The organism is Luteimonas soli, assembly GCF_042648865.1.
In the GTDB taxonomy this organism is placed as follows: domain Bacteria; phylum Pseudomonadota; class Gammaproteobacteria; order Xanthomonadales; family Xanthomonadaceae; genus Luteimonas; species Luteimonas soli.
Genome location: NZ_JBHRYA010000009.1, coordinates 167,310 through 221,600, shown reverse-complemented (window position 1 = coordinate 221,600; position 54,291 = coordinate 167,310). Strand labels below are relative to the sequence as shown.

Annotated in this window: 53 protein-coding genes, 9 tRNA genes and 1 other RNA gene (2 of these 63 running past the window's edge); 26 read left to right on the top strand and 37 right to left on the bottom strand. The window is 69.2% G+C overall.

Translation table 11 applies throughout. The features are described from left to right. The 10 genes from tmk to ACFONC_RS13810 all read right to left on the bottom strand — a co-directional run. On the bottom strand, positions 1 to 585 hold the 5' portion of the coding sequence (gene tmk, locus ACFONC_RS13855; protein WP_386745009.1) for a dTMP kinase. It extends 72 nt beyond the left edge of the window; 585 of the gene's 657 nt are visible here — the first part of the coding sequence; the start codon lies at positions 583 to 585; its stop codon lies off the left edge, out of view. Next, entirely contained in the window at positions 582 to 1,637 is a 1,056-nt protein-coding gene (gene mltG / locus ACFONC_RS13850) for an endolytic transglycosylase MltG (protein WP_386745007.1), read from the bottom strand. The genes tmk and mltG overlap by 4 nt, the downstream gene beginning before the upstream one ends. A gap of 126 nt (positions 1,638 to 1,763) precedes the next feature. Further along, positions 1,764 to 3,113 carry an aminodeoxychorismate synthase component I gene (locus ACFONC_RS13845; protein ID WP_386745005.1) on the bottom strand — a complete coding sequence of 450 codons (1,350 nt, stop codon included), beginning with the start codon at positions 3,111 to 3,113 and terminating at the stop codon, positions 1,764 to 1,766. 364 nt (positions 3,114 to 3,477) lie between these two features. Further along, a complete protein-coding gene (gene fabF / locus ACFONC_RS13840; protein ID WP_386745003.1) occupies positions 3,478 to 4,713 on the bottom strand; it encodes a beta-ketoacyl-ACP synthase II in 1,236 nt (411 codons plus the stop codon). A 174-nt stretch (positions 4,714 to 4,887) separates the two neighbouring features. Then, positions 4,888 to 5,127: an acyl carrier protein gene (gene acpP / locus ACFONC_RS13835; RefSeq protein WP_027081355.1), complete on the bottom strand. Its 240-nt coding sequence runs from the start codon at positions 5,125 to 5,127 to the stop codon at positions 4,888 to 4,890. Positions 5,128 to 5,306: 179 nt separating this feature from the next. Continuing rightward, positions 5,307 to 6,050 (bottom strand): 3-oxoacyl-ACP reductase FabG, encoded by a 744-nt coding sequence (gene fabG / locus ACFONC_RS13830; protein ID WP_386745002.1) that lies wholly within the window; start codon positions 6,048 to 6,050, stop codon positions 5,307 to 5,309. Positions 6,051 to 6,111: 61 nt separating this feature from the next. Next, positions 6,112 to 7,059: an ACP S-malonyltransferase gene (fabD, locus tag ACFONC_RS13825; RefSeq protein ID WP_386745000.1), complete on the bottom strand. Its 948-nt coding sequence runs from the start codon at positions 7,057 to 7,059 to the stop codon at positions 6,112 to 6,114. 199 nt (positions 7,060 to 7,258) lie between these two features. Further along, the gene (locus ACFONC_RS13820; protein WP_386744998.1) at positions 7,259 to 8,254 is read right to left on the bottom strand and encodes a beta-ketoacyl-ACP synthase III; all 996 of its coding nucleotides are present in this window, start codon (positions 8,252 to 8,254) and stop codon (positions 7,259 to 7,261) included. A gap of 122 nt (positions 8,255 to 8,376) precedes the next feature. After that, positions 8,377 to 8,571: a 50S ribosomal protein L32 gene (gene rpmF, locus ACFONC_RS13815; RefSeq protein WP_386744996.1), complete on the bottom strand. Its 195-nt coding sequence runs from the start codon at positions 8,569 to 8,571 to the stop codon at positions 8,377 to 8,379. Positions 8,572 to 8,666: 95 nt separating this feature from the next. Continuing rightward, positions 8,667 to 9,185 (bottom strand): YceD family protein, encoded by a 519-nt coding sequence (locus ACFONC_RS13810; protein ID WP_386744994.1) that lies wholly within the window; start codon positions 9,183 to 9,185, stop codon positions 8,667 to 8,669. A 138-nt stretch (positions 9,186 to 9,323) separates the two neighbouring features. Here ACFONC_RS13810 and ACFONC_RS13805 point away from each other — a divergent pair, with 138 nt between their 5' ends. Beyond that, positions 9,324 to 9,686: a hypothetical protein gene (locus ACFONC_RS13805; RefSeq protein ID WP_386744993.1), complete on the top strand. Its 363-nt coding sequence runs from the start codon at positions 9,324 to 9,326 to the stop codon at positions 9,684 to 9,686. Next, a complete protein-coding gene (locus tag ACFONC_RS13800) occupies positions 9,686 to 10,258 on the top strand; it encodes a Maf family protein (RefSeq protein ID WP_386744991.1) in 573 nt (190 codons plus the stop codon). The genes ACFONC_RS13805 and ACFONC_RS13800 overlap by 1 nt, the downstream gene beginning before the upstream one ends. Positions 10,259 to 10,725: 467 nt before the next feature. Here the strand turns inward: ACFONC_RS13800 and ACFONC_RS13795 are convergent, their stop codons facing one another. After that, entirely contained in the window at positions 10,726 to 12,558 is a 1,833-nt protein-coding gene (locus tag ACFONC_RS13795) for an ArnT family glycosyltransferase (protein WP_386745171.1), read from the bottom strand. Positions 12,559 to 12,607: 49 nt separating this feature from the next. Between ACFONC_RS13795 and ACFONC_RS13790 the strand changes: the two genes are divergently transcribed. Genes ACFONC_RS13790 through ACFONC_RS13775 form a run of 4 tightly spaced genes read left to right on the top strand, consistent with a single transcriptional unit; the run spans position 12,608 to position 17,070 of the window. Next, positions 12,608 to 13,561 (top strand): AAA family ATPase, encoded by a 954-nt coding sequence (locus ACFONC_RS13790; protein WP_386744989.1) that lies wholly within the window; start codon positions 12,608 to 12,610, stop codon positions 13,559 to 13,561. 24 nt (positions 13,562 to 13,585) lie between these two features. Next, positions 13,586 to 14,566, top strand: coding sequence for a DUF58 domain-containing protein (locus ACFONC_RS13785; RefSeq protein ID WP_386745170.1), 981 nt, complete (start codon positions 13,586 to 13,588; stop codon positions 14,564 to 14,566). Next, positions 14,550 to 16,544: a transglutaminase TgpA family protein gene (locus tag ACFONC_RS13780; RefSeq protein WP_386744988.1), complete on the top strand. Its 1,995-nt coding sequence runs from the start codon at positions 14,550 to 14,552 to the stop codon at positions 16,542 to 16,544. Before ACFONC_RS13785 ends, ACFONC_RS13780 begins: the two co-directional genes overlap by 17 nt. 37 nt (positions 16,545 to 16,581) lie before the next feature. Next, positions 16,582 to 17,070: a Slp family lipoprotein gene (locus ACFONC_RS13775; protein WP_386744986.1), complete on the top strand. Its 489-nt coding sequence runs from the start codon at positions 16,582 to 16,584 to the stop codon at positions 17,068 to 17,070. Positions 17,071 to 17,281: 211 nt separating this feature from the next. Here ACFONC_RS13775 and ACFONC_RS13770 read toward each other — a convergent pair whose 3' ends face one another. The 5 genes from ACFONC_RS13770 to dnaX form a co-directional block, all read right to left on the bottom strand. After that, positions 17,282 to 17,629: a histidine triad nucleotide-binding protein gene (locus ACFONC_RS13770; RefSeq protein WP_386744985.1), complete on the bottom strand. Its 348-nt coding sequence runs from the start codon at positions 17,627 to 17,629 to the stop codon at positions 17,282 to 17,284. A gap of 74 nt (positions 17,630 to 17,703) precedes the next feature. Then, positions 17,704 to 18,300, bottom strand: a complete 597-nt coding sequence (recR, locus tag ACFONC_RS13765; protein WP_386744983.1) for a recombination mediator RecR — start codon at positions 18,298 to 18,300, stop codon at positions 17,704 to 17,706. Between the two features lie 48 nt (positions 18,301 to 18,348). After that, positions 18,349 to 18,627, bottom strand: coding sequence for a hypothetical protein (locus ACFONC_RS13760; protein WP_386744981.1), 279 nt, complete (start codon positions 18,625 to 18,627; stop codon positions 18,349 to 18,351). Between the two features lie 85 nt (positions 18,628 to 18,712). Then, positions 18,713 to 19,033 carry a YbaB/EbfC family nucleoid-associated protein gene (locus ACFONC_RS13755; protein ID WP_386744980.1) on the bottom strand — a complete coding sequence of 107 codons (321 nt, stop codon included), beginning with the start codon at positions 19,031 to 19,033 and terminating at the stop codon, positions 18,713 to 18,715. Between the two features lie 10 nt (positions 19,034 to 19,043). After that, on the bottom strand, positions 19,044 to 20,780 hold the full coding sequence (dnaX, locus tag ACFONC_RS13750; protein WP_386744978.1) for a DNA polymerase III subunit gamma/tau: 1,737 nt from the start codon (positions 20,778 to 20,780) through the stop codon (positions 19,044 to 19,046). Between the two features lie 162 nt (positions 20,781 to 20,942). Here dnaX and ACFONC_RS13745 point away from each other — a divergent pair. Together ACFONC_RS13745 and ffs are read left to right on the top strand one after the other, a co-directional pair. After that, a tRNA-Ser gene (locus tag ACFONC_RS13745) sits at positions 20,943 to 21,035 on the top strand. 243 nt (positions 21,036 to 21,278) lie between these two features. Continuing rightward, positions 21,279 to 21,375: signal recognition particle sRNA small type (ffs, locus tag ACFONC_RS13740), an RNA gene on the top strand. 31 nt (positions 21,376 to 21,406) lie between these two features. Here the strand turns inward: ffs and ACFONC_RS13735 are convergent. The 6 genes from ACFONC_RS13735 to ACFONC_RS13710 all read right to left on the bottom strand — a co-directional run bounded on the left by ACFONC_RS13735 (position 21,407) and on the right by ACFONC_RS13710 (position 25,265). Then, complete coding sequence (locus tag ACFONC_RS13735; protein WP_386744976.1) at positions 21,407 to 21,823, bottom strand: molybdenum cofactor biosynthesis protein MoaE; 417 nt, start codon at positions 21,821 to 21,823, stop codon at positions 21,407 to 21,409. Positions 21,824 to 21,834: 11 nt separating this feature from the next. Then, complete coding sequence (locus tag ACFONC_RS13730; protein ID WP_386745169.1) at positions 21,835 to 22,080, bottom strand: MoaD/ThiS family protein; 246 nt, start codon at positions 22,078 to 22,080, stop codon at positions 21,835 to 21,837. Beyond that, a complete protein-coding gene (moaC, locus tag ACFONC_RS13725; protein ID WP_386744975.1) occupies positions 22,077 to 22,571 on the bottom strand; it encodes a cyclic pyranopterin monophosphate synthase MoaC in 495 nt (164 codons plus the stop codon). The genes ACFONC_RS13730 and moaC overlap by 4 nt, the downstream gene beginning before the upstream one ends. Before the next feature lie 129 nt (positions 22,572 to 22,700). Further along, entirely contained in the window at positions 22,701 to 23,723 is a 1,023-nt protein-coding gene (gene moaA, locus ACFONC_RS13720; RefSeq protein ID WP_386744973.1) for a GTP 3',8-cyclase MoaA, read from the bottom strand. After that, on the bottom strand, positions 23,720 to 24,478 hold the full coding sequence (locus tag ACFONC_RS13715; protein WP_386744971.1) for an MBL fold metallo-hydrolase: 759 nt from the start codon (positions 24,476 to 24,478) through the stop codon (positions 23,720 to 23,722). Before ACFONC_RS13715 ends, moaA begins: the two co-directional genes overlap by 4 nt. 28 nt (positions 24,479 to 24,506) lie before the next feature. After that, positions 24,507 to 25,265 (bottom strand): 3-deoxy-D-manno-octulosonic acid kinase, encoded by a 759-nt coding sequence (locus ACFONC_RS13710; RefSeq protein ID WP_386744969.1) that lies wholly within the window; start codon positions 25,263 to 25,265, stop codon positions 24,507 to 24,509. 74 nt (positions 25,266 to 25,339) lie between these two features. On the opposite strand from ACFONC_RS13710, the gene ACFONC_RS13705 reads away from it, so the two are divergent. Further along, entirely contained in the window at positions 25,340 to 26,362 is a 1,023-nt protein-coding gene (locus ACFONC_RS13705) for a glycosyltransferase family 9 protein (RefSeq protein WP_386745167.1), read from the top strand. A 593-nt stretch (positions 26,363 to 26,955) separates the two neighbouring features. Next, positions 26,956 to 27,306 (top strand): hypothetical protein, encoded by a 351-nt coding sequence (locus tag ACFONC_RS13700; protein ID WP_386744967.1) that lies wholly within the window; start codon positions 26,956 to 26,958, stop codon positions 27,304 to 27,306. Between the two features lie 18 nt (positions 27,307 to 27,324). Here ACFONC_RS13700 and ACFONC_RS13695 read toward each other — a convergent pair whose 3' ends face one another. Beyond that, a complete protein-coding gene (locus ACFONC_RS13695) occupies positions 27,325 to 27,732 on the bottom strand; it encodes a DUF6165 family protein (RefSeq protein WP_386744965.1) in 408 nt (135 codons plus the stop codon). Between the two features lie 113 nt (positions 27,733 to 27,845). Here ACFONC_RS13695 and ACFONC_RS13690 point away from each other — a divergent pair. Continuing rightward, positions 27,846 to 27,936 (top strand) — tRNA-Ser (locus tag ACFONC_RS13690). Between the two features lie 325 nt (positions 27,937 to 28,261). Next, the gene (locus tag ACFONC_RS13685) at positions 28,262 to 28,966 is read left to right on the top strand and encodes a PP2C family protein-serine/threonine phosphatase (protein WP_386744963.1); all 705 of its coding nucleotides are present in this window, start codon (positions 28,262 to 28,264) and stop codon (positions 28,964 to 28,966) included. 155 nt (positions 28,967 to 29,121) lie between these two features. Here the strand turns inward: ACFONC_RS13685 and dnaQ are convergent, their stop codons facing one another. Genes dnaQ through ACFONC_RS13670 form a run of 3 tightly spaced genes read right to left on the bottom strand, consistent with a single transcriptional unit; the run spans position 29,122 to position 30,959 of the window. After that, positions 29,122 to 29,820 (bottom strand): DNA polymerase III subunit epsilon, encoded by a 699-nt coding sequence (dnaQ, locus tag ACFONC_RS13680; protein WP_386744961.1) that lies wholly within the window; start codon positions 29,818 to 29,820, stop codon positions 29,122 to 29,124. Positions 29,821 to 29,853: 33 nt separating this feature from the next. Then, positions 29,854 to 30,309 (bottom strand): ribonuclease HI, encoded by a 456-nt coding sequence (gene rnhA, locus ACFONC_RS13675; protein ID WP_386744959.1) that lies wholly within the window; start codon positions 30,307 to 30,309, stop codon positions 29,854 to 29,856. Beyond that, positions 30,306 to 30,959 carry a methyltransferase domain-containing protein gene (locus tag ACFONC_RS13670; protein ID WP_386744957.1) on the bottom strand — a complete coding sequence of 218 codons (654 nt, stop codon included), beginning with the start codon at positions 30,957 to 30,959 and terminating at the stop codon, positions 30,306 to 30,308. Before ACFONC_RS13670 ends, rnhA begins: the two co-directional genes overlap by 4 nt. Before the next feature lie 35 nt (positions 30,960 to 30,994). Between ACFONC_RS13670 and gloB the strand changes: the two genes are divergently transcribed. The 3 genes from gloB to ACFONC_RS13655 are packed head-to-tail and all read left to right on the top strand — an operon-like array spanning position 30,995 to position 33,843. Then, on the top strand, positions 30,995 to 31,759 hold the full coding sequence (gene gloB, locus ACFONC_RS13665; RefSeq protein ID WP_386744955.1) for a hydroxyacylglutathione hydrolase: 765 nt from the start codon (positions 30,995 to 30,997) through the stop codon (positions 31,757 to 31,759). After that, entirely contained in the window at positions 31,756 to 33,027 is a 1,272-nt protein-coding gene (locus tag ACFONC_RS13660; protein ID WP_386744954.1) for a lytic transglycosylase domain-containing protein, read from the top strand. The genes gloB and ACFONC_RS13660 overlap by 4 nt, the downstream gene beginning before the upstream one ends. A gap of 27 nt (positions 33,028 to 33,054) precedes the next feature. Further along, on the top strand, positions 33,055 to 33,843 hold the full coding sequence (locus tag ACFONC_RS13655; RefSeq protein ID WP_386744953.1) for an enoyl-ACP reductase FabI: 789 nt from the start codon (positions 33,055 to 33,057) through the stop codon (positions 33,841 to 33,843). A gap of 210 nt (positions 33,844 to 34,053) precedes the next feature. Here the strand turns inward: ACFONC_RS13655 and ACFONC_RS13650 are convergent, their stop codons facing one another. The 8 genes from ACFONC_RS13650 to tig all read right to left on the bottom strand — a co-directional run bounded on the left by ACFONC_RS13650 (position 34,054) and on the right by tig (position 43,208). Continuing rightward, on the bottom strand, positions 34,054 to 36,033 hold the full coding sequence (locus tag ACFONC_RS13650) for a SurA N-terminal domain-containing protein (RefSeq protein WP_386744951.1): 1,980 nt from the start codon (positions 36,031 to 36,033) through the stop codon (positions 34,054 to 34,056). Positions 36,034 to 36,452: 419 nt separating this feature from the next. Further along, positions 36,453 to 36,529 (bottom strand) — tRNA-Asp (locus tag ACFONC_RS13645). A 30-nt stretch (positions 36,530 to 36,559) separates the two neighbouring features. Next, positions 36,560 to 36,634: transfer RNA gene (locus tag ACFONC_RS13640), tRNA-Val, on the bottom strand. A 44-nt stretch (positions 36,635 to 36,678) separates the two neighbouring features. Further along, positions 36,679 to 36,951 (bottom strand): HU family DNA-binding protein, encoded by a 273-nt coding sequence (locus ACFONC_RS13635; protein WP_386744949.1) that lies wholly within the window; start codon positions 36,949 to 36,951, stop codon positions 36,679 to 36,681. Positions 36,952 to 37,169: 218 nt separating this feature from the next. Next, positions 37,170 to 39,635: an endopeptidase La gene (gene lon / locus ACFONC_RS13630; protein ID WP_386744947.1), complete on the bottom strand. Its 2,466-nt coding sequence runs from the start codon at positions 39,633 to 39,635 to the stop codon at positions 37,170 to 37,172. 170 nt (positions 39,636 to 39,805) lie between these two features. Beyond that, positions 39,806 to 41,095, bottom strand: coding sequence for an ATP-dependent Clp protease ATP-binding subunit ClpX (clpX, locus tag ACFONC_RS13625; protein ID WP_386744946.1), 1,290 nt, complete (start codon positions 41,093 to 41,095; stop codon positions 39,806 to 39,808). 101 nt (positions 41,096 to 41,196) lie between these two features. Then, complete coding sequence (gene clpP, locus ACFONC_RS13620; RefSeq protein ID WP_386744945.1) at positions 41,197 to 41,823, bottom strand: ATP-dependent Clp endopeptidase proteolytic subunit ClpP; 627 nt, start codon at positions 41,821 to 41,823, stop codon at positions 41,197 to 41,199. Positions 41,824 to 41,891: 68 nt separating this feature from the next. Continuing rightward, complete coding sequence (gene tig, locus ACFONC_RS13615; RefSeq protein ID WP_386744944.1) at positions 41,892 to 43,208, bottom strand: trigger factor; 1,317 nt, start codon at positions 43,206 to 43,208, stop codon at positions 41,892 to 41,894. Between the two features lie 247 nt (positions 43,209 to 43,455). Here tig and ACFONC_RS13610 point away from each other — a divergent pair. The 6 genes from ACFONC_RS13610 to ACFONC_RS13585 all read left to right on the top strand — a co-directional run bounded on the left by ACFONC_RS13610 (position 43,456) and on the right by ACFONC_RS13585 (position 45,039). Continuing rightward, positions 43,456 to 43,532: transfer RNA gene (locus tag ACFONC_RS13610), tRNA-Pro, on the top strand. Between the two features lie 40 nt (positions 43,533 to 43,572). Further along, positions 43,573 to 43,649, top strand: a tRNA-Arg gene (locus ACFONC_RS13605). Positions 43,650 to 43,756: 107 nt separating this feature from the next. Continuing rightward, positions 43,757 to 43,833, top strand: a tRNA-His gene (locus tag ACFONC_RS13600). A 114-nt stretch (positions 43,834 to 43,947) separates the two neighbouring features. After that, positions 43,948 to 44,023, top strand: a tRNA-Lys gene (locus tag ACFONC_RS13595). A gap of 59 nt (positions 44,024 to 44,082) precedes the next feature. Next, positions 44,083 to 44,167, top strand: a tRNA-Leu gene (locus ACFONC_RS13590). A gap of 116 nt (positions 44,168 to 44,283) precedes the next feature. Next, a complete protein-coding gene (locus ACFONC_RS13585) occupies positions 44,284 to 45,039 on the top strand; it encodes a Bax inhibitor-1/YccA family protein (RefSeq protein ID WP_386744943.1) in 756 nt (251 codons plus the stop codon). A 169-nt stretch (positions 45,040 to 45,208) separates the two neighbouring features. Here the strand turns inward: ACFONC_RS13585 and ACFONC_RS13580 are convergent, their stop codons facing one another. The 3 genes from ACFONC_RS13580 to grxC all read right to left on the bottom strand — a co-directional run bounded on the left by ACFONC_RS13580 (position 45,209) and on the right by grxC (position 48,081). Further along, positions 45,209 to 46,537 (bottom strand): Na+/H+ antiporter NhaC family protein, encoded by a 1,329-nt coding sequence (locus ACFONC_RS13580; RefSeq protein ID WP_386744942.1) that lies wholly within the window; start codon positions 46,535 to 46,537, stop codon positions 45,209 to 45,211. 139 nt (positions 46,538 to 46,676) lie between these two features. After that, positions 46,677 to 47,690, bottom strand: a complete 1,014-nt coding sequence (locus ACFONC_RS13575; RefSeq protein WP_386744940.1) for an isocitrate dehydrogenase — start codon at positions 47,688 to 47,690, stop codon at positions 46,677 to 46,679. A 112-nt stretch (positions 47,691 to 47,802) separates the two neighbouring features. Then, positions 47,803 to 48,081, bottom strand: coding sequence for a glutaredoxin 3 (gene grxC, locus ACFONC_RS13570; RefSeq protein WP_386744939.1), 279 nt, complete (start codon positions 48,079 to 48,081; stop codon positions 47,803 to 47,805). Between the two features lie 216 nt (positions 48,082 to 48,297). Between grxC and ACFONC_RS13565 the strand changes: the two genes are divergently transcribed. The 5 genes from ACFONC_RS13565 to ppx form a co-directional block, all read left to right on the top strand. Beyond that, complete coding sequence (locus tag ACFONC_RS13565; protein WP_386744937.1) at positions 48,298 to 49,875, top strand: M48 family metalloprotease; 1,578 nt, start codon at positions 48,298 to 48,300, stop codon at positions 49,873 to 49,875. A gap of 78 nt (positions 49,876 to 49,953) precedes the next feature. Beyond that, entirely contained in the window at positions 49,954 to 50,643 is a 690-nt protein-coding gene (gene phoB / locus ACFONC_RS13560; protein ID WP_386744935.1) for a phosphate regulon transcriptional regulator PhoB, read from the top strand. A gap of 189 nt (positions 50,644 to 50,832) precedes the next feature. After that, positions 50,833 to 52,170, top strand: a complete 1,338-nt coding sequence (gene phoR / locus ACFONC_RS13555) for a phosphate regulon sensor histidine kinase PhoR (RefSeq protein WP_386745166.1) — start codon at positions 50,833 to 50,835, stop codon at positions 52,168 to 52,170. Beyond that, positions 52,167 to 54,263 carry a polyphosphate kinase 1 gene (gene ppk1, locus ACFONC_RS13550; protein ID WP_386744933.1) on the top strand — a complete coding sequence of 699 codons (2,097 nt, stop codon included), beginning with the start codon at positions 52,167 to 52,169 and terminating at the stop codon, positions 54,261 to 54,263. The genes phoR and ppk1 overlap by 4 nt, the downstream gene beginning before the upstream one ends. After that, positions 54,260 to 54,291, top strand: partial view of an exopolyphosphatase gene (ppx, locus tag ACFONC_RS13545; protein WP_386744931.1) — the start only. 1,507 nt of this gene lie beyond the right edge of the window; only the first 32 of its 1,539 coding nucleotides appear in the window; the start codon lies at positions 54,260 to 54,262; the stop codon falls past the right edge of the window. The genes ppk1 and ppx overlap by 4 nt, the downstream gene beginning before the upstream one ends.

Here is a 54,291-nt window from a genome sequence, read left to right as displayed (position 1 = left end):
GTCGATCACCCGGAAGCGCCGCGGCTCGGCGGCGGCGCGCGCGCGATAGGCAGCGCGCACGCGTTCGAAGAATTCGTCGCGCTCGCGCTCGATCCGGTCCGGGCCGTTCGCCCCGGCTGCCAGGTCGCGGCCGCGGGTGCGCTCGCGGCCGCGCGCGACGTCCACGTCCAGCAGCAGGGTCAGGCCGGGCTGCAGGCCGACCACGCGGCGTTCGAGTTCAGCGATGAAACCGGCGTCCAGCCCGCGCCCGCCGCCCTGGTAGGCGTAGCTCGAATCGGTGAAGCGGTCGCTGATCACCCAGGCGCCGCGTTCGAGCGCCGGCAGGATCGTCTCGCGCACGTGCTGGGCGCGCGCAGCGAACATCAGCAGCAGCTCGGTCTCGGCCGCCGGCGGTTCGTGCGAAGGGTCCAGCAGCAGGCCGCGGATCATCTCCGCCAGCGGCGTGCCGCCAGGCTCACGGGTGTTGACGACTTCCGCGCCCGCCTCCTGCAGCGCCACGCGCAGCGCGTGCAGCACCGTGGTCTTGCCGGCGCCCTCGCCGCCCTCGAGCGAGACGAAGCGCGGATGGGATTGCAGCGCCGTCATTTCGGTCCGTGCTGCGCGCGGTAGCGGCGGATGTACTCGCGCACCGCCGCCTGGTGCTCGGAAAGCGTCTTCGAGAATACATGCTTGCCGCTGCCGTCGCCGATCGCCACGAAGAACAGCGCGTCGCCGTCGGCCGGATGCGTGACCGCCTGCAGCGCATGCGCGCCGACCATCGCGATCGGCGTCGGCGGCAGGCCGTCGCGGGTGTAGGTGTTGTACGGCGTGTCGGTGAGCAGGTCGGTCTTGCGCAGGTTGCCCGCGTACGCGCTGCCCATGCCGTAGATCACCGTGGGGTCGGTCTGCAGGCGCATGCCCATTTCGAGCCGGCGCAGGAACACGCCGGCGATCTGCGGCCGTTCGTCGGCGATGCCGGTTTCCTTCTCGACGATCGACGCGAGCACCAGCGCCTCGTCCTTCGACGCCAGCGGCAGGTCCGCATCGCGCGACTGCCACGCCGCGTCGAGCGCATTTTCGAGGGCGGCGTGCGCGCGCCCGAGCAGGTCGAGGTCGCTGTCGCCGCGGGTGTAGGCGTAGGTCTCCGGCAGGAAGCGCCCCTCCGGGTGCTGGCCGGGGTGCCCCAGCGCCTTCATCAGCGCGGCATCGTCGAGTTCGGCGGTTTCCTGCCGAAGCGGCTTGGCCGTCGCCAGCGCGGCGCGCAGCTGGCGCACGTTCCAGCCTTCGACGATGGTGAACCGGTACGACAGCACCTTGCCGTCGCGCATGCGCACCAGCAGGTCGCGCGGCGTGGTGCCGGGATCGAGCGGATATTCGCCGACCTGGATCCTGCCGGCGGCCTTGAGCTGGCGCGCCAGCAGCTGCCATTCGAGATCGTGCCCTTCGCGCACGCCGTCCTCGCGCAGGCGCTGCAGCACGCGGGCGAACGAATCGCCGCGTTCGACCACGATCGTGTCGCCCGCCTCCAGCCCGGCAATGGGCGTGTCGACGAAGCCAGTGTAGCGGTCGTAAGCCCAGTAGGCGAACGCGCCGGCCAGCAGCGCGGTCAGCACGAAGAAGGCGCGCAGGCCGTGCCTGCGCTTGCCGGGTGCGCTCATGGCGCCGGGCCCGTGGTGGTGGTGATCAGGTGCATGCGGGTCAGGATACCGTCACCGGTGGCTTCGTAGGAGCGCACCTGGGCGCGATGGCTTTCCCGGTAACGCCTGTCGCGCCCAGGTGCGCTCCTACAGGCCCAGCGCCCCGAGCATCCCGCGCGCCTTGGCGCGGGTTTCGTCCAGTTCACGTTCCGGCTCGGAGTCGGCGACGATGCCTGCGCCGGTGCGGAAGCGCAGCTGCGCACCCTCGACCTCCGCGCTGCGGATCAGGATGTTCAGGTCGAGGTCGCCGTCGCGGTTCAGCCAGCCCATCGCACCGGTGTAGGCGCCGCGGCCGACGCCTTCCAGTTCGGCGATGACCTGCATGCAGCGCACCTTGGGGCAGCCGGTGATGGTGCCGCCGGGAAACACCGCGCGGATCAGGCCGCCGGGCGTGGCGTCGGCGCGCAGCCGGCCGCGCACGTTGCTGACGATATGGTGCACGTGGGCGTAGCTCTCCACGGCCATCAGCTCGTCGACCTCGACGCTGCCGGCCACGCACACGCGGCCCAGGTCGTTGCGCTCCAGGTCGACCAGCATCACGTGCTCGGCACGCTCCTTGGGGTTGCCGACCAGTTCGCGGATGCGGGCGCCGTCGTCGTCGCCGTCGAAACGCGGGCGCGTGCCGGCGATGGGCCGCGTTTCCACCACGTCGCCGCGCACCGAGACCAGGCGCTCGGGCGACGCGCTGACCACCGCCCAGCCGTCGCCGGCGAACAGGCCCGAGAACGGCGCGGGGTTGGCTTCGCGCAGGCGCAGGTGCAGGCGCGCCGGATCGAGCGAAGCGTCGAAACCGGCGCGCCAGCCGCGCGACAGGTTGGCCTGGAACACGTCGCCGGCGGCGAGGTAGTCGAGGATGCGGGAAACGCCGTCCGTGAACGTTGTCGGGGCATCCTCGATGGATTCGCGCGGCGGCTGCCATGCCGGTAGCGCGGGCAGCGCGCGCGAGGCGGCGATGTCGCCGACAATGCGATCGAGCATCGCACCGCTGTCCTCCTCCGCCACCAGCACGCACTCGCCGGTGGCGTGGTCGCGCAGCACCGCGGCCGGGCAGCGCAGCGCCAGCGCGACGGGCAATGCACCCGGCGCGGCGGGCAGCGTCAGCACCGGTTCGACCTGCGCGGCCAGCTCGTAGGCGAGGAACAGCGCCCAGCCACCGCGGAACGGCCAGCGCGGCTCCTCGCGCGGCAGGCGCAGGCCGCGCCATTGCGCGTCGAGTGCGGACAGGAAATCGCCCTCGAACTCCGCGCCGGCGGCATCGCGCACGACGCCATCGGCGTACAGGGCCAGCGATTCGCCATTAGCGGCGAGCAGCATGTCCCAGCGTCCCTGCGCGGTGCCGTGGGCGGCCGACTCGAGCAGCAGCGGGTAGCGTGCCGGCGACTGCCGGTGCAGGGCCAGCAGGTCGGTGTCCGGGGCCAGAGTACGGGTGACGAGCATCAGCGGAAGCTTGGCTTGCGGACGCGTCCGGCGGAATCAGGGAGTCGCGCGGCGCTTTGGATCATCATCCCCGCGCAGGCGGGGATCCAGTGGTTTCGACCAAGCGCGCCATGGCACGTTGCCTGTGGACATCGGCGGCACGGGTCAACGTCCATGGATCCCCGCCTACGCGGGGATGACGGCTGAAAAGTCGCGGCGATGACCACTGAACGATCGCGGCGATGACGGCTGGTCATAAGGGTGGCGGCGGAAAGATCGCGGCGATGGCAGCCGAAAGCCTGCCGGCATGGCGTGCCACCGCCTTGCGTCCGACGGCGCTGGAGCCTCCATCCAGACGGAAGCCTCGTGTCCGCGGCCGTCCGCGTCAGACCCGCCGGAACACCAGCGAACCGTTGGTCCCACCGAAGCCGAACGAGTTCGACATCGCCACGTCCACCTGTTTCTCGCGCGCGGTGTGCGGCACGTAGTCCAGGTCGCAGCCTTCGGACGGGTTGTCGAGGTTGATCGTCGGCGGGATCACGCCGGTGTGCAGCGCCATCGCCGAGAACACCGCCTCCACGCCGCCGGCCGCGCCAAGCAGGTGGCCGGTCATCGACTTGGTCGAGCTGACCATCGTCTTGTAGGCGTGGTCGCCGAGCACGCTCTTGATGCCCATGGTCTCGGCGAGGTCGCCGGCCGGGGTCGAGGTGCCGTGGGCGTTGATGTAGCCGATCTCCGAAGGATCGATGCCGGCGTCGCTGATCGCCTTGCGCATGCAGCGCGCGCCGCCCTCGCCGTTCTCGCTGGGCGCGGTCATGTGGAACGCATCGCCGCTCATGCCGAAGCCGGCAAGCTCGGCGTAGATGCGCGCGCCGCGCGCCTTCGCGCGTTCGTATTCCTCGATCACCAGGATGCCGGCGCCATCGCCCATGACGAAGCCGTCGCGACCTTCGTCCCACGGCCGCGAAGCGCGCTCCGGATCATCGTTGCGGGTCGACAGCGCCTTCATCGCGCAGAAGCCGCCGACCGAGGTCGGGGTAGTCGCGTACTCGGCGCCGCCGGCGATCATCGCATCGGCCTCGCCGTACTGGATCATGCGCATCGCCAGGCCGATGTTGTGCGTCGCCGTGGTGCAGGCGGTGACCGCGGCGATGTTCGGGCCCTTGGCGCCGGTCATGATCGAGACCTGGCCGGCGATCATGTTGATGATCGTGCTGGGCACATAGAACGGCGACACCTTGCGCGGGCCACCCTCGTTGTACTTGATCGTGGTCTCCTCGATGCCCTTCAGGCCGCCGATGCCGGCGCCGATCGCCACGCCGATGTTTTCCGGGTCGGCGGCGATGTCGAGGCCGGCGTCCTGGATCGCCATCATCGAGGCGGCCACGCCGTAGTGCACGAAGGGATCCATCTTCTTGACGTCCTTCGGCGCGATCCACTGCGTGGGGTCGAAGCCCTTCACCTCGCCCGAGATGCGCGTGGCGAATGCCGATGCGTCGAAATGCGTGATCGGGCCGATCCCGGAGCGGCCGTTGACGATGCCGTCCCAACTCGCCGCCAGGCCGTTGCCGACCGGCGACAGGATGCCGAGACCCGTGATGACGACGCGACGCTTGGACATTGCGGACTCCGTTGCGGATTCGATTGCGATGCGCGGGCCGCGTCGCGGCGGATGCGCGCCAGAAACGCCCGAGGCCGCGATCGCGGCCCCGGCTTGCACGATACGGCGGCAGGAAGCGAGTGCCCCATGCCGCCGTTCGGGCCCGGCGCAGGCGCCGGGGATGTCCGAGGGACGTCAGGCCTTGACGTGGGCCTTGATGTAGTCGATCGCCTGCTGCACCGAAGTGATCTTCTCGGCTTCCTCGTCGGGGATCTCGCACTCGAATTCTTCTTCGAGCGCCATCACCAGTTCGACGGTGTCGAGCGAGTCGGCACCGAGGTCGTCGACGAAGGAAGCGCTGTTGCTGACCTCTTCTTCCTTGACGCCCAGTTGTTCGACGACGATTTTCTTGACGCGTTCTTCGATGCTGCTCATTGGCTGTTGGCTCCGGTGGAGGCTGTTACAAAGGATAGTGTAAGGGAAAGCCGGGTCATGGACACTGCCCGCGCAGCCCCTTTTCGTTCAAGGGCTTGCGCCCGGTTCTTGCGGGAACTCTTGCTGGAATTCTTGCTGGAATCCCGTCGGGAAGCCGGCCTTGCGACCGGCCGCGGCCGTCACGGCATGTACATCCCGCCGTTGACATGCAGGGTTTCGCCGGTGATGTACGACGCCGCCGGGCCGGCGAGGAAGGCTACTGCCTGCGCGATGTCCGACGGCTCGCCGAGGCGGCCGAGCGCGATCTGCTGCACGAGGGCGTCTTTCGACGCTTCCGGCAGGTCGCGGGTCATGTCGGTGGCGATGAAGCCTGGCGCGACCACGTTGACGGTGACCCTGCGCGAACCGATTTCCTTCGCCAGCGACTTGCTGAAGGCGATGATGCCGGCCTTGGCCGCTGCGTAGTTGGCCTGGCCGGCGTTGCCGGTGACGCCGATCACCGATGCGATGTTGACGATGCGGCCGCGGCGCGCCTTCATCATGCCGCGCATCACCGCCTTGCAGCTGCGGTAGACGCTGGTGAGGTTGGTGTCGAGGATCGCCTGCCAGTCCTCGTCCTTCATCCGCATCAGCAGGTTGTCACGGGTGATGCCGGCGTTGTTGACGAGGATCGAGATCGCGCCGATCTCCTTGCCGACGGCATCGACCAGCGCCTCGATCGCGCCGGATTCGTTGACGTCGAGCTTGCGTCCGTGGCCGCCGGACGCGGCAAGGCGCTCGCCGATCGCGTTCGCGCCCGCGTCACTGGTCGCGGTGCCGATGACGGTCGCGCCCTGCGCGGCGAGTTCGTCGGCGATGGCCGCGCCGATACCGCGGCTGGCGCCGGTGACGAGCGCGATTTCGCCCTGCAATGTCTTGGTCATTCTGATCTTCCCGGAAGCGATGGTTGTCGGTCCGTGCCCGGACCGCGGCGGCGGCGGCGGCTCAGCCGTCCTTCCACTCCGCCAGCGCGGCGTCGAATTCACCCGGCGTGCCGAGCGCGCGTGCGTCGAGCGACTTGTCGATGCGGCGCGCCAGCCCAGTGAGCACCTTGCCCGGGCCGCATTCGCCCAGGCGCGTGATGCCCGCCGACGCCAGCGCCTGGACGACGCCCGTCCACTGCACCGGCAGGTAAAGCTGCCGCACCAGCGCATCGCGGATCGACTGCAGCCCGTCGTGCACCTCGGCATCGACGTTCTGCACCACCGGCAATTCCGGCTCGCGCCAGGACAGGCCATTCATGGTCTCGCCCAGGCGATTGGCGGCTTCGCGCATCAGCGGCGTATGCGAGGGCACGCTGACGGCCAGTTTCACCGTCTTGCGCACGCCCTTCTCCGCCAGCAGCGCAAGCGCGCGGTCGACCGCGGCCGCGTGGCCGCCGATGACCACCTGGCCGGGCGAGTTGAAATTGGCGGGCACCACCACTTCGTCGCCGGATGCCTCGGCGCAGGTGCTGCGCACGAGGTCGTCGTCGGCGCCGATCACGGCGGCCATCGCACCGGTGCCCGCGGGCGCGGCGTCCTGCATCAGCTGGCCGCGGATGCGTACCAGGTGCGCCGCGTCGCGCAGCGTGATTGCGCCGGCGGCGACAAGCGCGGTGTATTCACCGAGGCTGTGACCGGCGAGCGTGGCCGGCATCGCGCCGCCCTGCTGCCGCCACGCGCGCCACACGGCAACGCCGGCGGCCAGCAGCGCCGGCTGCGTGTATTCGGTGCGGTTGAGCTGTTCCTCTGGGCCGCCCTGCGACAGCGCCCACAGGTCGACGCCTGCGCCGTCGGAGGCCTCGGCGAAGGTTTCGCGCACCAGCGGATGCAGTTCCGAAAGTTCGGCCAGCATCGCCAGCGACTGCGAGCCCTGCCCGGGAAACACGAATGCAAGCGTGGAAGCGGTCACGCACGAGCCCTGCGAAAAAACGAGCCGCGATGATACGGGCGAACCGGCGCCGATGTCTGTACCCGGGCGTATTGACGAGGAGCCGGGATTCGGGATTCGGGATTGGGAAAAGCAACAGGGCCGCGATCGCTCGCGGCCCTGATCATGCCGGAAACCCGCTTTTGCGAATCCCCAACCCCGAATCCCGAATCCCGGCCCCTCAGTACCGCAGCAGCGCCGAGCCCCAGGTGAAGCCGCCACCGAAGGCCTCGAGCAACAGCAACTGGCCACGCTCGACCTTCCCCGAGCGGATCGCCTCGTCCAGCGCCAGCGGCACCGAGCCCGACGACGTGTTGCCATGCTTGTCGACGGTGACGATGACGCGCTCCATCGGCATGTCCAGGCGCCTGGCCGTGGCTTCGATGATGCGCAGGTTGGCCTGGTGCGGGATGAGCCAGTCGAGGTCGTGGCGGTCCAGGCTGTTGGCTTCCAGCGTCTCGTCGACGATCGCGTCGAGCGCCTTGACCGCATATTTGAAGACTTCGCTGCCGGCCATGCGGATGCGCACGCCTGCGTTCTTCTCGTTTTCCTTGAAACCGGTCGAAACGCCGACCGGGTTCCACAGCAGTTCCTTCTTGCCGCCGTCGGCGTGCAGGTGGGTGCTGAGGATGCCGGTTTCGGTGTCGGCCTTGAGCACCACCGCACCGGCGCCGTCGCCGAACAACACGCAGGTGGTGCGCTCGCTCCAGTCGACCATGCGGGTGAGCGTTTCCGCACCGACCACCAGCACCGTCTTCGCGCTGCCGGTGCGGATGAACTTGTCGGCCACCGACAGCGCATACACGAAACCCGAGCACGCGGCGTTGACGTCGAACGCCGGGCAGCCGTTGGCACCGAGCCGGTGCTGCAGCAGGCAGGCGGTGGACGGGAAGACGATGTCCGGCGTGGTCGTGCCGAGCACGATCAGGTCGATCTCGGAAGCCTCGACGCCGGCCGCCTCCATCGCACGCACGGCGGCGTGGTAGGCGAGGTCGCCGGTGGTTTCGCCCTCTGCCGCGACGTGGCGCTGGCGGATGCCGGTGCGCGAGGTGATCCACTCGTCGCTGGTGTCGACGATCTTCGCCAGGTCGTCGTTGGTGAGCACCTTTTCCGGCAGGTAGCTGCCGGTGCCGGCAATCCGCGAATAAATGCGCTGGTTCGAGGCTTGCTCGCTCATTTCGGTGCTGCCCTCACTGGACCCTGCCGGCACGCGCCGGACGAACAGCACGCCGGGACCGGTACGGGGCGATGCTGCAAAGCTCGACCGCGCCCCGCCGCTGTCGGCGGGGCGGGCGAGGATCAGTCTTCCTCGACGACCTGCGCCTTCGGCACGATCACCTGCTTGCCGCGGTAATAGCCGTCGGCGGTGACGTGGTGGCGCAGGTGGGTCTCGCCCGAGGTCGGGTCGGTGGACAGCTGCTTGGCGGTCAGCGAGTCGTGGGCACGACGCTGGCCACGGCGGGAGGGGGAAACGCGGGACTTCTGCACAGCCATGGGATTGCTCCAGAACGGATTTGTTGCTCGGGCCGGGCAGCGCGTGCCGCCTGGCGGGTGGAAGGATGTTGCGGATACTTCTGTTTCGGTTGCCGCTAGTGTTTTTTCAGGCCCTTCAATGCCGCGAAGGGGTTGGCACGCATTTCTTCGTCCGCCTGCACCGGCCAGTCGCGCTCGACCGCTTCGGAGCCCGGCTTCACCGGCACCACCGGAATGGCCAGGATCAGCTCGTCCTCGACCAGCTCCGCCGGCCGCAGCATCCCGTCGGCGGGAAGCTGCAGCGCCTCGTAGCCCTCCGGCAGCGCGGCCTCCTCGACCTCGTCGTCGCCACCGGCGGCGATCAGGCCCAGCCGCTGCACGATCCCCACCGGGAACTCGAAACGCTGCAGCGTACGCTGGCATTGCAGCGGCAGCGCGGCATCGATCCGCAGTTCCACGTAAGGTACCTGCAGCGAGTCGCGATCGAACTGGAGCGCGAACGCCACTTCGCCCTCGGCGTCGACCAATGCGTCGCGCAGGCGCGGCATCGACGACAACGGCAGGCGCCCCGTGAAACCGCGCCGGGCCGCGACCATGCGCCAAGCGTCCAGGATCTCGGGTACATCTGTGGACATAAGCCGGGGAATGTTAAGGATCGCGCCCCCTGGTGTCAAACGGCCGCATCGGCTCCAAGTCCCCGCGCAGGCAGGGAATTTGCCCGCCGCGACCACCCCGGGGCAGACTGAGGCCTCGCCCGCCGGACTCCCGCCTTCTTGACTCCGATCCTCGTGCTGCTGGCCGCCGTCGTCGCGGCCCTCGTCCTGGTCCTGCTACTGCGCCGCCGCCGGGGTGGCGAACGCCAGCGCGCGCTCACCCAGCTGCTCGACGCCGCCGACGGCCTGGAGGCACGCCTGCGCGACGCCCGGGCCGAAATCGAGGCCATCGCAGGCAGCAGCGACAACCCCGTGCGCGAGGCCATGCAGGAGATGCTGCGCCAGCGCCTGTGGCTGCAGCAGCACGGCGACGATGCGTCGCTGGAGCAGCTGCGCTCGGTCCGCGATTCGATCGAGGACGCCCGCCGGCGCATCGACCAGCAGCTGGTCGAGGTCGAACGGGCCCGCGCTCCGCAGCCCTGATGCGCCTGGTCCTGGCCTCGACCTCGGCCTACCGCCGCGAACTGCTCGCGCGCCTGCTCCTGCCCTTCGACGTGCAGCGCCCGGAAGTGGACGAAACCCCGCACGCCGGCGAAACCCCTGCAGCGCTGGTCGCCCGCCTGGCGCTGGCCAAGGCCATGGCCGTGGCCGAACGGCAGCCGGACGCCTGGGTGATTGGCTCCGACCAGGCCGCCGAACTCGACGGCGCCCCGTTGGGCAAGCCCGGCGGGCGCGAGCGCGCCATCGCCCAGCTGGCGTCGATGTCCGGCCGCGCGGTCGCCTTCCGCACGGCGGTCGCGGTCGTGGGGCCGGAGGGACGGCGGTTCACCGCGCTGGACACGACCACGGTGCGCTTCAGGACGCTGGCGGGTGACGAGATCGCCCGCTACGTCGATGCCGAGCAGCCGTTCGACTGCGCCGGCAGCTTCAAGGCCGAAGGCCTCGGCATCGCGCTGTTCGAGGCGATCGAGTCGCAAGACCCGACCGCCCTGATCGGCCTGCCCCTGATCGCCACGGCCGGCCTGCTGCGCGAGGCGGGTTTCGCGCTGCCGTAGGGCGAACCGACGGACTGGACAGGCCAGGCCAATGCCCATGCCCGGGGTCGGGTTCGTTCTGCAGGAGCGGCGGAAGCCGCGAGCTCTTTGATGAACCCGATCTCGCGCAAAAGGCTCGCGGCTTCCGCCGCTCCTACAGGGGTTGTGGGAGTGGAGGCTTTGGCTGTTGCCTTTGACCTTGGACTCCGGGGCCCCTCCGAAGCGGCGGAGGCGGCGGGCAAAACCCGAAGGGCGCCGCACAGGGATGTGCGGCGTTTTTCGCAGGGGCAGGATGCCCCTTCGAAAAATCCCGCCGGCTCCGCGGACCCGACGCGAAGCGTCGGGCGCGAAGGCGGGGTGTGCTTTCTTTGCGCCAGGTTTCTTTGCACAAGCAAAGAAAGGTGGCTCGCGCCGTCACGGCGCGAAAGCTCTTGATCTAAAGCCCTTGATTTGACATCGCCCGAACAGCAGGCGGGTCAAGACCCGCCCTACTCGATATCAACCGGCTGCTCGCTCCACTCCTCGACGCTGCCGTCGCGGCCGTGCAGGCGCAGGCCCAGCCAGTGCCTGCCCGGCGCAACCTCACCGGCGTCGACACGCGCGCGGAAACCGACCTTCGGATGCTGCGGGTCGGTTGAGATTTTCCAGTACACCGCCGTGCCCGGGCTCGACAGCCCGTATTCGGCCTTCGCCACCGGCTTGCCGTCCAGCAGCACCTCGACGCCCGACAGGCCGACGCCGTCCTTGAACGCCCATCCGGCCACCTCGAAGCTCCGCCCGACCCGCGCGCCGGACACCGGCGCGTCCAGCCAGGCCATCGCCGGCATCGCGCACGGCGAATCGGCGGGCGCCGGCTTGCCGTCGAACTCGAACAGCACGTAGCGCTGCGCGCCATGGTCGATGTTGAGCACCTGCGGTTCCGGCAGCGGCCCGAGCCGGTCGCACAGCGCGTGGTAGCGCTGCAGCAGGTGCTTGTACTCCACGTCGCTGGCGCCGACGACCAGCAGCGTCGGGCGCTCGAAGCGCTGGCCGCGGTGCAGCCCCCACAGCTGCAGCTGCGGCGCCCGGCCGTGGGCGCGATTGAGCGGATGGTCGAGCACCGGGATGTCCGCCTCGCCCAGCGCGAAACCAAGTTCGGCGCCGATCTTGAAGTTGCCGGCGACGAGCTGCGTGTCGTCCGGCATCCGCGCCAGTCGTCCACGCACCTCGCCGGCGAGCACGTCCCAGCCGGCGAAGTTCGACGGATACCACTTCAGCGCCGCCGACTGCGCGCGCAGCGAAGGCATCGATACCGCGGCGTAGTAGCCCAGCACCACGACCAGGCCGCACGCCGCGACCGCCCACGTGGCGCGCCGCAGCCACGGCGCCCACCCCGCGAGGACTACCGGCAACAGCGGCAGCAACGCGAGATAGCCGGGCAACGGCCAGTGGAAGCTCACGCGCTGCGTATCGGCGAAGAAGCCGAGCACGAAAAAGCCCAGCACGACCAGCCCGCCAAGCCAGGCGAGGTAGCGTTGGCTGTCCGTCGCCCAGCCACGCCTGGCCGCGGCCGACATCAGCGCAACAAACAGCAGCGGCGTCACCAGCAGGCCCTGGATGGCGATGAACAGCAGGCCGTCGGCGTGGAAGGCCCATGGGTGACGGTCGACCAGCTGGAAGCGCAGGCCGGCCTCGGCGTTCTCCATGTTCCAGGCCATCAGCGGCGTCCACGCCGCGGCGCCGAATGCGATCGCGATCCACACCCGCGGGTCGAGCAGCGCGCGGCGCCCGGCAGGCAGCGACAGCAGCACCACGAAGCCCACGCCGATCACCGCGATGAAGCGGTAATGGCTGAGCGCGCCGATCGCCAGGCCGATGCCCAGCGTCAGCGCGGCGCCTTCGTCGACGTTGCGCAGCAGGCGCGCGCCTGCGTCGATGCAAAGCAACGTCGCCAGCGCCATCGGCACGTCGGGCAGCGCCAGCAGGCCGAGCGAGCCGGCCAGCGGCAACAGCAGGGCTGCAATGCCGGCCAGCCAGGCGTGGCGCAGGTCGAACTCGCGCGCGGTGATCCGCACCACCAGCCACGGCAGCGCCGCCGCGATCAGCAGGAACGGCGCGCGCAGCGCGAGCCTGCCCTCGCCGAACATGAAATCGCCAAGCCGGATCAGCCACGCGGTGAGTCCGGGCAGGTCCGAATACGCCCACGACAGGTGCCGGCTTTCCTGCCAGTAGAAGGCCTCGTCGACGAACAGCGGCAGGCGCGACGCCATCGCCACCTTGAGCAGCGAAATCCCTGCCCAAAGCGCAATGAAGACCACGCGCATGTCGATCCGGTTCCGCATTTCCACGCGACCTCGCTACACTCGGTTCGTTCCCGCACAGAGACCGCGCATGACCGCCATCCCCGCGCAGCGGCACATGCTAACCGACGACCTTCGCGACGCGGTGAAGCGCGCGCAGGCACAGGTCAACACGCTGGTGCTCGGCAAGCCCGATGAAGTACGGCTCGCCTTCGTCGCCCTGCTTTCGGACGGCCACCTGCTGATCGAGGACCTGCCCGGCCTTGGCAAGACCACGCTCGCGCACGCGATGGCCGCCACCCTCGGGCTGGGCTTCCAGCGCGTGCAGTTCACCTCCGACCTGCTGCCTTCGGACATCGTCGGCGTGTCGGTGTTCGACGCACAGGCGCAGCGCTTCGAGTTCCATCCCGGGCCGGTGTTCGCGCACGTGCTGCTGGCCGACGAGATCAACCGCGCGCCGCCGCGCACGCAGAGCGCGCTGCTCGAGGCGATGGCCGAGCACCAGGTCACCGTCGACGGCACCACCCACGTGCTGCCGGATCCGTTCTTCGTGATCGCCACGCAGAACCCGGTCGACCTGGCCGGCACCTATCCCCTGCCCGACTCGCAGCTCGACCGTTTCCTGCTGCGGCTCACCCTCGGCTACCCGGACGAGGACGCCGAACGCGCCCTGCTCGCCGGCAGCGACCGCCGCGGGCTGATCGCGCAGACGCTTCCGGTGCTCGGCGCCGACGACGTGCTCGCGCTGCGCGGGGCGGCGGCCGAAGTCCACGCCAGCGACGCCCTGGTCGGCTACGTGCAGGCGTTGCTCGCGCGCAGCCGCCACCAGCCGGGCGTGCGCGTGGGCCTGTCGCCGCGTGCAGGCATCGCACTGTTGCGCGCGGCGCGTGCCTACGCGCTGTTGCTCGGGCGCGCGCACGTGCTGCCCGAGGACGTGCAGGCGCTGTTCCCCGCGGTCGCTGCGCACCGCCTGGTGGTCGATGCCGATGCCGGCGACGGGTACGCGCTGGCGAAAGCGATCGTGCACGGCGTCCGGGTCGACTAGGCCGGACGTGCACGCGTAATGGCCATGGGCGCGGCGTCGAAACCGGGATGGCGCCGCCGCATCGAATCGCTGGCGCGGCCACGGCATCCCGAACCGCTGCCGGTCGCGCTCGACCGCCGCCGCGTCTACATCCTGCCGACCGCCTTCGGCTGGTTCTTCCTGCTCCTGCTGCTGGCGATGCTGGCCGGCGCGCTCAACTACAACAACAACCCCGCGCTGCTGCTGGCGCTACTGCTGGCGGGCGCGGCCAACACCAGCCTGTTCGCCGCGCACCTGCAACTGAGCGGGCTGCAGGTCATCGCCATCGACGCGGAACCGGTCGCGGCCGGCAAGCCTCTGCAGCTTGGCGTGCATGCGCGCGCGCAGGCCGGGCGCTCGCGGCGCGGCCTGCGCGTGGAATGCCTGGGCAGCGTCGCGGTGCTGTCGCTCGACGGCGGTGCCGGCGCGACGACACTGGAAATCCCGACCCGGCGCCGCGGCTGGCTCCATCCCGGCCGCCTACGCATCTCCACCACCCGCCCGCTCGGCCTGGCCCGCGCCTGGGCCTGGCTGTGGCCGCGGACGCCGCTGCTCGTCTACCCGGCACCCGAAGCGCACGGCCCGCCGTTGCCCGAAGGCAGCGGCGACAACGCGCAGGCGCGGCTGCATCCGGCCGGCGACGACGTCCACCACCTGCGTGCCTACCGCCGCGGCGACGCACGGCGCGCGATCGCGTGGAAACCCTCGGCCCGCCACGGCGCGCTGCTGGTGCGCGAGTACGAACAACCGCTGGGCGCCGACATCGTGCTCGACTGGCACGACCTGCACGCGCTGGCATGGGAAGACCGCATCCGGCGCCTGGCGCGCTGGGTCGACGAGGCCGAGCGCGAGGGTCGCCGCTGGCGGCTGCAGCTGCCCGGCGAGCCCGCGCTGGGCCCTGCGCGCGGCGCCGACCATCGCCACGCCTGCCTGCGCGCGCTGGCGCTGCTGCCTGAAGCGGGAGGTGGCGATGTCGACTCGCGCTGACATGGCACCGCCGGTCGCGGCGAAAGCGAAGGCGAAGGCTTCGACGTCGACCGCCCTCGACCCGCAAACCCGCCTGTGGGCGCTCGTCGCCGCGGGCGCCTGCCTGCTGCCGCTGCTGCTTCAGCTGCCCCCCGTCATGGGGGTCGTGATCGCGGCGCTGGGAGTCGTGGTCGCAGCGGCGACCCGCCGCCACCGCCTGCCGTCCTGGCTGCGCCTGCTGCTGGCCGCGGCGCTGGTGGGCTACGTGATGGCCAGTTCGCACTTCCATCTGGGCCGCGACACCGCCTGCGCGCTGCTCGCGGCGATGCTGGCGATCAAGCCGGTCGAACTGGCCAGCGTGCGCGACGCGCGCAGCCTGCTCGGCTTCGCGCTGTTCGCGCCGTTCTCCACCTTCCTGCTCGACCAGGGCCCGCTGTCGCTGGTGCTCGCGCTGGTCGGCGCGACGCTGGCGCTGGCTGCGCTGCTGCGACTGGCGGACCTGGAGTCGGGCGATGCCGCGCGGGCAATGCCGCCGTGGCGCAGCCTGCTGGGCGTGTGGCGGCTGGTCGCGATCGGCTTGCCGCTGGCGCTGGCCGCGTTCTGGTTGTTCCCGCGCATCGCCACGCCCCTGTGGGGCGTGCCCGAACGCGCGCTCGCGCGTCCGGGGTTGTCGGACAGCATGTCGCCCGGCGGTTGGCTCGACCTGATGAACGACGAAAGCCCGGCGCTGCGGGCAACGTTCTTCGGCCCCGCCCCGGCGCCTTCGCAGATGTACTGGCGCGGGCCGGTGCTGACCGAGTTCGACGGTCGCACCTGGACCCGGTCGCGATGGCTGCAGGCGTTGCCGCCGGCGCCGGTCACGCACGCGGCGCAAGCCTGGGACTACGAAATGGTGCTCGAACCCACCGAGGACCGGCAGATGGTCGCGCTGGACCTTCCAACCACCGTGCCGGACGGCACCCGCGTCAGCCACGCCTACAGCCTGCGCACGCCGCGCACGCTCAACGCGCTGACACGCTGGCGCATGCAGTCCGCCGCGCCGGTGGCATACGAGGCGCAGCTGCGTCCGTTCCTGCGCGAGCGTGCGCTGCGCCTGCCGGAGGGCTACAACCCGCGCACGCTTGCGCTGGCACGGCAGTGGCGACGCGAGGCCGGCGACAACGACGCGGCCATCGTCGAACGCGCGCTGGCCTGGATCCGCAGCGATTTCGTCTACACCCTGAGCACGCCGCTGCCGGGACGCCATTCGGTCGATGAGTTCCTGTTCGACCAGCAGGCCGGCTTCTGCGAACACTTCAGCTCGGCCTACGTGGTGCTGATGCGCGCGGCCGGCATCCCCGCGCGCGTGGTGACCGGCTATGCCGGCGGCCGCCACAATAGCTACGGCGACTACTGGTTGGTGCGCCGCTCCGACGCTCACGCCTGGGCGGAAGTGTGGCTGGAAGGCCGCGGCTGGGTACGCGTCGACCCGACGGCCGCGGTCGCGCCCGAACGCATCTACGACACGCTCGCCGACCGCGCCACCGGCAACTTCGGCGGCGGCCTCGCCCCGGTACTCGACATCGGCGACTGGATGCGCCGCGGCTGGAACGACTTCGTGCTCGGCTTCGACGCGCAGCGCCAGCAGCGGCTGCTGCAGCCGCTGGGCGTCGAACGCCTCGGCCAGCGCACGCTGATCGTCCTGTTCGGCATCGTCGCCGTGCTGGCGATCGGCTGGATGCTGTGGCTCACCACCCGCGCCGAGCGCGAGCGCGACCGCCTGCTGCGCGCCTGGCACCGACTCGACGCCCGCTACGCCCGGCTCGGCCTGGGCCGCGCGCCGCACGAGCCGGCCGGCGACTGGGCGGCGCGCGTGGCCGCAGCCCGCCCCGGCGCGACCGAACTGGCGCCGCTCAGCGCGCGTTTCGCCGATTGGCGTTACGCTCACGGTGCCGGGCGTACACAGGGGCGGCGCGAACTGGATGAACTGGTCCGGGCATTGCGCAAACATCGTCCCTGACGCACGCCGCTTCCGACCACGCTCCGGAGAGATCAGCATGGACTTCCGACCGTTCGCCGCCGCCTGCCTCGCCAGCGCGCTGCTCGCCGCCTGCAGCACCGTGCCGCAACCGCTGCAGGGCGAGTTCAACCAGATCACCCCGCGCGAAGCCGCCGAGTTGGACAGCACCGGCGCCCTGGTCCGCTGGGGCGGGCGCATCGTGCAGGTCGAACCGAAGGAAAACCGCACCTGCTTCGAGGTGATTTCCACCCGCCTCAACGCCAATGGCCGCCCGTACTGGGCGACGGACGACACCGGCGGCCGCTTCATCGTCTGCCGCGCCGGTTTCTACGATCCGGCGGTGTTCGAGAAGAACCGCGAGGTCAGCTTCACCGGCCGCATCGACGGCTACGAGAACCGGCGCATCGGCGGTTACGACTACCGCTTCCCGCACGTCGCCGCGGATGTGGTCTACCTGTGGCCGATCCGCGAGCGCGTGAACGTCGTCACCCGCCCGGCGCCGTGGCCGTGGTGGGGGTGGTGGTGAGCCGCCTTCCGGCTTGAATGAAAACGCCCGGGCTTCCGGGCGTTTTTCATGTGGTGGTCGTAGTTGCCGGCGATCGCGCGGTCATCCGGTGCGGAAGATCAAGAGCCGTCGGGCGCGTAGGCCCGACCTACGCAAATCGGATTTTCATCGCGCGCCGTAGGCCGGGGTTACGCCCCCGACCGGCTTTTCGCCCCGCAAATCGGCACGCCGGTCAGCCCGGCGTCCCGAACCGCCCCAGCTGCGCACCCGCCAGCAAATGCAGGTGGATCTGGAATACCGTCTGCCCGCCATGCTCGTTGCAGTTCATGACGATGCGGTAACCGTCCTCCGCGAACCCCTGCTCCTTCGCATAGCGCGCCGCGGCGAACGCAAGCCGCCCGACCACCGCGGCCTGCTCCTCGCGCAGGTCGTTGAGCGTCGCAACGTCGGTCTTCGGCACGAACAACACGTGCACCGGCGCCTGCGGCGCGATGTCGCGGAACGCGATGATGTCGTCGTCCTCGTAGACGATGTCGGCCGGGATTTCGCGGCGGATGATCTTGTGGAAGATGGTGGTCATGTTGGAAAGCCGGGATTGGGGGTTGGGGCGATGGTACCCCGCCCTTCCGAATCCCTAATCCCGAATCCCCGCTTTCAAGGCATCTCGCTCCGCGACCCGAACGCATGCGACAGCGTGCCGCGGTCCACGTATTCGAGCTCACCCCCCAGCGGCACGCCGTGTGCCAGGCGACTGGGGCGCACACCGTGGTTGCGGGCGAGCTGGGCGAGGTAGTGCGCCGTGGCTTCGCCCTCCACGGTGGGGTTGGTGGCGATGATCAGTTCCTGCACTTCGCCCGTCGCCAGGCGCGTCGCCAGCTGTTCGAGGCCAAGTTCGCGCGGGCCGATGCCGTCGAGCGGGCTGAGCCGGCCCTGCAGCACGAAGTACAGGCCGCGGTAGCCGGTCGCCTGTTCGATCACGAGGCGGTCGGCCGGCGATTCCACCGCGCACAGCTGCTGCACGTCGCGCGAGGCGCTGGCGCAGGTGGCGCAGGTCTCGGTTTCGCTGAAGTCGCGGCAGCGCGCGCAGTGGCCGATGCGTTCGATCGACTCGGCCAGCGCGTCCGCCAGTCGCCGGCCACCGTCGCGCTCGCGTTCGAGCACGTGGTAGGCCATGCGCTGCGCGGTCTTCTGGCCGACGCCAGGCAGGACGCGGAAGGCTTCGATCAGTTGTTCGAGCAGCGGGCTGGTCATCGGGATCCGGGGCGGGCAAGCGGCGACGCGGTCATGGCAAGGCCATGCTCAAAGCACGCGCGAAAGCTGCGCGGCCCAGGCGTAGGCGGGTTCGCGCACCAGCAACAGCGCGCCGGCCACCGCACCGAGCCCGACGCCGGCGAGGCGATTCTGCCACGGCCCGATCATCACCAGGATCAGCGCCACCGCGGCCGACAGTGCCACGCAGATCGCGGTCGCGGCCCACAGCCAGCGGATCGGTTCGGGCAGCGGCAGGAACGCGCGCAGCAGCAGCATCGACGCCAGCAACATCGGGCACGCGACGGCGAGCAACTTCGCCATTCGCATGCCCGCGTATCCGTGGCCGTAGCGCGAGTGGAACACTCAGTGTGCCCGAGGCCGGTTGCGGGTCGTCAACGCCATCCGTGCCACCTCAGAACGGCAGTTTCATGCCCGGAGGCAGCGGCATGCCGGCGGTGGCCGCGCCCATCTTTTCCTGCGAGGCGGCGTTGGCCTTGTTGACCGCGTCGTTGAAGGCGGCGGCGATCAGGTCCTCGGCCATCTCCGGGTCGGACAGCACGCTGGGGTCGATGCGCACCTTGCGGCACTCCATGCGGCCGGTGAGCGTCACTGCCACCATGCCGCCACCGGCGTTGCCGGTGACTTCGAGGTTGGCGAGTTCTTCCTGCACGCGCTGCATGTCTTCCTGCATCTTCTGCGCCTGCTGCATCAGCTGGGCGATGTTTCCACGCATGGCGTTCTCTCTATTCGTCGTGGGGGCGGATCGAGTCGGGCACCAGCTTCGCACCGTGCTGCGACATCAGCCGCTGCACCTGCGGGTCGGCGAGGAAGGCGCTCTCGGCCGAAGCCTGGCGTTCGTCGCGCTGGCGTTCGTTGCGCGCGTGCAGCGTTTCGGTGGCTGCCTGTGCGGCGTCGAAGCGGATCTGCGGCTGGGTCCCGAGCGGCATGGCCAGCGCGGATGCCAGCTGCGACACCAGGAACGGCGCCTTGAGGTGGTCGTCGGCCGGCGGCAGCGACAGGCGCAGCACGCCGTCGGACCAGGCGACGAAGCCGGCGCTGGCGGCGAGTTCCTTCACCGGGCCGCGCAGGTCGAGCGCTGCGACGAAATCGGGCCAGCCGGCAGCATCCAGTTCGACCGGCACGGGTGCTGCCGTTGGCGCGGCCTGCGCGGGCGGTGGCGGCGCCGCTGCCGGCTCGCGCGCGGCGGCGGGCGGCACCGGGGCAGCGGCGGGCGCCTGTGGAATCGGACGCGGCGGCGCCGGCGGCGTGGCCGGCCTGGCAGGTGCTTCCTGTCGTTTCGCCGGCGCGGCGCTCTCCAGCGCCTCGCGCGCGGCGGCCGGGCCGGTCTTGCGTTGCGCGACGGGCGCGGACGCCGACACCGTGCCGCCATCAACCGGTCGGAAGGCCAGCATCCGCAGCAGGCACATCTCGAAGCCCGAGCGCGGGCTCGGCGCCAGGAAAAGGTCGCGGCGGCCGTTGAGCGCCATCTGGTACCAGAGCTGCACGACTTCCGGGCGCAGCGCCGAAGCCAGCGCCTCGACGTCCACGCCGCCGGCGCCGACATCGTTGTCCGGCACCAGTTGCTTCACCTGCACCCGGTGCAGCGCCTCGGCCAGCGCGTCGAGCACGCCGGCCCAGTCCGGCGAGAACTCGGCCAGCGTGGCGACTTCATCCAGCAGCGCCTTGCCGTCCCCGGCAGCCAGCGCCGACAGCAGCGCGCCGACGCGGGTGCGATCGACGGTGCCGAGCATCGTCGACAGCGCGGCGTCGGTCAGCGCGCTGTCGGCGTTGGCGCCGGTGTAGGCGATGGCCTGGTCGAGCAGCGACAGCCCGTCGCGCAGGCTGCCGTCGGCGGCCCTGGCGAGCTGTTCGACCGCGCCCGGCTCGGCGGCGATGCCTTCGGCTGCGAGGATCCTCGAGATCTGGCCGCCGATCTGCTCTTCGTCCAGCCGCTTGAGGTTGAACTGCAGGCAGCGCGACAGCACCGTCACCAGCAGCTTCTCGGGATCGGTGGTGGCGAACAGGAACTTGACGTGCTCCGGCGGCTCTTCCAGCGTCTTGAGCAGCGCGTTGAACGCCGCCTTCGACAGCATGTGCACTTCGTCGATCAGGTACACCTTGTAGCGGCCGCGCGAGGGCATGTACTGCGCGTTCTCGATCAGCTCGCGGACGTTGTCGACGCCGGTGTTGGAGGCCGCGTCGATCTCCAGCAGGTCGATGTAGCGGCCGGCGTCGATCGCCTGGCAGGTCTCGCACTCGCCGCAGGGATCGGCGCCGGTGCCGCGCTCGCAGTTCAGGCTCTTGGCGAAGATCCGCGCGATGGTGGTCTTGCCGACCCCGCGGGTGCCGGTGAACAGGTAGGCGTGGTGCACGCGGCCCGAATCGAGCGCATTGGACAGCGCGCGGACCACGTGCTCCTGCCCGACCAGTTCGGCGAAACGCTTGGGGCGCCACTTGCGGGCGAGGACGAGGTAGGACATGGCGTCCATTCTGCCGCGCCCCGACGAACCTTGCCTACCCTGATGTCGAACGCGCCGCAGCGCGCCCGGGCATGTGGCAGGGGCTTCATGTTGTGATACCTGCCCGCCACGGCTAGAATCGGCGCCCCTGAGCGTTGCCGGAAGCTTCCTTCAGGTTCCAGCGGAGAGGTGTCCGAGTGGTTGAAGGAGCACGCCTGGAAAGTGTGTAAGCGTCTAAACCGCGCTTCGGGGGTTCGAATCCCCCTCTCTCCGCCACATACGCCAAGCGCCCCGCAAGGGGCGTTTTGCGTATGTGGCGGAGAGAGGGGATCTGGTGCGAATCCCTGCGGGTTCGACAAATCGGCAGGACTGCCGATTTGCACGGCGCAGCCGCCCGAAGGGCGAGGCACATGGATGTGCCGAGTGCATCCCCCGGCCGGACATCAACGCTCGCGATACTGGTAGAATCCCGCGTTCGCTACGCGCTGTTCTTCGCGAGCGCACGTCTCTATGGTGGCCCCGTCGGCCCCTCGCGACGCTAGGTCGAAAACCCCGCCAGGGCCGGAAGGCAGCAACGGTATCGATCGACGCGGGCGCCGAGGTCAGCCGGCGGGGTCATCGCCATTTCCAATGCTCCGCATGCGCGGCTACCGCGGATGCTGCCAATCCTCACCTCCGCCGGCGTAGCGCTCGCGCTTCCAGATCGGCACGCGCGCCTTGACCTCGTCGATGATGTAGCGGCAGGCGGCGAAGGCGGCATCGCGGTGCGCGGCGGTGACGCCGACCCAGACCGCGACCTCGCCGATCGCGAGGTCGCCGGTGCGGTGCACGCAGCGGGCGTCGAGGATGTCGAAGCGTTCGAGCGCCTCGGCCAGCACGCGCTCGCCCTCGGCCTCGGCCAATGCGACGTAGGCTTCGTAATGCAATCCGTCGACTGCGCGGCCGTCGTTGTGGTTGCGCACGCGGCCCTCGAACCCAGCGAACGCGCCGGCGCGCGCGTCGTCCAGCGCCTCGCGCAGCGGCTCGATCGCGAACGGTTCCGGCGACAGCGAGAAACGCGGCATGCCCCTGGTGCTCAACCGCCGCTCACCGGTGGGACGAATGCGATCTCGCTGCCCTCCTCGAGCGCATCGTCCCAGCGCGCGAACGCACCATCGACCGCCACCCGCAACCGGTCGACCGGAAGCACGAAGCCATGGCGCTCGCGCAGTGCGTCATAGAGCGCGCGCAGGTCGGCCGCGCCGGAATCGATCGTTTCGCTGGCCACGCCCGCGGCATCACGCAGGCTGGCGAAGTACAGCACCGTGACCCGCGCCATCAGCCCGCGCTCCCGAAGTCGTGGCGGCCGCCGCGCTTGCCCAGCAGCTTCGCCGGGCCGAGCACGATCGCGTGCGACAGCGCCTTGCACATGTCGTAGACGGTCAGCGCAGCGACCGTCGCGCCGGTCAACGCTTCCATCTCGACGCCGGTGCGGTGCGTGGTCTTCACCGCGCACTCGATGCGCAGCTCGCGCTCGCCGTGCCAGTCGATGCCGATGCGCACGCCGTCGATGGGCAGCGGGTGGCAGAACGGGATCAGTTCATGGGTGCGCTTGACCGCCATGGTGCCGGCGATGACCGCGGTTTCGACGATGCCGCCCTTGGCGCTGCGCAGGCCGCTGGCGCGCAGCTGCGCGGCGACCGCGGCCGGGAACTTCACCCGGCATTCGGCCACGGCTTGGCGCGCGGTGACGGCCTTGCCGGAGACGTCGACCATCGCGGGACGGCCTTCGGCGTCGAGGTGGCTGAGCTTGCGGGCTGGTTTTGCGGGCATGGCGGCATTGTAAGGGGCTGTGCGGGGAGTCCCTGCTGTCCGGCAGAAAGCAAATCCCCCATACCCCCTTTTCCAAAGGGGCAAGAGCTGGAGGCGTTTGTCCGGCCTCCAACCCCCAATCCCCAGCCCCTAACCCCCGACGAGGAACATCTCCACGTGCCGCCGCGATGCGCCTGCGCGACCGCGCAGTTCGCTGTAGCGGTCGCCGCGCCGCGTCCAGAGGTTCGCGACGTGGTCGGCCAGCGCGGCATCGCCATCGCGCAGCACGGGCCGCAGGTCGGTGCCGTCGGCCGCGAACAGGCAGGTGTACAGCCGGCCGTCGGCGGAGACGCGCGCGCGGTGGCAGTCGCCGCAGAACGGCGCGCTGATCGAACTGACGAAGCCGACCTCGCCCGCGCCGTCGTCGAAGGCGTAGCGCGAGGCGACTTCGCCGCGGTAGTTGGGATCGAGCGGATGCAGCGGCCAGCGCGCGTGGATGCGGTCGCGCGACTCGGCCGACGGCACCACGCGGGTCACATCCCAGCCGTTGCAGGTGCCCACGTCCATGTATTCGATGAAGCGCACGATGTGGCCGCTGCCGCGGAAATGCTCGACCAGCGGCAGCACCTGGCCGTCGTTGACGCCGCGCTGCACGACGCAGTTGAACTTGAGGCGCTCGAAACCGGCGTCCTCGGCCGCAGCGATGCCGGCCAGGACGTCAGGCAGCTCGCCGCGGCCGCCGGACAGCACACGGAACAGCGCCGGATCGAGCGCGTCGAGGCTGATCGTGATCCGCCGCAGCCCCGCATCGCGCAGCGCCTTCGCCTGCTTCGCCAGCAGCGCGCCATTGGTGGTCACGGCAAGGTCGTCGATGCCGTCGACGGCGGCCAGGCGCGCCACCAGTTCGGGCAGCCGCTTACGCAGCAGCGGTTCGCCGCCGGTCAGACGCAGCTTGCGCACTCCCAGCCGGGCGAAGCCGCGCACCAGCGTCTCGATCTCGTCGAACGACAGCCGCGACGCCGCGTCCATGCCGTAGTCGTCGGGCACCTTGTCGGCCGGCATGCAGTAGCCGCAGCGGAAGTTGCAGGCCTCGATCACCGACAACCGCAGGTCGTGCAGCGGGCGGCCGAGGCGATCGAGCGGCGTCGCCGGCAGTTGCGGCACGGCGTTCATGCGGGCAGGCCGCGTTCGGCGGTCGGCTCGGCCAGCGTGACCACCTCGCCGGGCGTGGCGACACGGTGGCCGCGCCCGGCCAGCGCCTGGCCGTCGGCGATGCCGGCGTAGTGGTAGAGGATGCAGCGTTCGAGCAGTTCGCGCGGATATTCGCGCTCGAGGTCGTCGATGCCGCTGTGCGAGGGGTTGCCGTGCAGCGCGCAGTCGTGCGCGACCAGTTCGCCGGCATCGGCATGTTTCGCCAGCACTTCGGGGATCGGCCGGGTATCGCCACTCCACGCCAGGCTGCCGCGCAGGCGCAGGCCGTAGGCAGTCTCCGGCCAGTGATGGCGCACCGGGAACACCTCCAGCCGCACGCCCTCGTGCCAGAACGCGTCGCCCACCGGCACCAGCTGGAACGCATCCCAGAAGTTCGCGCCGCCCTCGGCGAGCACGTTCGGGTAGTCGCCCACGCGCCGGTGCAGCAGCGGGACCACCGTCGCCGGCACGTAGAGCCGGGTCTTGCCGCGGCGCGCGGCGTCGAAGTAATCGGCCACGAACAGCCGCTCGAAGCCGGCGACGTGGTCCATGTGCACGTGGGTGACGAACAGCGCGCGCGGCGCTTGCCCGTAATGCGCCAGGTACGCGGTCAGCCCTTCCGCGCCGCAGTCGATGGTCAGCCATGGCGCGCCATCGCGTTCGATGGTCGCCATCGGCGATCCCAGTTCGACCGCCGAGGCGTTGCCGACGCCGTGGAAGCGCAGCGACCAGGCCATCAGTGCTTGTCCGCCAGGGCCATGCCCGTCAAATCCCGCGATCCCACTGCGCGTCGTAACCCTTGCGCAGGCGGGCGAAGTCTTCTTCCACTTCCTTGATGCCGCGGTGGCCGCGCAGCTTGAGCAGCGAGCGATTGAGCCGCGCCAGGTTGCCTTCGCGCCAGCCGGTGGCGGGGATGCGCAGCGTGCTGCGGTCGAAGTCGATCATCCAGCCCTTGCCGTCCGCGTCGAACAGCAGGTTGTGGGCATTGAGGTCGACGTGGTCGAGGCCGGCGCGATGGAAACGCGCGACCAGGCGCCCGGCCTCGTCCCACGGCGCACTGTGGCCGTCGGTCCTGGCCAGGTCGGCGAGCGAGCGCACGTCGAGCAGGCGCTCCATCAGGATCGAGGCGCGGTAGGACAGGCCTTCGCGCAGGTAGCTTGCGGCGATCGGCCGCGGCACCGGCAAGTCCTGCTTGAGCAGCTCGCGCAGCAGCCGGAACTCGGCGAAGCTGCGCACCTGGTCGGCACCCCGCCACAGGTGCCTGTCGCGGCTGAACCTTGCCGCCAGGCCGCCGCGCAGGTAGTGGCGCAGCACGCAGGGGCCGTGCGTGGCGTCGATGTACCAGGCGCCGCCGCGGCCGCCGTCGCCGACCGCCTGCGCGCGGTCGCCCCAGGCCTCCGGGTTGAACCAGCGCGGATCGGCTTGCCGCAACTGCGTGCCGTCGAACAGAATCGAGCCGACACCGCGTCCACCGCGGCCGGCGCGGAACGGCGTCAGGCTTTCGGTAGCATCGAACGCGGCCATCCGGCGAGTCTAACAAGCGCATGCCTTCCGATCCCGTTATTCCGGCCGTGTCCGACACCGCCGTTCACCGCACGATCTGCCTGCTGCGCCTGTCCGCGCTGGGCGACGCCACCCATGTCGTGCCGCTGGTGCGCACGCTGCGACGCGCCTGGCCCGGCGTTGCGCTGACGTGGGTAATCGGCAAGGGCGAGTACAGGCTGCTCGAGGGCCTGGAGGGCGTGGAATTCGCCGTTTACGACAAGAAGACCGGCCTGGCCGGGATGCGTGCGCTGCGCCGGGAGTTCGGCAGCCGGCGCTTCGACGCGCTGCTGCAGATGCAGGTCGCCGCACGCGCCAACCTGCTGTCGGCGTTCGTGCCGGCGACGCGACGCATCGGCTACGACCGCACACGCTCGAAGGACCTGCACGGACTGTTCATCAACGAGCGCATCCCCGACCGCCCCGGGATCCACGTGCTCGACGCCATTGGCAGCTTCTGCGAACCGCTGGGGTTGGAACAGAAACAGGTCACGTGGGACCTGCCGGTGCCGGACGATGCCCGTGAATGGGCCCGCGAGCAGTGGCCGGATGACAGCGTTCCGACGCTACTCATCTCGCCCTGCTCCAGCCACGCCCTGCGCAACTGGCGCAGCGACCGCTACGCCGCCGTCGCCGACCACGCCGCCGCGCGCGGCTGGCGCATCGTGCTGTGCGGCGGCCGCAGCGAGCTGGAGCGCGACACCACCGACGCGATCATCGCCACGATGCAGACCCCCGTGCTGGACCTGGTCGGCAAGGACACGCTCAAGCAGCTGCCCGCCCTGCTCGAACGCGCCGACCTGGTGATGACCCCCGATTCGGGCCCGATGCACATCGCCAACGCCATGGGTACCAAGGTGCTTGGCCTGCATGCGGCCAGCAACCCCGAGCGTAGTGGCCCGTATTCCGACCGCCGCTACTGCGTGGACCGCTACGACGACGCGGCGCGCAAGTACCTGGGGAAGCCTGCGAGTACGCTGAAGTGGGGTACGAAGATCGAGCGCGACGGGGTGATGGACCTGGTGACCGTCGAGGACGGCATTGCGGCGTTCGAACGGTTCGTGGTTTCGCGCGGCTAACTGGTCCCGCGTCCCCGAGGGGACGGCTTCAGCCGCGAGCTTTTGAGAGTCCACCAAAGATCAAGAGCTCGCGGCTTCCGCCGCTCCTACAGGGCATACCGGAGCCGGGGCTTTGGCTTTTGATCTTGATCTTGATCTTCGGGCCCCCTCCGTAGCGGTGGAGCCGGCGGACAAGACCCGAAGAGCCTGCCCCGTACTTGATACGGGGGCGCCGCACAGGGATGTGCGGCGTTTTTCGCAGGGGCAGGATGCCCCTTCGAAAAATCCCGCCGGCTCCGCGGACCCGGTGCGCAGCACCGGGCGCGAAGGCGGGGTGTGCTTTCTTTGCGCCAGGTTTCTTTGCACAAGCAAAGAAAGGTGGCTCGCGCCGTCACGGCGCGAAAGCTTTTGATCTTGATTTGAGAGAAACCCGAACAGCAGGCGGGTCAAGACCCGCCCTACGATGCCTCCAGGCGGCAAAGCGAAAAGCGCGTCGGGGGCGTAGCCCCGACCTACGGTGCAAGATGGAAAATTCCGTCCGCCAGAAAGGCCGCGGGCCACCGCGACGCGCGCTGGCATACTCGCCCAATCACCCAGCGTCCCGAGGAGTCCCGATGGCAGCCTGGTTCACGGTGGTCGCACCGTTCCTGCCGGACATCATCCAGATGGCCAAGCCCATGTTCACCCGCGACAAGGGCGCCGACCAGGTCCCACAGCAGATCAAGGAGCTGCAGGACGCGGCCACGCAGAATGCCGACGCGGTGAAGCAGCTGGCCGGCGAAATGCAGCGCACGCTGGCATCGCTGCAGCAGGGCGCCAGCCAGCTGGACAACACCCTGGTGGCGTTGCAACAGCGCAACGCCGTGCTCGAACGCGAACTGCGGCGGGCGAACCGGTTCTCGCTGGTCGCGGCCACCGCGGCGCTGCTGGCGTTCACGCTGTCGGCTTACGCGCTGGCGACCTGATGAAGGCCGCCGCCGGGATCAGGACGCGGAATCGCTCCGATAGTCCTGGTACGACTTCTCCTCGACGTAGCTCGAACCCAGCGCCAGGTTGATCTCCTTCTTGAGCCGCGCCCGCGTGTCGTTTTCGATGTAGACGCTGCGCGCCAGGCGGATGAATTCGTCGTCGAAGGCCTGCGCCTTCTCCTTGAGGCGGATGTCGTCCTCGATCACCCACAGCCGCTCGTTGACGGCCTTCAGGTCGGCACGCAGGCGGGCGACGTCCTGGCTGGCAGCCGGATGCGCCATCCAGGTCTTCTCCAGCGCCGCGAGCTCGTTGTGGACGTTGGCCAGCTTGGCCTGGTCGGTCATGCGCTCGGACTTGATCTGCAGGATGGCGATCTTGTCGAGCAGCTCGCCGAACGACACGGGGACGGAGATTTCGGACATGGCCCTTTCACGGCTGGAAAAACGGCCTGCAGTGTACCGCCCTCGCCTTGTCCACCGCCGCCGCCGCCCGTATCATTGCGCCCCCGGCCGCGGCCCGCCGCACGGGGAAATCCGGAGAGGTGGCAGAGCGGTTGAATGTACCTGACTCGAAATCAGGCAGGCGTTTATAGCGCCTCGGGGGTTCGAATCCCCCCCTCTCCGCCAGATACGCACGACGCCCCGCAAGGGGCGTTTTGCGTATTCGACCAGCCCCGCACGGGGACTTTGTTCGCGCCCGGCCCCCACGAATAGCCACGGCGCGCGCCGCCATTGGCACCCGGGACAAGGTTTTTTCGCATGTATCAGCATGCCGGTCCGCAGGATCGGCCCTGTACCCTACGCCCGGAACCGGACCGCCAGCCCTCCACGCCAGCATCATGCATCCACCCCTATTTTCCGTCCCCGGCGCCCTGCGGCGTCCTGTTCAGCCTCACCACCGCGTTGTCCGGGACGAGAAGGTTCCCGCCCGTCGCCGCCCGCAGAGCCGCCCATGATCGAATTCGGACACCTGACCCATGTCGGCCTGCGGCGCGAGCTGAACGAGGACACGTACTACGGCGACAGTGAAATGGGCCTGTGGCTGGTGGCCGACGGAATGGGGGGGCACGAGTACGGCGAGGTCGCCAGCGCCCTGGCGCGCGAGGCGATCGTGCGCGAGATCCGACAGGGCACGCCGCTGCCGCAGGCGATCCGGATCGCCGACGAGGAAATCATCCGCGCCTCGCGCAAGCGCAGCGATTCGCTGCCCATGGGCACCACCGTGGTGGCCGCGCGCATCACCGGCAACCGCTTCGAGGTGGCCTGGGTCGGCGACAGTCGCGTGTACCTGTGGCACGAGCAGAAGCTGGCGCAGCTGTCGCAGGACCACAGCTACGTGCAGGAGCTGATCTCGCAGGGCACGATCAGCGTCGACCAGGCGCGCACCCATCCGCACCGCAACGTGGTGACCCAGGCCCTGGGCGTGACCGACCCGCAGAACCTCAACGTCGAGACCCTGTCCGGCGACCTGCTGCCGGGCATGCAGCTGCTGCTGTGCAGCGACGGCCTGACCGAGGAGGTCGACGACCGCGGCATCTCGCAGGTGCTCGCGCATACCGAATGCAGCGCTCAGGAATGCGTGGACGGGCTGGTGGCCGCCGCGCTCGACGGTGGTGGCTCGGACAACGTGACCGTGGTGCTGGTGCGCCGCCACTGATCCCTGAGGTCTCCCGTAGGAGCGGCTTCAGCCGCGAGCTTTTCGACCCGGCGCGAGAAAACCCATGGATTCCCGACAAAAGCACTCGGGAATGACGGCTTGAATCGGGGTCTCCGAGACGACGAATTCCTTCGAGACCCGCCCCGCAGCAGCCGCTACAGGTCCCAGACGGCCTTGCCGGCCTTCTTCCGGATTGCCTCCAGCCGCGCCACGTGCGCGGCCAGGTCGACGTCTTCGACGACTACCTTCGGCCGTGGCTGCAGCGTGGCCGTGTCCAGCGACACCCCGGCCGTGCGCACCTCGGCTACCTCGACGCTGGCGAAGCCGATCTCGCTCTGGCCCGCGGTCAGGGCCAGGTAGGCCTCTGCCAGCAGCTGCGCGTCCAGCAGCGCGCCATGCAGCTGGCGGTGCGAGTTGTCCACGCCCAGTCGCCTGCACAGCGCGTCGAGCGAATTGCGCTGGCCAGGATAGCGCTGGCGGGCCAGTTCCAGCGAGTCGAGCACCTGGGCGCGCTCGCGGATGCGGCCGTAGTGGTCGCCCAGGCGCGACAGCTCGTGGTCGAGGAAGCCGACGTCGAACGCGGCGTTGTGGATCACCAGCTCCGCGCCGTCGATGAAGGCGAGGAACTCGTCGGCGATCGCGGCGAACTTCGGCTTGTCGGCGAGGAATTCCAGGGTCAGGCCGGTGACTTCCTGCGCGCCCGGTTCGAACTCGCGCTCGGGATGGATGTACTGGTGGTAAGTGCGGCCAGTGGGCCTGCGCTCGACCAGTTCCACGCAGCCGATCTCGACGACGCGGTTGCCCTTCTTCCATTCAAGGCCGGTGGTTTCGGTGTCGAGGACGATCTGGCGCATGGTTCGGGATTCGGGATTCGGGATTCGGAAAGGCTACAGCAGCGCGTTCGCGGCGGACTTGAGCTTGACGGCCTCGTCGCGGGCGAGGACGTCGACGCGCTCGTTGTCGGGGTCGCCCGAATGTCCCTTTACCCAGCGCCAATCGATCTTGTGGCGTCCGGTGGCCGCGTGCAGGCGTTCCCACAGGTCGCGGTTCTTGACCGCGGCACCGCCGGCGGTCTTCCAGTTGCGGCGCAGCCAGTTGGGCATCCATTCGGTGATGCCCTGGCGCACGTACTGCGAGTCGGTGTGCAGCACTACGCTGCACGGTTCGGTCAGCGTCTCCAGGGCCATGATCGCAGCCATCAGCTCCATGCGGTTGTTGGTGGTCTGCGCCTCGCCGCCGGCCAGCTCGCGCTCACGCTCGCCGTAGCGCAGCAGCGCCGCCCAGCCGCCGGGGCCGGGGTTGCCGAGGCAGGCACCGTCGGTGTGGATCTCGACGTGTTTCATGCAGCAGGGATTCCTTCAGGCATCGGCAGGCGCGCGCGCTGGCGCACCGGTGTGATCGGCCAGGCGCGCTTCTCGGCGCGGATCGCGTAGGCGGCGCGCAGGCCCGGGCCGTCCTGCGGCTCGTGCGCGACGCGCACCCGCCAGCCGGGACCCAGTCCCTGCGACACCGGTTCGGGCACCAGCCCGGCGGCGCGCATCCGGCGCCGCCACGACAGCGGCTCCGCGGCACCCAGCCCGGTGCCGCGCCACTGCCAGCGGTACGGCGCCAGCGGGTTGAGCGCGAACACCCACAGCCGCCCGCCCGGCGCCAGCACGCGGGCGCATTCCTCGAACAGTTCGCGCCGGCTGCGGCCGGGCGCGGCCACGTGCTGCAGCACGACCACGCCGATCGACTCGGTGGCCAGCGGAAGCGGCAGCCGGCAGCAGGCGTCGCCCGACCAGCCTGCGCCTGACGCCACCAGGCGCAGCCCCCGCCCCTGCCCGGCGCCCTCCTGCCCGACCGGCGCCAGCCACAGCCACGGCATCGCCGGGCGCTCGGACAGCGCGCGCAATACGGTCGGACGCTCGCTCTCGAGCAGCGCCAGGCCGGCGTCCGACCTGAACCACGCGCGGGCGCTGTCAGGTTGACCGGTGGCGGAATCGGCAGGCATGGTCGCAATTCTAACGGCCCCGGGAACCGCCCCAGATGCACCTGCTGCCGCTGCCAGCCTTCGATGACAATTACATCTGGACCTGGCGCGACGACGCCGGCCGCGCCCTGGTCGTCGACCCCGGGCAGGCAGGCCCGGTGCTCGCCGCGGCAGACGATGGCCTGCAGCCGGCCGGCATCCTGCTCACCCACCACCACGGCGACCACATCGGTGGCGTGGACGAACTGCGCCGGCGGTGGCCCACCCTGCCGGTGATCGCGCCTGTCGACGACCGGATCACCACGGCCAGCCAGCGCGTGGGCGACGGCGACCGGGTCCGGATCGGCGACTGGGTCTTCGAAACCATCGCCGTCCCCGGCCATACCGTGAGCCACATCGCATTCCACGGTCATGGGCTCTTGTTTTGCGGCGACACGCTGTTCAGTCTCGGTTGCGGCCGCATGTTCGAGGGTACGCCCGCGCAGATGCTGGGGTCGCTCGACCGGCTGGCCGCGCTGCCCGGCGACACCCTGGTCTGCTGCGGCCACGAATACACGCTGTCCAACGCCGCCTTCGCGCGCGTGGTCGAACCCGACAACCCGGCGCTCGCGCGCCGCATCGAGGAAGCCCAGGCCATGCGCCAGTCCGGTCGCCCCACCCTGCCCAGCACGCTCGCGCTCGAATGCGCGACCAACCCGTTCCTGCGCGTCGACGTGCCGGCCGTGGGCGCGGCGATCGCAGGGCATGCCGGCCACGCGGTCGACGGCCGCGTGGATGCTTTCGCTGCGTTGCGGCGCTGGAAGGACGGGTTTCGCGCATGACCCGGCTCGCCGGGTGGCGATGGTCCGTGGCGCTGTCGGCAGCGCTCGCCATCGCCGGCGCGCAGGCCGCGGAACCGGTGCCGCCGGCCGAAGCCAAAGCTCCGGTGACGTCATTGGCGCAGCCGGCAGCCCCGACCACGCGCAGCGGCCGCGAGATCTACGCCCGCTTCCGCGAAGGCCTGGCCGACCCCAGCTGCGGGCCGGACACCAGCGAGCGCTGGCAGCGGCATTTCGCCGCGGCACCGAAACGGCTGGCCTCGCGCGAGGACAACGTCCTGCCGCTGTTCGGCTACGTGGTCGACGCCCTGCGCGAAGCACACCTGCCGACCGAGTACGCGCTGATCCCGTTCGTCGAAAGTGGCTACAAGCCCGGCGCGCGCAGCAGCTCCGGTCCGGCCGGGCTGTGGCAGTTCATCGCCCTGACCGCGCGCGACCACGACATCGCGATCCGCCCCGGCTACGACGGCCGCCTGTCGCCGGTCGAGTCGACCCAGGCCGCGGTGCGCTACCTGAAGACCCTGCACGGCATGTTCGCCGGCGACTGGCGGCTGGCGGTCATGGCCTACAACGCCGGCGAATACCGCGTGTTCGGCGCGCTCAAGCGCAGCGGCCAGCAGGCGATGGATGCCGACCCCGAGAAGCTGGTCAGCCTGTCGGGCATCACCCGGGCCTACGTGCGCAAGCTGCACGCCCTGTCGTGCGTGCTCGACCGCGCCGACGACCGCGAACAATGGCTGCAGGCGCTCGACCGGCCGGTGGCGATACTCACGCCGGAATCGCTGCCGTCTGGCGCGACCAGCCTCGACGCCTGGGCCAGGCAGCACGGCCGCGACCCGAAGAACGTGCGCCGGATCAATCCAGCCTTCGCCGGCGGCCGCATCGCGAAGGCGCGCGGACAGACACTGCAGGTGCTCGTCCCGCGCAGACCGGGCGAGGCGCCGGCCGCGCAACCGGCCACGCCGCGGATCACCACGCTCGCCGATGCCTCCAACGCCACGGTCATCAACCCGGTCGTGGCGGAAGACTCCCCGGGCGCCGGTGCCGGCTCGCCGGCGAACGTCGCCACGCCCGCGCCGCGCACCCACGTGGTGGCGCGCGGCGATTCGATCTGGCGCCTGGCCGAACACTACGGCGTCAGTCGCGCCGACCTGCTCGAGCGCAACGACCTGTCCGCCACCGACGTGCTGCATCCGGGCATGGTGCTGGAAATCGACGACGCGCCGGCCACCGTGCCCGATGCCGACAGCGTGTCGGCCGTGCCAGAATAGGGCGATTGCTCAACCAGCGAGAACACCATGGGTTTCCTGCAAGGCAAACGCGCCCTGATCACGGGCATCGCCAGCCAGCGCTCGATCGCCAGCGGCATCGCCGAGGCGATGCACCGCCAGGGTGCCGAACTGGCCCTGACCTACCAGACCGACAAGCTGCGCTCGCGCGTGGAAGACGCCGCGAAGGAATACGGCTCCAGCATCGTGCTGCCACTGGACGTGGCCTCGGACGAGCAGATCGAAGCGTGCTTCACGGAACTCGGCAAGCACTGGACCGACGGCTTCGACATCCTCGTCCACTGCATCGCCTACGCGCCGCGCGAGGCGATCGGCGGCGACTTCCTCGACGGTCTGACCCGCGAGAACTTCGCCATCGCCCAGGACATCTCGGCCTACTCGCTGGCGGCGCTGGCCAAGGCCGCGCGACCGATGATGAAGGGCCGCAACGGCGCGATCCTGACCCTGAGCTACCTCGGCTCGATCCGCGCGCTGCAGAACTACAACGTGATGGGCGTGGCCAAGGCCAGCCTGGAATCGACGGTGCGCTACCTGGCGCTCAACCTCGGCCCCGAGGGCACGCGCGTCAACGCGATCTCGGCCGGCCCGATCAAGACCTTGGCCGCATCGGGCGTGGGCAACTTCCGCAAGATGCTCAGCACCTTCGAAGCCGCCGCGCCGCTACGCCGCAACGTCACCATCGAGGACGTCGGCAACGCCGCGGCCTTCATGTGTTCGGACCTGGCGGCCGGCATCACCGGCGAGATCACCTACGTCGACGCCGGCTACAGCACCGTGGGGATGCCGGGCATCGACTAAGTACATCCATCGACAAGAACGGCAACAAAAAAGCCCCGCCGCTGCATGCGACGGGGCTTTTTCTGTTTGCCTGCATCATTTTTTACGGAGGATGGATACCACCCATGCCAGGGCCACGATGATCGCGGCTACCGCGGCAAGGATGATCAGATGCCAGATACTGATGCCAAACACGGATCCTCCTGGATGCTCCGGTTTGCGTTGCGCGACCTATAGCCGCGCTTCGGCCACCGTGATCTTCATCCGCTTGCGCAGCGCCTTGAGCATCCCGTCGGCATCCTCGCTGCCCGCGACCTGCGCCAGCTGCTGCTGCAGCGCCGCGCTCTCCTGCTCGCTGGCCTCCTTCGGGTCGCCGGGCGTGACCTTGGTGACCGCGAACACGAGCACGCGACCGTCGCCCAGCGTCGCCTTGCCCGGCGACACCTTGCCTTCGGCAGGAACCGGAACCTCGAAATAGGCCTCGGTCGCGGCCGGATCGGGCACCGGCACGCCGCGCGGCACGTTGGGCACGTCCTGCGCGGTCAGTTCCTTCGCCTCGGCCAGCGCCGACAGCGGCTCCCCGGCCGCAAGCTTGGCGACCATCGCATCGGCCTCGGCCTCCGCGACCTCGCGCATGCGATCGCCGCGGATCTCGGCCACCACGCGTTCGCGGACTTCGTCCAGCGTGAGCGCGCGCTCGGCGGTATGCCCGGTGACACGGATCACCACGCTGTGCCCCGGCGCGATCTCGATCGGGTCGCTCACCGTCCCGTCCTGGATCCGCACCTCGGAGAACGCGGCGCGGACCACCGCCGGGCTGGCGGCGATGCCGGTGCCGTTGTCACGCGAGAACGGCCCGAGCTTCTGCAGTGGCAGGCCGACCGCGTTCGCCGCGGGCGCCAGCGCGCTCGGGTTCTTCAGCGCCTGGTCGACCAGCTTGCCGGTCAACTCGTTGAAGGCGCGCTCGCGCCCGACGTCGGCCATCTCGCTTTCGAGCTGCGCGCGCGCCTCTTCGAACGATGTCTGCTCGCCGCTCCTGACCTCGCGCAGCTTGATCACGTGCCAGCCGAAGTCGGTCTTCACCGGCTCGCTCACGTCGCCGGGCTGCATCGCGAACAACGCATCCTCGAACGGCTTCACCATGCCGCCGTCATGCGCGACCCAGCCAAGATCACCGCCGCTGTCCTTCGATCCGGTGTCGTCCGAATCCTCGCGCGCGAGCGCGGCGAAATCCGCACCGGGCTTGCGCGCTTCCGCCGCGACCGCGGCCGCCTTTTCCTCGGCCGCCTTTTGCGCCGCAGCGTCCGCGCCCGGTTCGACCTGGATCAGGATGTGCGAGGCGAGGCGCTGCTCGGGCTCGACGAACCGTGCCTTTTCCTGCTCGTAGCGCTGGCGCAGCGCGGCTTCGTCGGGCGCCGTCGAAACGGGCAGCGCGGACGAATCGACGTCGACGTATTCGATCGAGACCGTCTCCGGCGCCCGGTACTCGGCCTTGTTGGCCTCGTACCAGCTGGCGACCTGTTCATCGGTCACCGGCTCGGTGTCCTCGGCCGGCGGCGGCAGCACGACGAACGAAACGTCGCGGCGCTCGCCGATGAGCTTCATCAGGCGGTCCATCTGCGACGGCGTTACGAACGCGGATTGGGCGACCTGGCTGGCCACCAGCGACTGCTGCAGCCCTTCGCGGACCTGCTGCTCGAAGCCACGCGGCGATACCGCCGGCACCTGCGACGCCAGCGCGAGCTGGTAGCGCTGCGGGTCGAACCTGCCGTCGACCTGGAAGGCGGGGATGGACTGGATCGCCTCGCGCACCTGCTCGTCGCTGACGGCGATGCCGGCACGACTGGCGGACATCTGCATCACCAGCCGGTCGACCAGTCCGTCGAGGACCCGGCGCTTGTTGTCGATGCTTTCGAACTCGCGCGGGTCGAAGTTGTCGCCCTGGGCCGCGCGCGCCTGCCGGCGCGCCTGCTCGAAGGCGTCGCGGAACTCGTTCTGGTCGATCTCCTCGCGCTGCCACAGCATCGTGACCGGCCACCACGACGGCGCCGACTGCCACCATTTCGGCGGTGCCTCGACCTTGGCCGCGAACGTATGGTTCTGCTGGAACAGGTACTGCTCCATGCCGAAGAAGGCGAACGGGATGCACAGCAGCCCAAGGATCACCATGGCAATCCAGCCGGAGGTTTTTTCGCGGAGTTTCTGCAGCATCGGTCAGGGATGTCGGGACGAAGCGGGCCAGTTTACCCGGAATGGCGCCGGCCGGCCCCGCCCGGGCCGCTTGTACGGGAGCGGCATCTCCCGGGGGAGGCCGGTGGCGACACGTGCAGACGGTCCGTGCGCGGATTTCGGACGCCGCGTCTGCGATTCGCTGTCACGACATCTTCGGATTGGCGACCGAAGAAGCGTCGACGGCTACGCCAGAGTGAGCCGTGTCCTGGCGGCCGGGGGCCGCGACAGGCGCGCCATGGATGGCGCGCGCCCGAGTCAGGACATGGATGTTCTGCCGAGGAAAAAGCGGCTCCCGGCCGACAGCCCGCCGGAGCCTGCGCAAACGCCTCGTCGAGCGTCCCAGGATGAACGAAAAAGCCAAAAAAAAGGGCACCGTTTCCGGTGCCCTCTTCGATAACTGGCGGAGTGGACGGGACTCGAACCCGCGACCTCCGGCGTGACAGGCCAGCATTCTAACCAACTGAACTACCACTCCGCTTTCTGAACCTTGTGCGCCTCGCCCGACTGGTGGGTGCTGAGGGTTTCGAACCCCCGACCCTCTCCGTGTAAAGGAGACGCTCTACCGCTGAGCTAAGCACCCGGTGCCTGGCTTGCCGGCGAAGACATCTCACCAGCGGCGGCCGCTCAGTTTACGGCATCCTTCAGCGCCTTGCCAGCCTTGAAAGCGGGATTTTTTGCGGCGGCGATCTGGATCTCCTCGCCGGTGCGCGGGTTGCGGCCGGTCCGGGCGGCGCGCGCGCGCACGTCGAAGGTGCCGAAGCCGATCAGGTTGACGCTCTCGCCGGCCTTCAGCGCGCCGGTGATCGAACCGACCACGGCATCGACGGCGCGGCCGGCATCGGCCTTGGACAGGCCGGAACTCGCGGCAACGGATTCGATCAAATCGTTCTTGTTCATTGGACTGGAAACTCCCTGTGCGGACATCGTCCGCTCGATGATGATGGCCGGATTCCCCTGCGCACCGCGCAGGCCTGCCGGGCCGCTTGACCAGACGCACGTACGTTTACTGCTTCGTGGTTGCCGTCGTTTATACCAGCGGGGTATGGGGCGCGCAACACGAAAAAACCGCGGAAAACGCCGGGCTTCCGTGCATTCTCAGGGCAAACCGGAAAACGTCAATGCTTGACATCCAGCGGCACGGAAGGCTTGTCCGATTCCCGCCGCACCTCTTCCACGCCCTGGGCAACGAGCTTGGGCGCGAGCGGCCGTTCAAGCGCCAGGTCGAGCACCTCGTCGATCCACTTCACCGGTACGATCTTCATCGCATCTGTGACGTTTTTCGGGATGTCGGCCAGGTCCTTGCGGTTCTCGTCCGGGATGATCACGGTGCGGATCCCGCCGCGCAGCGCGGCCAGCAGTTTTTCCTTGAGCCCGCCGATGGCGGTGATCTTGCCGCGCAGGGTGATCTCGCCGGTCATGGCCACGTCGGCGCGGACCGGGATCTTGGTCAGGGTCGAGACCAGCGAGGTCGCCATCGCGGCGCCCGCGCTGGGACCGTCCTTGGGCGTCGCACCATCGGGGACGTGCACGTGCACGTCGAGCTTCTGCAGGAAGTCCAGTTCGATGCCGAGCCGGTCGGTGCGCGCACGCACCACCGACAGCGCCGCCGAAGCCGACTCCTTCATCACGTCGCCCAGCTGGCCGGTCAGGATCAGGTTGCCCTTGCCCGGCACCAGCGTGGATTCGATCTGCAGCAGGTCGCCGCCGACCTCGGTCCATGCCAGCCCCGTGACCAGGCCGATCTCGTTGTCCTGCTCTGCGCGGCCGAAGTCGTAGCGCTGCACGCCCAGGTACTTTTCCAGGTTCTTCGAGGTCACGCTCAGCGCGCGCGGCTTCTTCTTGCGCGCCGTCGCTGGCACCGGGCCGCGCAGCGCGATCTCCTTGACCACCTTGCGGCAGATCTTGGCGATCTCGCGCTCCAGGTTGCGCACGCCGGACTCGCGCGTGTAGTAGCGCACGATGTCCTGGATCGCGCTTTCGGCGATCTTCAGTTCGCCCTCGCGCAGGCCGTTGGCCTTCATCTGCTTGGGCACCAGGTAGCGCGTGGCGATGTTGACCTTCTCGTCCTCGGTGTAGCCGGGGATGCGGATGACCTCCATGCGGTCCAGCAGCGGGCCGGGGATGTTGAGCGAGTTGGACGTCGCCACGAACATCACCTCGGACAGGTCGAGGTCGACTTCGAGGTAGTGGTCGTTGAAGGAATTGTTCTGCTCGGGATCGAGCACTTCCAGCAGCGCCGATGACGGGTCGCCGCGGAAGTCCATCGACATCTTGTCGATCTCGTCGAGCATGAACAGCGGGTTCTTGGTGCCGACCTTGTTGAGGTTCTGCACGATGCGGCCCGGCATCGAACCGACGTAGGTGCGGCGGTGGCCGCGGATCTCGGCCTCGTCGCGCACGCCGCCAAGCGACATGCGTACGAACTTGCGGTTGGTCGCCTTGGCGATCGACTGCCCGAGCGAGGTCTTGCCCACGCCCGGCGGGCCGACCAGGCACAGGATCGCGCCCTTCATCTGCTTCACGCGCGTCTGCACGGCCAGGTATTCGAGGATGCGTTCCTTGACCTTCTCCAGCCCGTAGTGGTCGGCGTCGAGCACTTCCTGCGCCGCGGCGAGGTCCTTGCGCACCTTGCTGCGCTTCTTCCACGGCACGCCGAGCACCCACTCGAGGTAGTTGCGCACCACCGCGGCCTCGGCCGACATCGGCGACATCTGCTTGAGCTTGTTGAACTCGCTCTTGGCCTTGGCCTCCACCGCCTTGGGCATGCCCGCCTCGGCGATCTTGCGCGCGATCTCCTCGATGTCGTTCGGCGCGTCGTCCATCTCGCCGAGCTCTTTCTGGATCGCCTTCATCTGCTCGTTGAGGTAGTACTCGCGCTGGCTCTTCTCCATCTGCGACTTCACCCGGCCGCGGATGCGCTTCTCCATCTGCTGCACGTCGATCTCGCCGTCGACGAAGCCGACCAGCATCTCCAGTCGGTCGGCGATGTCGATGGTGTCGAGCAGGCGCTGCTTGTCGGACAGGCGCACGCCCAGGTGCGCGGCGATGGTGTCGGCCAGGCGACCGGGCTCGTCGATGCCCGACAGCGTCTGCAGCAGTTCCGGCGGCAGCTTGCGATTGGTCTTGACGTACTGCTCGAACAGGCTCATCAGCGAACGCGCGACGGCCTCGACCTCGCGTGGATCGCGCGTTGCGGTCGACTCGACCACGACGCCGCGGCCGGCCAGGCAGCCATCGCGCTCGCCGACGTTGTCCACGCGCGCGCGCGACACGCCTTCGACCAGCACCTTGATCGTGCCGTCGGGCAGCTTCAGCAACTGCAGCACCTGGGCCAGCGTGCCGACTTCGTACAGGTCGCCGGCCTCGGGATCGTCGGTTTCGGCGGATTTCTGGGCAACCAGCAGGATGCGCTTGTCGCCGTCCATGGCCAGGTCCAGCGCGCGGATCGACTTCTCGCGACCCACGAACAGCGGGATCACCATGTGCGGGAACACGACCACGTCGCGCAACGGCAGCACCGGCAGGACCTGCCCCGGACCTGCGCCGGGATCGGGGGTTTCGTGTTCGGTGTGGCTGGTCATCTGGACTCCGGAATGATTGCGTGCGCGGACGCCGCCGCGATGGCTTCGTTATGGGGCGCGCGGGCGGAGGATGCAAGCAGGAAGGGCCGCTGGTTCGCAGCGGCCCTTCATGATCATCGTGGAATCAGGGGCTTGGCGGACTTTCCTCGCCCGCCCCCGAACTGCGGCGGCTACTCGCCTGCCGCCACCTTCGGCGAGGCCGCCGGCGGGGTCTGGTAGATCAGGTACGGGTCGGACTTGTGCTCGATCACCGACTCGTCGACGACCACCTTGCTGACGTTCTCCAGCGACGGCAGGTCGTACATCGTGTCCAGCAGCACCGACTCGACGATGGTGCGCAGGCCGCGCGCGCCGGTCTTGCGCTTGAGCGCCTTGCGGGCGATCGCCGACAGCGCGTCCTGGCGGAACTCCAGCTCCACGCCCTCCATGTCGAACAGCTTGTGGAACTGCTTGGTGATGGCGTTCTTCGGCTCGGTGAGGATCTTCACCAGCGCGGCCTCGTCAAGCTCCTCGAGCGTGGCGACCACCGGCAGGCGGCCGACGAACTCGGGGATCAGGCCAAACTTGATCAGGTCCTCGGGCTCGACGTCGGCCAGCACCTTGCCGACCTCGACCTTGCGCTCGGCGCTCTTGAGCTTGGCGCCGAAGCCGATGCCGCTGGCGTCGGTGCTGCGCTGCTGGATGATCTTGTCCAGGCCGGCGAAAGCGCCGCCGACGATGAACAGGATGTTCTTGGTATCGACCTGCAGGAACTCCTGCTGCGGATGCTTGCGCCCGCCCTGCGGCGGCACGCTGGCCACGGTGCCCTCGATCAGCTTCAACAGCGCCTGCTGCACGCCTTCGCCCGACACGTCGCGGGTGATCGACGGGTTCTCGCTCTTGCGCGAGATCTTGTCGATCTCGTCGATGTAGACGATGCCCTGCTGCGCCTTGTCGACGTCGTAGTCGCACTTCTGCAGCAGCTTCTGGATGATGTTCTCCACGTCCTCGCCGACGTAGCCGGCTTCGGTCAGCGTGGTGGCATCGGCCATGGTGAACGGCACGTTGAGCATGCGCGCCAGGGTCTCGGCCAGCAGCGTCTTGCCCGAACCGGTCGGGCCGACCAGCAGGATGTTGGACTTGGCCAGCTCGACGTCGTCGTTCTTCTGCCGGCTCTCGATCCGCTTGTAGTGGTTGTACACGGCGACCGCCAGCGTGCGCTTGGCGCGGGCCTGGCCGATCACGTACTGGTCCAGCACTTCGAGGATCTCGCGCGGCTTGGGCAGCGAGCTGCGCGCCGACTGCGCCTTCTCCTCGAGTTCCTCACGGATGATGTCGTTGCACAGCTCGACGCATTCGTCGCAGATGAACACGCTGGGGCCCGCAATCAGCTTGCGCACCTCGTGCTGGCTCTTCCCGCAAAACGAGCAATACAGGATCTTGCTGCTGTCGCCGGAACGGCCCTGTCGGTCTTCGGTCATGCGTCTGGTCGATCTTTGCGGATTACGATTCGAGAATAGCATAGCGCCCGCTCCCGCAAGCGCGGGGGCGGAACGCCGGATGCATCAATGAAATCAGCCAGTTACGACGGCTGGATGGACTCGTCGGGACGACGCTCCAGGACCTCGTCGACGAGCCCGTACTCGCGGGCGGCTTCGGCGCTCTTGAAGTTGTCGCGCTCGGTGTCGTTGGCGATGGTCTCGAACGACTGGCCGGTGTGGCGGGCCAGGATCTCGTTGAGCCGCTGGCGCAGGGTCAGGATCTCGCGCGCCTGGATCTCGATGTCGGTCGCCTGGCCCTGTGAGCCGCCGGACGGCTGGTGGATCATCACCCGCGAGTTGGGCAGCGCGTAGCGCTTGCCCTTGGCGCCCGCCGCCAGCAGCAGCGCGCCCATGCTCGCCGCCTGGCCGATGCAGATCGTGCTCACGTCGGGCTTGATGAACTGCATGGTGTCGTAGATCGACATGCCGGCCGTGACCACGCCGCCGGGCGAGTTGATGTACAGGCTGATGTCCTTCTCGGGGTTCTCCGCCTCGAGGAACAGCATCTGCGCCACGATCACGTTGGCCATGTGGTCGTCGATCGCGCCGACGAGGAAGATCACGCGTTCCTTGAGCAGGCGCGAGTAGATGTCGTAGGCGCGTTCGCCACGGCTGGTCTGTTCGACCACCATGGGGACGAGGTTCAACGCGGTTTCCGGCTTGTGCACTGTTTACCTACCTGGCTGTTCTTGGAAAGTCCGCACATGGCCGTGCGGGCTCTTGCGAGGGACTCGCATCAACTCCCGATCGCTTCCTGGAAGGACATGACCTGCTCGGTGTGCCTGGCACGCTCGGCGATCCAGTCGATCACCTGCTCCTCCATCACGCGGTTCTGCAGGCCCGACATCAGTTGGGGGTCGTTGCGGTACAACTCAACGACCTGGTCGGGCTCCTCGTAGGTGGAAGCGATCAGCTGCAGCGTCTCGTTCAGGCGCTTGGGGTCCAGGCGCAGTTCGTTGTTGCGGGCCACTTCGCCCACCACCAGGCCGACCAGCACGCGCTTGCGCGCGGCGTCCATGAAGCCTTCGTGCCCGTTCTCGGGGATTTCGGCCTTCTGGCCCTGGCGACGGGCCTGCTCGACGGCCTGCTGGAGCATCGAACGGGCTTCGTTCTCGACCAGCTTCGGCGGCATTTCCACGTCCTTGTAGGCCGCGACCAGCTCCTCGCCGACGGCGCGGCGCAGGCGGTTCATCAGCGCGCCCTTGAGCTCGCGCTCCAGGTTGCTGCGGATGTCGGTGCGGAACTGCTCCAGCTCACCGCTCTTGACGCCGAAGCTGCGGATGAACGCCGCGTCCGCTTCGGGCAGCACCTGCTCGGACACCTGCTCGACCTTCACGTGCACCTGCGCCGACTTGCCGGCCAGCTGCGGCACGCGCCAGTCGGCCGGGAAGGTGACGTCGACGGTCTTCTCGTCGCCCTTCTTCATGCCGACCAGTGCATTTTCGATTTCGGGGTACATGCCGCCGGTGCCGATCACGGTCACGCCGCGCTCGGCGCCCTCGGCCGGCAGGCGCTCGTCGCCGACCTGAGACCAGGTTTCCACGTCCACCGCATCCTCAGCCTGCGCCGGGCGCGTCACCGCGGTCCAGCTGCGGCGCTGCATGCGCAGGTTCTCGATCATGCGGTCGATGTCGGCCTCGGTCACCTCGGCCGTGTGGCGGGTGACGCTGAGCTTCGACACGTCGATCTCGCCGAAGTCGGGCACCACTTCGAACGTGGCCACGTAGGCCAGTTCCTTGTCGCCGCCATCCTCGCTGGGCTCAATGCGCGGGCTGCCGGCCAGGCGCAGTTCGTTGTCGCGCACGGCCTCGTCGAAGCCCTCGCGCAGCAGGCCGCCCAGGATCTCGTCGCGCACCTGCTTGCCGAAGCGCTGCTCGATGACCTTGGCCGGCACCTTGCCGGGGCGGAAGCCCTTGATGCGGGCGGTGCGCGCGATCTCGCGCAGGCGCCCGCCGACCTGGTCCTCGAGGCGCTCCGCCGGCAGGCGGAACGTCATGCGGCGACCGAGGTTGCCCAGGGATTCAACCGACGCACGTGTATCTACAGCTGGCATACCCACTCCTGCAGCCCGCGAGGCCTTCGCGGGGTTGATGATGGAAACCGGTACCGGGCGGCGCGCGCGGCGCAATGCAGCCGGTAGCCCACCCGGACGGCGGAACGGTCTAGTTTCGCCGATTCCGGGCCCGGCCGCCAGCCGGGATCGGCGCATTCGCGTTGACAGCACATCGCCCGCTCCGGACAATGGCCGGCCTTCCGCGGGCGTGGCACAGGCCGGGGAACCCGAACCAACCGTGCGGCACCGGGGTATAGCGCAGTCTGGTAGCGCGCCTGCTTTGGGAGCAGGATGTCGGGGGTTCGAATCCCTCTACCCCGACCATCCGCCGACGACCCTGTCCGGCCCGCTATCATGCGCCCAGGCGCCCGTAGCTCAACCGGATAGAGCACCGGCCTTCTAAGCCGGTGGTTGCAGGTTCGAGTCCTGCCGGGCGCGCCACGTCACCGGGTCCGGCCGGCTTTGGCCGCGGCGCGGGAACACAGGCATCCGCAACCAGGGTGCCGACGGAAAGCCCACGGAACGGGTCTTCCGGAACGCTTCAAATGGTGGCTGTAGCTCAGTTGGTTAGAGTCCTGGATTGTGATTCCAGATGTCGGGGGTTCGAGTCCCCTCAGCCACCCCATCTTCCGCAGCCCGATGCCAGGACGCATCGATGACTGCACGCCTACCGCGCATGCCGCGGGCGGCAAAAAACCGTTGTCGCGCGGCGCAAGGCTGCGCTATTATTCGTCGTTCGGGGCCGTTAGCTCAGTTGGTAGAGCAGTTGACTCTTAATCAATAGGTCCAAGGTTCGAATCCTTGACGGCCCACCAAACTCGAAGCGCCCGGTCTCCCGGGCGCTTTTTTTTCGCCGGGCGCCGGCCCGGACATCGCGAAAGTGGCGGAATTGGTAGACGCCCCGGCTTTAGGTGCCGGTGCCGCAAGGCGTGGGGGTTCGAGTCCCCCCTTTCGCACCACCCAACGGGCCGGTCCGGCGACGCGCAGTCGTTCACCTTGCAGCGGCCTTGAAACCGTTTGCCCTGTATCCTCATATCTGGCCCTGGACAGACACATCCTCGCGAGGACACACCCCATGCGTAGCGGCAACCCGGCTCTGAAGGATTCCACCTTCCTCGACCTCGGCAGCGGCACCGTCGTCTCGCGCGCCGCCGGCGGCGCGATGACCCTGAACGGCACGGTCGGCAAGACCGCCATCCTGCTGGTATTGGCGGTGATGACTGCCGCCTTCGCCTGGAGCAAGGTCGAAGTCACCCCCGACGGCATGACCGGCGGCCTGTACGTGTGGGGCGGCCTGATCGGCGGCTTCATCCTGGCGATGGTCACGATCTTCAAGAAGGAATGGGCGCCGGTCACCGCGCCCATGTACGCGCTGGTGGAAGGCCTCTTCCTCGGCGGCATCTCGGCGGTCTTCGAAGCCAGGTATCCCGGCATCGCCTTCCAGGCCGTGCTGCTGACCTTCGGCACCCTGTTCGCGCTGCTGATGGCCTACCGCTCGGGCCTGATCAAGGCGACCGAGAACTTCAAGATGGGCGTGGTCGCGGCCACCGGCGGCATCGCGCTGGTGTACCTGGCGACGATCGTGCTGGGCTTCTTCGGGGTCGAGATCCCGATGATCCACGGCAACGGCATCGTCGGCATCGGCTTCAGCCTGTTCGTGGTGGCGATCGCGGCGCTGAACCTGGTGCTGGACTTCGACTTCATCGAGACCGGCGTCGAGCGCGGCGCGCCGAAGTACATGGAGTGGTACGGCGCGTTCGGCCTGATGATCACGCTGGTGTGGCTGTACATCGAGTTCCTGCGGCTGCTTTCGAAGGTGCAGTCGCGCTGATCCAGCCAGCGGTGGGATGAAGGAAGGCGCTTCGGCGCCTTTCTTCGTTTCGGCGCGTTTGCGGGGAGTGCGCCAACCCGGATCCTGTGGGAGCGGCTTCAGCCGCGAGCTTTTGGCTGACGTGGCGAACCAACGAAAAGCTCGCGGCTGAAGCCGCTCCCACGAGGGCTCAGGCGGCGTCGCGCAGGACTGCCTCCTGCTGGGCCCGCCGCGCCGGCCACAGCATGAAGCCGATCGCGACCACCGCCAGGATCCAGCAGTAGTAGACCTTGCCGGCGAGCGCCAGCGGCGACACCGCGGCCAGCGAGCCGGCCAGCAGGATCTGCGCGCCGTACGGCAGCACGCCCTGGACCACGCAGGCGAAGATGTCGAGCAGGCTCGCCGAGCGCTTCGGGGAAATGCCGTGGCGCACCGCGATGTCCTTGGCCAGCCCGCCGCCGACGAGGATCGCCACGGTGTTGTTGGCGGTGAAGAAATCCCCCAGCGCGGCCAGCGCCGCGATGCTGAACTCGCCCGCGCGCCGGCCCGTGTGGCCGCGCGCGAAGCGGGCGATCGCTTCGGCCAGCCACTGCAGGCCGCCACTGGCCCTGGCCAGCGCGGCAAGGCCGCCGATCAGCAGCGACAGCAGGGTGATCTCGACCATGCTCTCGTAGCCGCCGTAGATGTCGCCGGCGAACGCCTGCCAATCGTAGCCGGGCGAGAACACGAAGCCGAACGCGCCGGCCAGCACGATGCCGATGCCGAGCACCACGACCACGTTCAGCCCGCTCAGCGCCAGCACCAGCACCGCCAGGTACGGCACCACCAGCCACTTCGACGCCGCGTCCGGTGCCTCCACCGGCGCCGCGTCGCCCAGGAACCCCAGCAGCACCGCCGTGGCGAGCGCTGCGGGCAAGGCGATCCTGAAGTTCTCGCGGAACTTGTCGCGCATCTCGCAGCCCTGGGTGCGGGTGGCGGCGATGGTGGTGTCGGAAATCACCGACAGGTTGTCGCCGAACATCGCGCCGCCGATCACCGCACCCACCACCAGCGCGCGGTCCAGCCCGGCCGCGTCGGCGACGCCGAGCGCGATCGGCACCACGGCCGCGACCGTGCCCATCGAGGTGCCGATCGACAGCGACACGAAGCCGGCGACCAGGAACAGTCCCGGCAGGATCAGCGCCGGCGGCAGCGTGCCCAGCCCCAGCGCGACCACGGCGTCCACCGCCCCGATCGCCTTCGACACCATCGCGAACGCGCCGGCGAGCAGGAAGATCAGGCACATCAGCACCACGTTGCTGTCGCCCATGCCGGCCAGCAGTTCGTCGAGCGCCTTCAGGCCGCGCCGATGCGCCAGCCACGCGGCCAGCGCCAGCGCCGGCAGGATCGCCACCGGCGCGCGCAGCTGGTAGAAGCCCATGGGTTCGCCCTGCAGGGTGAACCAGATCCCGGCGCCGAAGAACAGCGCCAGGAACAGCAACAGCGGGGTCAGTGCGATGGCGCTGGGGCGGACCTGCATCGCTTTATCCGGATAAAAGGATTCCGGATTCTGCGCCCTGCCCCCGGCCCTGTCGATGCCCGCCTACGGAATTCCGGCGTTCCGGAAACGGAACGGGGCGCCGAAGCGCCCCGCGGGGATCACCGATTGTCCGCCTGGATCAGGCGGCAGCGCGCGTTGCGATCGCCTTGGCGAACGACATCGTGTCGCCGGTGCCGCCCAGGTCCGGGGTCAGCGAGTCCTTGGCTTCGAGCGTGGCGACGATGGCCTCGCGCAGCTTCGTCGCCTTTTCCGGCATGCCCAGATGGTCAAGCATCTGCGCCGCGCCCAGCAGCAGCGCGCAGGGGTTGGCGATGCCCTTGCCGGCGATGTCCGGGGCCGAGCCATGCACGGCCTCGAAGATCGCCACGTCCTCGCCGATGTTCGCGCCCGGCGCCAGGCCGAGGCCGCCGACCAGGCCGGCGCACAGGTCGGAGATGATGTCGCCGAACAGGTTGGTGGTGACGATCACGTCGAACTGCTCCGGCCGCATCACCAGCTGCATGCAGGTGTTGTCGACGATCAGCTCGTTGCACTCGATCTCCGGGTACTGCGCAGCCACCTCGCGCGCGACCTTCAGGAACAGGCCCGAGGTCGACTTGAGGATGTTGGCCTTGTGCACGATCGTGACCTTCTTGCGGCCGGTGCGGCGCGCCAGGTCGAAGGCGTAGCGGACGATGCGCTCGGAGCCCTTGCGGGTGGTACGGGTGATCGAGGTGGCGGTGTCGCCGTCGGCCGAGACTTCCTGGCCTTCGGCGCTGTAGGCGCCTTCCGTGTTCTCGCGCACGGTGATCAGGTCGACGCCGGTGGGGAAGCGGGACCTGGTGTTGGGGAACGAGATCGCCGGGCGCACGTTGGCGTACAGGTCGAAGCGCTTGCGCAGCTCGACGTTGATCGACGAAAAGCCGCCGCCGACCGGCGTGGTCAGCGGGCTCTTGAGCGCGACCTTGTTCTTGCGGATCGAATCCATCGACGCCTGCGGCAGCAGTTCGCCGTGCTTGTCGAGCGCGGCCATGCCGGCGTCGGCCTCTTCATACACCAGCCCGAGGCCCATGGCGTCGAGCACGTGCAGGGTGGCGTCCATGATTTCCGGGCCGATGCCATCGCCGCGGATGACGGTAATCGTGTGGGGCATATGTGGGGTCCGTGCAGAAGGACGCCGGGCGGGGAATGCCGGGCGTCGGAAGCGGAAAACAGCCGCTTATTATGCCGGATGCGGCGCGGGCCTGCCGGTGCGCGGCCCCACCCTAGCCGGACTCACCGGACAGCAGCGGCTCGAACTTGCCCGCCCGGTGCAGCGCCATCATGTCGTCGTAGCCGCCGACGTGGGTGTCGCCGATGAAGATCTGCGGCACGCTGGTGCGCCTGGCCAGCGCCACCATCTTCTCCCGCTCGGCAGGATCGGTGTCGATCCGCACCTCGTTCCATGCCAGTCCGCGGCTCTTGAGGAAATTCTTGGCGGCAACGCAGTAGCCGCAGACGGCGCTGGTGTAGAGGGTGATCTGCGGGGTGGAGGGGGCGTTCAAGGCAGGCTCCTGAAACTTGGCAGGCGGAACATGGTCGAATCAAGGATGCGGCCCGGATCCGGGCCATCAACGTCCACGCATGGAACGCTGAGTAATCGCCTGAATGATGGCCTGCGCCGGGTTAACCGCGGATTCACGCGATTCGACGCGGCACTCGCCATCCTGCAGGCTGTCCCTGCCCCGCTCCACCGACACCTCGTCCCGACAAGAGACGCCATGCGCCCACTTCCCGCCGTCGTTGCCCTGATGCTTGTCGTCGCCAGCGTGTGCGCGCCCGCGCAGGAAGGCGCCCGCCTGCCGGACATCGGCTCGTCCGCCGGCACCGTGCTCAGCCCGGCCGACCAGCGCGTCTACGGCGAGATGATGCTCAGCCAGCTGCGCAACTACGACTACATCCTCGAGGATCCGCTGGTGGACAGCTGGCTGCGCGGGGTCGGCAACCGCCTGGCGGCCGCCAGCGACGACCCGAAGCAGGATTTCACCTTCTTCATGATGGCCGACCGCCAGGTCAACGCCTTCGCCACCGTGGGCGGCTACGTCGGCGTCAACGCGGGGCTCGTGCTGGCGGCCGACACCGAGGACGAGGTCGCCGGCGTGCTCGGCCACGAAATCGCCCACGTCACCCAGTCGCACGTGCTGCGCAGCGTCGAGCGCGCGCAGCGCGACAGCGTGCCGATCCTGCTGGCGATGCTCGGCGCGATCGCGATCGCGCAGTCCGGCAGCAGCTCGTCCGGCGACGCGGCGATGGCGGCCATGGCCAGCGCCCAGGGCATCGCCGCGCAGCGCCAGATCAATTACACCCGCAGCAACGAATCCGAGGCCGACCGCATCGGCATCCGCACCATGGCGCGCAGCGGCTACGACCCGGAGGCGATGGCGCAGATGTTCGAGCGCATGCAGGCGCTGGAGCGCAGCAACCAGGGCGGCGCCAAGGAGCGCACGCCCGACTACCTGCGCAGCCACCCGGTCACCACCACCCGCATCGCCGAAGCCAAGGCGCGCGCGGCCAAGATGGAGGACCGGGACGCCGGGTTCACCCCGACCTTCACCGCCATCGACAACCCGCTGCTGCCGTCATCGATCAAGATCAGCACCGCGCCCGCAGGCAGCGATGCCGTCCAGTTCGGCTGGGTGCGCGAGCACCTGCGCGTGCTCAGCGCCAACACGCCCACGGAAGCGATCGGCGAATACGGGCGCATGCAGCGGACAGGCAAGCTCAGCGACGCGCAGCGCTACGGCCTGGCCTACGCCCACCTGCTCGCCGGACACGGCGCCGACGCGGCAAGGGAGCTGGCTCCGCTGCTGGAAAAATATCCCGGCGACCTCTGGCTGCTGCTGGCGACGGCACAGGCGCAGGCCCGCGCCGGCAACATCGCGGCCGCCGATGCGATCTTCGAAGACCTGGTCGCGCGGATGCCGCGCAATCGCGCCGTCGCCCTCACCTACGCCCGCGTGCTGGCCGAGCGCAACAGCGCCGCCGCCGGCAAGCGCGCGCAGGACGTGCTGCGGCCGCTGCTGGCCAGGGCCGGTGACGATCCGCTGTTCCAGGCCACGTTCGCGCGGATCAACGAGATCGCCGGCGACCCGATCCGCGCCGGCGAGGCCTGGGCCGAGGCCGCCTACCTCAACGGCCGCCCGGAGCGGGCCCTGGTCCAGCTCAACAACCTGAAAAAGCGCAGCGACCTGGACTATTACGCCCGCGCCCGCATCGAGGCGCGCATCGCCACGATCACGCCGGTGGTGCTGGAACTGCGCCGCCAGGGCATCCGCGACCCGGATCTCGACCGCCGATGATGCTGTCACGCACCTGTCACAAAAACGTAGTCTACTGGCCGCATCGGAAAACCATCGGAATGGAACACGCGGCACGCCATGCACAAGCGCATCCTGATCGTCGACGACGAACCGGCCATCCGCGAGATGGTCGCCTTCGCCCTGCGCAAGGGTGAATACGAGCCGGCCCATGCCGGTGATGCACGCGAGGCACAGGAGTCGATCGCCAATCGCGTCCCCGACCTGATCCTGCTCGACTGGATGCTGCCGGGCACCAGCGGCATCGAGCTGGCCCGGCGCTGGCGCCGCGAGGAACTCACCCGCGAGATCCCGATCATCATGCTCACCGCGCGCGGCGAGGAGAACGACCGCGTCGGCGGCCTGGAGGCCGGGGTCGACGACTACGTGGTCAAGCCGTTCTCCTCGCGCGAGCTGCTGGCGCGTATCCGTGCGGTGATGCGGCGTTCGCGCGAGGACGACGAGGACGGCAGCGTCAACGTCGGCGCGCTGCGCATCGACGGCACCGCCCACCGCGTGTTCGCCAACGACGAACCGGTGCAGATCGGCCCCACCGAATACCGCCTGCTGCACTTTTTCATGACCCACCCCGAGCGCGTCTACACGCGCACCCAGCTGCTCGACCACGTCTGGGGCGGCAACGTCTACGTCGAGGAGCGCACCGTCGACGTGCACATCCGCCGCCTGCGCAAGACCCTGGAGCCGTCCGGGCTCGACGGCATGGTGCAGACGGTGCGCGGCTCGGGCTACCGGTTCTCCGCTTCGCTGTGACGCGCCGGGGTTGCGCCCCGGAACGGCCGGCGCCACGGACGCAGCCGGCCGGGAACGACCCCATCCACCGCCGCCGCCGTGGCGCGCATCCACGCGCGTTTCCCTGAAGCCGGGGCGCGACCCGCTACTATCTTCGTGCAATCCGATCCCGCCGACATCGAACCCTTCGCCACGACCACCGGCCCGCAGATGCCCCTTCACGCGCGCACCGCCTGGACCAGGACGCTCGGCCAGCTCGCCATCGTGCTGGCCCTGGCGCTGCTGGCCGGCGTGCTGGTCGGCTATCCGTGGCAGTTGCTCGCCGTCGCCGCGCTGGGCATCGTGGCCTGGCACTACTGGCGCCTGCGCGGCGTGCTGCTGCGGCTGACCGCGCGGCAGCGGGTCGAGCCATCCGGCGGCAACGGCGTGTGGAACGAACTCGACCGCCTGCTCCACCGCACCCAGGAGGAAATGCGCGGCCGCAAGCGCCGCCTGGTGGAGATGCTGCGCGCCTACAGCGCCGCCGCCGCCGCGCTGCCGGACGCGGTGGTCGTGCTCGAACGCAACAGCCAGCGCGTGCGCTGGTTCAACGACGCGGCGACCCGCCTGCTCGGCCTGCACTATCCCGACGACATCGACGCATCGCTGGGCGAACGCCTGCAGCCGCTGCCGGTCGCGCGCTGGCTGGCCAGCGGGCGCCGCGCCGAGCCGATGCTCGACGTACCCTCGCCGGCCAGCGCCGGGGTGCGCCTGAGCCTGCGCCTGATCCCGTACTCCGACGAACTGTGGCTGCTGGTCGCGCGCGACGTGACCAAGGTGATGCGGCTCGAACAGATGCGCCGCGACTTCGTCGCCAACGTTTCGCACGAACTGCGCACGCCGCTGACCGTGGTCCACGGCTACCTGGACATGCTCGACCCGGAGGAACAGCCCGAGTGGGCGCCCATCCTCGAGGAAATGCGCCGCCAGTCGCAGCGCATGACCCAGTTGGTCGAGGACCTGCTGACCCTGTCGCGCCTCGAGGCGCAGGACAGCCTGGTCGACGAGGACGTCTCGATGGGCTCGATGATGGTCACACTGCGGCGCGAGGCCGAGGCGCTGAGCCAGCGCCGCCACGCGATCACCGTCGACGACGGCGCGGACATCGACCTGATCGGCTCGACCCGCGAGCTGCACAGCGCGTTCTCCAACCTCGTGGCCAACGCGGTGCGCTACACGCCGGCCGGCGGCAGCATCTCGATCGCCCTTGCGCGCAGCGCCGATGGCGGCGCCGTCCTCTCGGTCCGCGACAGCGGCTACGGCATCCCCGCCGCGCACCTGCCGCGCATCACCGAGCGCTTCTACCGCGTGTCCACCAGCCGTTCGCGCGAGTCCGGCGGTACCGGCCTGGGCCTGTCGATCGTCAAGCACATCCTGCAGCTGCACCAGGCACGGCTGGAGATCGAGAGCGAAGTCGGCCAGGGCAGCACCTTCAGCTGCCACTTCGGCCCCGAGCGCGTGCATGCACGCGAGCGCGACGTCGCCCGGCTTCCGGTGGCCGGCCCATGACCCCGCCGCCCGTTCCCGCCATGCCGGAAGCGCACGTCGACGACGCGCTGCTCGACCCGTCGCTGTACTTCAACCGCGAGCTGTCGCAGCTGGACTTCAACTTCCGCGTGCTCGCCCAGGCCCGCGACGAGTCGGTGCCGCTGCTCGAGCGCCTGCGCTTCCTGTGCATCTCGTGCACCAACCTCGACGAGTTCTTCGAGATCCGCGCCGCCACCGTGCGCCACGCGCAGGACTTCGCGGTGCCGGTCGCCGCGGACGGAATGTCGCCGGCCACGCTGTTGCGCCGCATCCACGACCGCGCCGCCGAACTGGTCGACGCGCAGTACCGCTGCTGGAGCGCTGAACTGCGCCCGGCCCTGTTCGACGCGGGCGTACGCGTCCTCGGCCGCGAATCGTGGAACGCGCGCCAGACGCGCTGGCTGCGCAGCTACTTCCGCGAAGAGATCATGCCGGTGCTGTCGCCGCTGGGCCTGGACCCGGCGCATCCGTTCCCGAAGATCCTCAACAAGTCGCTCAACATCATCGTCGTGCTCAAGGGCAAGGACGCGTTCGGCCGCAGCGGCCACCTGGCGGTCGTGCGCGCGCCGCGCTCGCTGCCACGCATCATCCAGCTGCCGAAGAAAGTGTCCGGCGGCGAATACGACTTCGTGTTCCTGTCCTCGGTGCTCTCGGAATTCGTCGCGGAGATGTTCCCGGGGATGCAGGTCAAGGGCGCGTACCAGTTCCGCGTCACCCGCAACTCGGAGCTGATCGTCGACGAGGAGGAAGTCGAGAACCTCGCGCTGGCGCTGCGCGACGAACTGGTTGGCCGCGGCTACCTGCGCGCGATGCGGCTGGAGATCGCAGCCAACTGCCCGAAGCCGATCGTGCGCACGCTGCTGGAGAACTTCGAACTGCCGGCCAACGCGGTGTACCGCATCCACGGCGCGGTCAACCTCAACCGCATCATCCAGATCTACGACCAGGTCGACCGCCCGGACCTGAAGTATCCGCCGTTCGTGCCGCGGCAGCTGCCCGACGTCGATGCGATCTTCGAGCGCGTGGCCGCCGGCGACGTGCTGTTGCACCACCCGTTCGACGCGTTCACGCCGGTGCTGGAGCTCATCCGCCAGGCCGCCGACGACCCGAACGTGCTGGCGATCAAGCAGACCCTGTATCGCACCGCCAAGGACTCGGCGATCATCGAACACCTGGTGCAGGCTGCGCGCAACGGCAAGGACGTCACCGCGGTAGTTGAGCTGCGCGCGCGCTTCGACGAGGAAGCCAACCTCGATTTCGCCGACCGCCTGCAGGAGGCCGGCGTGCAGGTGGTCTATGGCGTGGTCGGCTACAAGACCCACGCCAAGATGCTGCTGGTGGTACGCCGCGAGGGCCGCAAGCTGCGCCGTTACGTGCACCTGGGCACGGGCAACTACCACACCGGCACCGCCCGCGCGTACACCGACCTTGGCCTGGTCACCGCCGATCCCGCGATCGGCAGCGACGTGCACCTGATCTTCCAGCAATTGTCCGGGCTGGCCCCGGCGATCCGGCTCGAACGCCTGCTGCAATCGCCGTTCACCCTGCACGCCGGGGTGCTGGCCCGGATCGAGCGCGAGGCGGCACACGCGCGCGCTGGCCGTCCGGGGCGGATCATCGCCAAGATGAACGCCCTCAACGAACCACAGGTGGTGCGCGCGCTGTACGCCGCGTCGCAAGCCGGCGTGCAGATCGACCTGATCGTCCGCGGCGCCTGCACCCTGCGCCCGGGCGTGCCCGGCGTCTCGGAAAACATCCGAGTGCGCTCGATCGTCGGCCGGTTCCTGGAGCACAGCCGCGTGTACTGGTTCGGCAACGACGACGACCCGGAACTGTTCTGCACCAGTGCCGACTGGCTGGAGCGCAACCTGCTGCGGCGCGTGGAAACCGGCTTCCCGATCCTCGATCCCGCGATCGCCACGCGCATCCGCGAGGAAGCGCTCGACAACTACTTGGCCGACAACCTCAACGCCTGGGAACTGCAACCCGACGGCAGCTACCTGAAGATCGAACCCGGCGACGACGAAACACCGCATTCGGCGCAGGCGGCGCTGCTGGCGAAGATCTGCGCATGAGTTCGATCCCGGCCTTCGCCCCCAGCAC

What these genes read in the sequence shown, in the direction of transcription:
- mltG (WP_386745007.1), bottom strand. Translation starts at nt 1,637, where the DNA reads ATGAGCGCACCCGGCAAGCGCAGGCACGGCCTGCGCGCCTTCTTCGTG.
- ACFONC_RS13845 (WP_386745005.1), bottom strand. Translation starts at nt 3,113, where the DNA reads ATGCTCGTCACCCGTACTCTGGCCCCGGACACCGACCTGCTGGCCCTG.
- fabF (WP_386745003.1), bottom strand. Translation starts at nt 4,713, where the DNA reads ATGTCCAAGCGTCGCGTCGTCATCACGGGTCTCGGCATCCTGTCGCCG.
- acpP (WP_027081355.1), bottom strand. Translation starts at nt 5,127, where the DNA reads ATGAGCAGCATCGAAGAACGCGTCAAGAAAATCGTCGTCGAACAACTG.
- fabG (WP_386745002.1), bottom strand. Translation starts at nt 6,050, where the DNA reads ATGACCAAGACATTGCAGGGCGAAATCGCGCTCGTCACCGGCGCCAGC.
- ACFONC_RS13820 (WP_386744998.1), bottom strand. Translation starts at nt 8,254, where the DNA reads ATGAGCGAGCAAGCCTCGAACCAGCGCATTTATTCGCGGATTGCCGGC.
- rpmF (WP_386744996.1), bottom strand. Translation starts at nt 8,571, where the DNA reads ATGGCTGTGCAGAAGTCCCGCGTTTCCCCCTCCCGCCGTGGCCAGCGT.
- ACFONC_RS13810 (WP_386744994.1), bottom strand. Translation starts at nt 9,185, where the DNA reads ATGTCCACAGATGTACCCGAGATCCTGGACGCTTGGCGCATGGTCGCG.
- ACFONC_RS13800 (WP_386744991.1), top strand. Translation starts at nt 9,686, where the DNA reads ATGCGCCTGGTCCTGGCCTCGACCTCGGCCTACCGCCGCGAACTGCTC.
- ACFONC_RS13795 (WP_386745171.1), bottom strand. Translation starts at nt 12,558, where the DNA reads ATGCGGAACCGGATCGACATGCGCGTGGTCTTCATTGCGCTTTGGGCA.
- ACFONC_RS13790 (WP_386744989.1), top strand. Translation starts at nt 12,608, where the DNA reads ATGACCGCCATCCCCGCGCAGCGGCACATGCTAACCGACGACCTTCGC.
- ACFONC_RS13785 (WP_386745170.1), top strand. Translation starts at nt 13,586, where the DNA reads ATGGGCGCGGCGTCGAAACCGGGATGGCGCCGCCGCATCGAATCGCTG.
- ACFONC_RS13780 (WP_386744988.1), top strand. Translation starts at nt 14,550, where the DNA reads ATGTCGACTCGCGCTGACATGGCACCGCCGGTCGCGGCGAAAGCGAAG.
- ACFONC_RS13775 (WP_386744986.1), top strand. Translation starts at nt 16,582, where the DNA reads ATGGACTTCCGACCGTTCGCCGCCGCCTGCCTCGCCAGCGCGCTGCTC.
- ACFONC_RS13770 (WP_386744985.1), bottom strand. Translation starts at nt 17,629, where the DNA reads ATGACCACCATCTTCCACAAGATCATCCGCCGCGAAATCCCGGCCGAC.
- recR (WP_386744983.1), bottom strand. Translation starts at nt 18,300, where the DNA reads ATGACCAGCCCGCTGCTCGAACAACTGATCGAAGCCTTCCGCGTCCTG.
- ACFONC_RS13760 (WP_386744981.1), bottom strand. Translation starts at nt 18,627, where the DNA reads ATGCGAATGGCGAAGTTGCTCGCCGTCGCGTGCCCGATGTTGCTGGCG.
- ACFONC_RS13755 (WP_386744980.1), bottom strand. Translation starts at nt 19,033, where the DNA reads ATGCGTGGAAACATCGCCCAGCTGATGCAGCAGGCGCAGAAGATGCAG.
- dnaX (WP_386744978.1), bottom strand. Translation starts at nt 20,780, where the DNA reads ATGTCCTACCTCGTCCTCGCCCGCAAGTGGCGCCCCAAGCGTTTCGCC.
- ACFONC_RS13735 (WP_386744976.1), bottom strand. Translation starts at nt 21,823, where the DNA reads ATGCCGCGTTTCTCGCTGTCGCCGGAACCGTTCGCGATCGAGCCGCTG.
- moaC (WP_386744975.1), bottom strand. Translation starts at nt 22,571, where the DNA reads ATGCCCGCAAAACCAGCCCGCAAGCTCAGCCACCTCGACGCCGAAGGC.
- moaA (WP_386744973.1), bottom strand. Translation starts at nt 23,723, where the DNA reads ATGAACGCCGTGCCGCAACTGCCGGCGACGCCGCTCGATCGCCTCGGC.
- ACFONC_RS13715 (WP_386744971.1), bottom strand. Translation starts at nt 24,478, where the DNA reads ATGGCCTGGTCGCTGCGCTTCCACGGCGTCGGCAACGCCTCGGCGGTC.
- ACFONC_RS13710 (WP_386744969.1), bottom strand. Translation starts at nt 25,265, where the DNA reads ATGGCCGCGTTCGATGCTACCGAAAGCCTGACGCCGTTCCGCGCCGGC.
- ACFONC_RS13700 (WP_386744967.1), top strand. Translation starts at nt 26,956, where the DNA reads ATGGCAGCCTGGTTCACGGTGGTCGCACCGTTCCTGCCGGACATCATC.
- ACFONC_RS13695 (WP_386744965.1), bottom strand. Translation starts at nt 27,732, where the DNA reads ATGTCCGAAATCTCCGTCCCCGTGTCGTTCGGCGAGCTGCTCGACAAG.
- ACFONC_RS13685 (WP_386744963.1), top strand. Translation starts at nt 28,262, where the DNA reads ATGATCGAATTCGGACACCTGACCCATGTCGGCCTGCGGCGCGAGCTG.
- dnaQ (WP_386744961.1), bottom strand. Translation starts at nt 29,820, where the DNA reads ATGCGCCAGATCGTCCTCGACACCGAAACCACCGGCCTTGAATGGAAG.
- rnhA (WP_386744959.1), bottom strand. Translation starts at nt 30,309, where the DNA reads ATGAAACACGTCGAGATCCACACCGACGGTGCCTGCCTCGGCAACCCC.
- ACFONC_RS13670 (WP_386744957.1), bottom strand. Translation starts at nt 30,959, where the DNA reads ATGCCTGCCGATTCCGCCACCGGTCAACCTGACAGCGCCCGCGCGTGG.
- gloB (WP_386744955.1), top strand. Translation starts at nt 30,995, where the DNA reads ATGCACCTGCTGCCGCTGCCAGCCTTCGATGACAATTACATCTGGACC.
- ACFONC_RS13660 (WP_386744954.1), top strand. Translation starts at nt 31,756, where the DNA reads ATGACCCGGCTCGCCGGGTGGCGATGGTCCGTGGCGCTGTCGGCAGCG.
- ACFONC_RS13655 (WP_386744953.1), top strand. Translation starts at nt 33,055, where the DNA reads ATGGGTTTCCTGCAAGGCAAACGCGCCCTGATCACGGGCATCGCCAGC.
- ACFONC_RS13650 (WP_386744951.1), bottom strand. Translation starts at nt 36,033, where the DNA reads ATGCTGCAGAAACTCCGCGAAAAAACCTCCGGCTGGATTGCCATGGTG.
- ACFONC_RS13635 (WP_386744949.1), bottom strand. Translation starts at nt 36,951, where the DNA reads ATGAACAAGAACGATTTGATCGAATCCGTTGCCGCGAGTTCCGGCCTG.
- lon (WP_386744947.1), bottom strand. Translation starts at nt 39,635, where the DNA reads ATGACCAGCCACACCGAACACGAAACCCCCGATCCCGGCGCAGGTCCG.
- clpX (WP_386744946.1), bottom strand. Translation starts at nt 41,095, where the DNA reads ATGACCGAAGACCGACAGGGCCGTTCCGGCGACAGCAGCAAGATCCTG.
- tig (WP_386744944.1), bottom strand. Translation starts at nt 43,208, where the DNA reads ATGCCAGCTGTAGATACACGTGCGTCGGTTGAATCCCTGGGCAACCTC.
- ACFONC_RS13585 (WP_386744943.1), top strand. Translation starts at nt 44,284, where the DNA reads ATGCGTAGCGGCAACCCGGCTCTGAAGGATTCCACCTTCCTCGACCTC.
- ACFONC_RS13580 (WP_386744942.1), bottom strand. Translation starts at nt 46,537, where the DNA reads ATGCAGGTCCGCCCCAGCGCCATCGCACTGACCCCGCTGTTGCTGTTC.
- ACFONC_RS13575 (WP_386744940.1), bottom strand. Translation starts at nt 47,690, where the DNA reads ATGCCCCACACGATTACCGTCATCCGCGGCGATGGCATCGGCCCGGAA.
- ACFONC_RS13565 (WP_386744937.1), top strand. Translation starts at nt 48,298, where the DNA reads ATGCGCCCACTTCCCGCCGTCGTTGCCCTGATGCTTGTCGTCGCCAGC.
- phoB (WP_386744935.1), top strand. Translation starts at nt 49,954, where the DNA reads ATGCACAAGCGCATCCTGATCGTCGACGACGAACCGGCCATCCGCGAG.
- phoR (WP_386745166.1), top strand. Translation starts at nt 50,833, where the DNA reads ATGCCCCTTCACGCGCGCACCGCCTGGACCAGGACGCTCGGCCAGCTC.
- ppk1 (WP_386744933.1), top strand. Translation starts at nt 52,167, where the DNA reads ATGACCCCGCCGCCCGTTCCCGCCATGCCGGAAGCGCACGTCGACGAC.